Source organism: Actinomadura sp. DC4 (assembly GCF_030406325.1).
In the GTDB taxonomy this organism is placed as follows: domain Bacteria; phylum Actinomycetota; class Actinomycetes; order Streptosporangiales; family Streptosporangiaceae; genus Actinoallomurus.
On record NZ_JAUEQY010000041.1, the window covers coordinates 1 to 57,671 of the forward strand.

General features: G+C 71.1%; 40 protein-coding genes (1 of these 40 running past the window's edge). 24 read left to right on the forward strand and 16 right to left on the reverse strand.

The genetic code is table 11. The features are described from left to right. Both QWU11_RS41850 and QWU11_RS41855 read right to left on the reverse strand, forming a co-directional pair. On the reverse strand, positions 1-1,952 hold a 1,952-nt coding region (locus QWU11_RS41850; RefSeq protein WP_290120140.1), incomplete at its 3' end, for a hypothetical protein. Positions 1,953-2,061: 109 nt separating this feature from the next. After that, positions 2,062-2,589 carry a gamma carbonic anhydrase family protein gene (locus QWU11_RS41855; protein WP_290120141.1) on the reverse strand — a complete coding sequence of 176 codons (528 nt, stop codon included), beginning with the start codon at positions 2,587-2,589 and terminating at the stop codon, positions 2,062-2,064. 264 nt (positions 2,590-2,853) lie between these two features. On the opposite strand from QWU11_RS41855, the gene QWU11_RS41860 reads away from it, so the two are divergent. Together QWU11_RS41860 and def are read left to right on the forward strand one after the other, a co-directional pair. After that, entirely contained in the window at positions 2,854-3,828 is a 975-nt protein-coding gene (locus QWU11_RS41860) for a DivIVA domain-containing protein (RefSeq protein ID WP_290120142.1), read from the forward strand. Positions 3,829-3,893: 65 nt separating this feature from the next. Then, a complete protein-coding gene (gene def / locus QWU11_RS41865; protein WP_290120143.1) occupies positions 3,894-4,436 on the forward strand; it encodes a peptide deformylase in 543 nt (180 codons plus the stop codon). A 226-nt stretch (positions 4,437-4,662) separates the two neighbouring features. Here the strand turns inward: def and QWU11_RS41870 are convergent, their stop codons facing one another. The 3 genes from QWU11_RS41870 to QWU11_RS41880 form a co-directional block, all read right to left on the reverse strand. After that, the gene (locus QWU11_RS41870; RefSeq protein WP_290120183.1) at positions 4,663-5,979 is read right to left on the reverse strand and encodes an HNH endonuclease signature motif containing protein; all 1,317 of its coding nucleotides are present in this window, start codon (positions 5,977-5,979) and stop codon (positions 4,663-4,665) included. A gap of 218 nt (positions 5,980-6,197) precedes the next feature. After that, positions 6,198-6,536 (reverse strand): helix-turn-helix domain-containing protein, encoded by a 339-nt coding sequence (locus QWU11_RS47560; protein WP_354670946.1) that lies wholly within the window; start codon positions 6,534-6,536, stop codon positions 6,198-6,200. Next, a complete protein-coding gene (locus QWU11_RS41880; protein WP_290120144.1) occupies positions 6,536-6,811 on the reverse strand; it encodes a hypothetical protein in 276 nt (91 codons plus the stop codon). Before QWU11_RS41880 ends, QWU11_RS47560 begins: the two co-directional genes overlap by 1 nt. 198 nt (positions 6,812-7,009) lie before the next feature. On the opposite strand from QWU11_RS41880, the gene QWU11_RS41885 reads away from it, so the two are divergent. Together QWU11_RS41885 and QWU11_RS47565 are read left to right on the forward strand one after the other, a co-directional pair. After that, a complete protein-coding gene (locus QWU11_RS41885) occupies positions 7,010-7,756 on the forward strand; it encodes a helix-turn-helix transcriptional regulator (RefSeq protein ID WP_290120145.1) in 747 nt (248 codons plus the stop codon). A gap of 94 nt (positions 7,757-7,850) precedes the next feature. Then, positions 7,851-7,940 carry a DUF397 domain-containing protein gene (locus QWU11_RS47565; RefSeq protein ID WP_354670947.1) on the forward strand — a complete coding sequence of 30 codons (90 nt, stop codon included), beginning with the start codon at positions 7,851-7,853 and terminating at the stop codon, positions 7,938-7,940. 42 nt (positions 7,941-7,982) lie between these two features. On the opposite strand, the gene arfB is transcribed toward QWU11_RS47565, so the two are convergent. Then, positions 7,983-8,411, reverse strand: coding sequence for an alternative ribosome rescue aminoacyl-tRNA hydrolase ArfB (arfB, locus tag QWU11_RS41890; protein WP_290120146.1), 429 nt, complete (start codon positions 8,409-8,411; stop codon positions 7,983-7,985). Between the two features lie 97 nt (positions 8,412-8,508). Here arfB and QWU11_RS41895 point away from each other — a divergent pair, with 97 nt between their 5' ends. Then, positions 8,509-9,330, forward strand: coding sequence for an oxygenase MpaB family protein (locus QWU11_RS41895; protein WP_290120147.1), 822 nt, complete (start codon positions 8,509-8,511; stop codon positions 9,328-9,330). Between the two features lie 40 nt (positions 9,331-9,370). On the opposite strand, the gene QWU11_RS41900 is transcribed toward QWU11_RS41895, so the two are convergent. From QWU11_RS41900 to QWU11_RS41910, 3 genes are read right to left on the reverse strand one after another with little or no spacing between them, the layout of a single operon-like run. Continuing rightward, the gene (locus tag QWU11_RS41900; protein WP_290120148.1) at positions 9,371-10,135 is read right to left on the reverse strand and encodes a crotonase/enoyl-CoA hydratase family protein; all 765 of its coding nucleotides are present in this window, start codon (positions 10,133-10,135) and stop codon (positions 9,371-9,373) included. Between the two features lie 9 nt (positions 10,136-10,144). Then, positions 10,145-10,918 (reverse strand): SDR family NAD(P)-dependent oxidoreductase, encoded by a 774-nt coding sequence (locus QWU11_RS41905; RefSeq protein ID WP_290120149.1) that lies wholly within the window; start codon positions 10,916-10,918, stop codon positions 10,145-10,147. Positions 10,919-10,978: 60 nt separating this feature from the next. Next, complete coding sequence (locus tag QWU11_RS41910) at positions 10,979-11,449, reverse strand: hypothetical protein (protein WP_290120150.1); 471 nt, start codon at positions 11,447-11,449, stop codon at positions 10,979-10,981. 31 nt (positions 11,450-11,480) lie between these two features. On the opposite strand from QWU11_RS41910, the gene QWU11_RS41915 reads away from it, so the two are divergent. The 16 genes from QWU11_RS41915 to QWU11_RS41990 all read left to right on the forward strand — a co-directional run bounded on the left by QWU11_RS41915 (position 11,481) and on the right by QWU11_RS41990 (position 27,573). Further along, on the forward strand, positions 11,481-12,161 hold the full coding sequence (locus tag QWU11_RS41915) for a response regulator transcription factor (protein WP_290120151.1): 681 nt from the start codon (positions 11,481-11,483) through the stop codon (positions 12,159-12,161). Between the two features lie 52 nt (positions 12,162-12,213). Next, positions 12,214-13,500, forward strand: coding sequence for a HAMP domain-containing sensor histidine kinase (locus QWU11_RS41920; RefSeq protein ID WP_290120152.1), 1,287 nt, complete (start codon positions 12,214-12,216; stop codon positions 13,498-13,500). A gap of 927 nt (positions 13,501-14,427) precedes the next feature. Further along, complete coding sequence (locus tag QWU11_RS41925; protein ID WP_290120184.1) at positions 14,428-15,198, forward strand: glycosyltransferase family 2 protein; 771 nt, start codon at positions 14,428-14,430, stop codon at positions 15,196-15,198. Next, positions 15,195-16,268 carry a GNAT family N-acetyltransferase gene (locus tag QWU11_RS41930; RefSeq protein WP_290120153.1) on the forward strand — a complete coding sequence of 358 codons (1,074 nt, stop codon included), beginning with the start codon at positions 15,195-15,197 and terminating at the stop codon, positions 16,266-16,268. Before QWU11_RS41925 ends, QWU11_RS41930 begins: the two co-directional genes overlap by 4 nt. Further along, on the forward strand, positions 16,265-17,227 hold the full coding sequence (locus QWU11_RS41935; RefSeq protein ID WP_290120154.1) for a glycosyltransferase family 2 protein: 963 nt from the start codon (positions 16,265-16,267) through the stop codon (positions 17,225-17,227). Before QWU11_RS41930 ends, QWU11_RS41935 begins: the two co-directional genes overlap by 4 nt. Continuing rightward, positions 17,224-18,006: a polysaccharide deacetylase family protein gene (locus QWU11_RS41940; RefSeq protein WP_290120155.1), complete on the forward strand. Its 783-nt coding sequence runs from the start codon at positions 17,224-17,226 to the stop codon at positions 18,004-18,006. Before QWU11_RS41935 ends, QWU11_RS41940 begins: the two co-directional genes overlap by 4 nt. Before the next feature lie 50 nt (positions 18,007-18,056). Next, on the forward strand, positions 18,057-21,431 hold the full coding sequence (locus tag QWU11_RS41945) for a hypothetical protein (RefSeq protein ID WP_290120156.1): 3,375 nt from the start codon (positions 18,057-18,059) through the stop codon (positions 21,429-21,431). Next, a complete protein-coding gene (locus QWU11_RS41950; RefSeq protein WP_290120157.1) occupies positions 21,428-21,814 on the forward strand; it encodes a hypothetical protein in 387 nt (128 codons plus the stop codon). The genes QWU11_RS41945 and QWU11_RS41950 overlap by 4 nt, the downstream gene beginning before the upstream one ends. Before the next feature lie 1,136 nt (positions 21,815-22,950). Next, positions 22,951-23,271, forward strand: coding sequence for a hypothetical protein (locus QWU11_RS41955; RefSeq protein WP_290120158.1), 321 nt, complete (start codon positions 22,951-22,953; stop codon positions 23,269-23,271). Positions 23,272-23,469: 198 nt separating this feature from the next. After that, positions 23,470-23,874, forward strand: coding sequence for a hypothetical protein (locus QWU11_RS41960; protein ID WP_290120159.1), 405 nt, complete (start codon positions 23,470-23,472; stop codon positions 23,872-23,874). A 298-nt stretch (positions 23,875-24,172) separates the two neighbouring features. Further along, positions 24,173-24,457 (forward strand): hypothetical protein, encoded by a 285-nt coding sequence (locus QWU11_RS41965; protein WP_290120160.1) that lies wholly within the window; start codon positions 24,173-24,175, stop codon positions 24,455-24,457. A gap of 285 nt (positions 24,458-24,742) precedes the next feature. Next, entirely contained in the window at positions 24,743-25,000 is a 258-nt protein-coding gene (locus QWU11_RS41970) for a hypothetical protein (RefSeq protein WP_290120161.1), read from the forward strand. 281 nt (positions 25,001-25,281) lie between these two features. Then, entirely contained in the window at positions 25,282-25,587 is a 306-nt protein-coding gene (locus QWU11_RS41975; protein WP_290120162.1) for a hypothetical protein, read from the forward strand. A gap of 285 nt (positions 25,588-25,872) precedes the next feature. After that, positions 25,873-26,178 (forward strand): hypothetical protein, encoded by a 306-nt coding sequence (locus QWU11_RS41980; protein ID WP_290120163.1) that lies wholly within the window; start codon positions 25,873-25,875, stop codon positions 26,176-26,178. 254 nt (positions 26,179-26,432) lie between these two features. Continuing rightward, positions 26,433-26,909, forward strand: coding sequence for a hypothetical protein (locus QWU11_RS41985; protein ID WP_290120164.1), 477 nt, complete (start codon positions 26,433-26,435; stop codon positions 26,907-26,909). 202 nt (positions 26,910-27,111) lie between these two features. Further along, positions 27,112-27,573: a hypothetical protein gene (locus QWU11_RS41990; RefSeq protein WP_290120165.1), complete on the forward strand. Its 462-nt coding sequence runs from the start codon at positions 27,112-27,114 to the stop codon at positions 27,571-27,573. Between the two features lie 372 nt (positions 27,574-27,945). Here the strand turns inward: QWU11_RS41990 and QWU11_RS41995 are convergent, their stop codons facing one another. From QWU11_RS41995 to QWU11_RS42005, 3 genes are all read right to left on the reverse strand, one after another. Next, complete coding sequence (locus QWU11_RS41995) at positions 27,946-29,187, reverse strand: cytochrome P450 (RefSeq protein WP_290120166.1); 1,242 nt, start codon at positions 29,185-29,187, stop codon at positions 27,946-27,948. Between the two features lie 233 nt (positions 29,188-29,420). Continuing rightward, positions 29,421-29,795 (reverse strand): anti-sigma factor antagonist, encoded by a 375-nt coding sequence (locus QWU11_RS42000; protein WP_290120167.1) that lies wholly within the window; start codon positions 29,793-29,795, stop codon positions 29,421-29,423. Between the two features lie 222 nt (positions 29,796-30,017). Further along, the gene (locus QWU11_RS42005; protein WP_290120168.1) at positions 30,018-31,073 is read right to left on the reverse strand and encodes a sulfite oxidase; all 1,056 of its coding nucleotides are present in this window, start codon (positions 31,071-31,073) and stop codon (positions 30,018-30,020) included. A 246-nt stretch (positions 31,074-31,319) separates the two neighbouring features. Between QWU11_RS42005 and QWU11_RS42010 the strand changes: the two genes are divergently transcribed. The 3 genes from QWU11_RS42010 to QWU11_RS42020 are packed head-to-tail and all read left to right on the forward strand — an operon-like array spanning position 31,320 to position 34,048. Next, the gene (locus QWU11_RS42010) at positions 31,320-31,796 is read left to right on the forward strand and encodes an Rrf2 family transcriptional regulator (protein WP_290120169.1); all 477 of its coding nucleotides are present in this window, start codon (positions 31,320-31,322) and stop codon (positions 31,794-31,796) included. A 28-nt stretch (positions 31,797-31,824) separates the two neighbouring features. Beyond that, positions 31,825-33,294, forward strand: a complete 1,470-nt coding sequence (locus QWU11_RS42015; protein WP_290120170.1) for an MFS transporter — start codon at positions 31,825-31,827, stop codon at positions 33,292-33,294. A 34-nt stretch (positions 33,295-33,328) separates the two neighbouring features. Further along, on the forward strand, positions 33,329-34,048 hold the full coding sequence (locus QWU11_RS42020) for an MgtC/SapB family protein (protein WP_290120185.1): 720 nt from the start codon (positions 33,329-33,331) through the stop codon (positions 34,046-34,048). Positions 34,049-34,116: 68 nt separating this feature from the next. On the opposite strand, the gene QWU11_RS42025 is transcribed toward QWU11_RS42020, so the two are convergent. The 4 genes from QWU11_RS42025 to QWU11_RS42040 all read right to left on the reverse strand — a co-directional run. Further along, entirely contained in the window at positions 34,117-36,432 is a 2,316-nt protein-coding gene (locus QWU11_RS42025) for a hypothetical protein (RefSeq protein WP_290120171.1), read from the reverse strand. Positions 36,433-36,573: 141 nt separating this feature from the next. After that, positions 36,574-37,356: a hypothetical protein gene (locus QWU11_RS42030; protein WP_290120172.1), complete on the reverse strand. Its 783-nt coding sequence runs from the start codon at positions 37,354-37,356 to the stop codon at positions 36,574-36,576. A gap of 42 nt (positions 37,357-37,398) precedes the next feature. Beyond that, complete coding sequence (locus QWU11_RS42035; RefSeq protein WP_290120173.1) at positions 37,399-38,382, reverse strand: RICIN domain-containing protein; 984 nt, start codon at positions 38,380-38,382, stop codon at positions 37,399-37,401. Between the two features lie 160 nt (positions 38,383-38,542). Next, positions 38,543-57,671: the 3' portion of a toxin glutamine deamidase domain-containing protein gene (locus QWU11_RS42040; RefSeq protein ID WP_290120174.1), read on the reverse strand. The gene runs 13,511 nt beyond the window's last position; 19,129 of the gene's 32,640 nt are visible here — the last part of the coding sequence; its start codon lies off the right edge, out of view; its stop codon occupies positions 38,543-38,545.

Below are 57,671 nucleotides of genomic sequence, written 5' to 3' on the forward strand. Positions count from 1 at the left end.
GCGGGCGGCTCAGCTGTACCCGACCACGCCTCCGTCGACGGCGGGGACGGTTGGCTCGGGCCGAGGCCCTCCGCGCCCGACCGAGCCCGCATCGCGGGCGGCTCAGCTGTACCCGACCACGCCTCCGTCGACGGCGGGGACGGTTGGCTCGGGCCGAGGCCCTCCGCGCCCGACCGAGCCCGCATCGCGGGCGGCTCAGCTGTACCCGACCACGCCTCCGCGGACGGCGGGGGTCTCGGGGACTCGCGTTCGCCTGTGCTCGGCCATGGCTGGGAGCCGTCCCACGCCTGCGTCGACGGCGGGTGAACCGGTGGGGGCGCCTGACCGCCCAGGTCCGGCCACGGCTGCGCCCCGTCCCACGCCTCGGTCGACGGCGGACGAGCCGGCGACGGCGACGGCGACGGCGGCACCGAAGCCGCACCACCCCCAGCCGGCCACGGCGCCGCCCCGTCCCACGCCTCAGTGGACGGCGGCTTGCCGCCGGCAGGCGCCCAGGCCGGCGCCTGGCCGGGCGGGCCGGTCGGTGGTTCCTGAGCCTGAGGCACACCCGGCGTACGGCCCGGGTTCGACGGATACTGCTGCGCCAGCGGCGCTATCCCCGGTGCCTGGGAGGCGGGCTCGGCGACGGCCGCGGACGTCGCGCGGCTCGGGCCGATGATCTCCGCCAGAACAGCGACCGACGACGGGAAGCCCCGTGGCCGTGCCGGGATGCCGCCGCCCAGCCGGCACCAGGCCAGGTCGGCCTCGTACATCGTGGCCAGGAGCGTGTTGCGCACGGTCGGGCCGGCCGCGTCCATGCGCTCGCGCAGGGCGCGGGGCATTCGGTCATTTTCCGGCCAGAACGGGCGCAGCGGATGGTCGCTCTGGATCAGCATCGCCCGCATCGCGCCGCTGACCTGCGGGTCCAGCCAGCCGACGACCTGGCTCGACACGTCCTGCCGTACGACCGCGAGGTCGGCGGCCAGCAGCGCGGCGGCGATCAGCCGGGGTTCGACGTAGCCGCGTGAGGACGGGTCGCCGGCGATGGGCGTGACCGCCGCGGCCAGGTCGTAGTAGACGTTGCGGAAGTGTTCTCCGGCGGAGGCCTCGACGCGCAGCGCGGGCGCCAACGCCGGCGGGCAGCGGGTCAGCCACTGCTGCACGACCGCCTGGTCCCCGTACGCCAGCGCGCCGTAGTCGACCGTGGGGTTCTGCAGGGTCGCGCCGAGCATGGAGGTCAGCGCGTCGGCGCGCGGCTGGAAGCGTACGTCCTCGCGCAGGGCGCCGGCCATCGCCCACATCGTGCGGAGTACGACGACGGCGGAGTCGACGCGGCCCGCTCTCAGGCGCTCGGTGTAGAGGCCGATCAGCGACTCCAGCGGCGGCGGCGTCAGCCAGCGAGGGCCGTCGATGTCCGGGAGGGGCCGGGAGCGGTACGGGGACCAGAGGTCGAGCAACTGGGTGTCGAGCCGTGAGTCGAAGACCGGGGACATCGCGCACCACAGCATGACGCCCCAGGTCACGGCTATGGTGCTCGGCGCGGTGGAGGAGAACAGACCCCACCAGTGGGGGTAGTCCGGCGTGGGCAGCGCGGCGGCGGACTCCACGGTCGCGCGTACGCGGGCGGTGACCTCCGGGCGGATGCCGGCGTCGACGAAGGCGAGCGCCGGCGGCGGCTCGTACGCGAGGTCGGGGCCGGTCGGCACCACGTGCGGCGGGACCGGTGGCACGGGCATGCCCTGCTGGAGCGGGCGCGCGGACATGCGCGTGATGGCGAGGCGCGGCGGCGGGCAGAGGTGCCACTGGCCGTCCGCGGGGGTCCAGCGGTACCAGCGCCCCCACGCTCCGAACAGCCACCAGCTGCCGTCGGGCAGGGCGAGCATCCGGCCGGCGACGAGGTTCTGTCGCTGCTGTGGTGGCGTGCCCGGCCACCATCCGGCCGACACCATGGCACGCGTGTCACGCTCGGCCACCGAGAACGGATCGTGTACGGCGGACGAGGGAACATCCCCATATGCCTGCCCCCAGACCACCAGGCAATGGTAAACGGATCACCAGCACTTAGGCGATTACGAGAAATCCTCAGGTCCAGCGGACCTCGCGGTGCTGACGGCTCTTCTCCACGTACGCCTCGGGTGTGTAGGCGAGGACGGCACGGTCGTCGTCGCCGAGTTCGCGTACGACCTTGCCCGGCACGCCCGCGACGAGGACGCCGGACGGGATGGTCTTCCCCGGGGGTACGAGCGCGCCGGCGGCGACCAGCGACCCGGCCCCGATCCGCGCGCCGCCGAGCACGATCGCGCCGATGCCGATGAGCGACCCGGTCTCGATGTACGCGCCGTGGACCATCGCCTTGTGCCCGAGGCTCACCCGGTCCTCCAGCACCGCGGGCTCGCCGGGGTCGGAGTGCAGACACGACAGATCCTGGATGTTGCACTCCTCGCCGACGACGATCTCCTCGTCCTCGCCGCGGAGCACGCAGCCGTACCAGACATTGGCGGCACGCCCGAGAGTCACCCGTCCGACGACGACGGCGCCGGGCGCCACCCACGCGTCCGGATGGATCTTCGGCTCGTGCTCGCCCAGTACACCTCGGAAGTAGTCAGTCACGGTGCCTGAGTCTAGAAGGGACGGGACGTACGGTGACGAAGACGACCGCGCGTGGCAACCCGGGAGATCACGTTGGCAGAAACGTTCTCTGCCGATGGCTCCGTTCTTCCACCTAGAACAGCCCTTAAGCGGTATATATCGTGTGCGGCCTCTCAGGTCGCGACTGCGGAGAGTCACTAATTCTTACTGGACGCTGCATTCCCCTTGCGCTTGAGGGGTACAGCGTCGAGAGTCATCCAGACCTACCTTCAACCCTTTGGGCCAATGAGCAACGAAGCCGAGATCCTGCCAAACCTCCTTCGCGAGGAGACGTTCGAGATCGTCATGCGCGGCTACAACCGCCGCCAGGTTGACGAATACATCGCCCGCACTCGCAACCAGATCCGTGAGCTCGAGGCTCGCCTGTCCCGTGCGCTCGACGAGGTCGAGCGGACCCGCCGGGAGATCTCCGAGGTCCGTGAGGCCCGTCGGCCGACCGGCGACGACCTCAGTGAACGCCTTCGTCAGATCATCAACCTGGCCGAGGAAGAGGCTCAGTCCAAGCTGGGTGACGCCGATCAGAAGGTCGCGCAGATCCGCCAGGACGCCGAACGCGACGCCAAGCGGATCATCGACGAGGCCCGCGGAAAGTCCGAGCGGACGGTCGCCCAGGCCCAGGAGAACGCGAGCCACATGCTCTCGGCGGCCAAGCAGGAGTCCGAGCGGATCCAGTCGACCGCCAAGCAGGAGGCCGACAAGCTGCTCCTCGACACCCGCAACGAGGCCGAGCGCACTCTCACGAGCGCCGAGCGCCGCGCGTCGGCCATCAACGAGGACGCCACCGAGCGGCTCACCCAGCTGACCAAGCAGCACACGCAGGCGCTGGGGCGGCTCGGTGAGATCAGCGAGACCCTCTCCGTGCTGATGCGCAACGAGGACAACGCCGGCCCGCTCGAGCAGATGGTGACCGACCTCGCCGGCGCACCGCGGCCGGCGCGGAAGGCCGCGCAGCAAGGGCAGCAGGGGCAGCAGGCACAACAGGCGCAGCACGCCGACGACCCGCCGCCGGCTCAGCAGGCGCAGCAGGCGCAGCAGCCCCGGCACCAGGGGGCGCACGCCATGCCGCCCGCCGCGCCGCCGGTACCCCACCAGCAGCCGGCCCAGTCCCAGGTCCACCCGATGCCGCCCTCAGGACAGCACGACGGACCGCCCATCGCCCAGTTCCCGCCGTCACCCCCCGCGGGCGAACCCGCGGAATGACTCACGCGATCGCCCTGGTGGCCCTGACCGGCCACCAGGGCGTTCTGTTCTAGAGTCTTGGTCTTGTGGGAGCTGACAACCGCCGCAAGCAGGGCCCCGGCACGGTGCGCCCGATCCGCTACATGGGCGACCCGGTGCTGCGCACCGAGTGTGACCCCGTCAGGGCCTTCGACGCCGACCTGAAGCGTCTCATCGACGACATGTTCGCCTCGATGTACGCCAACGACGGCGCCGGGCTCGCGGCGAACCAGATCGGCGTCTCACTCCAGGCCTTCGTCTACGACTGTGCCGACGACGAGGGAACCCCGCACGTCGGGCACGTCCTCAACCCGGTCCTCGTGGCCGCCGACGGCGAACTCCTCGACGACGACGAGGGCTGCCTGTCGCTGCCGGGCCTGAGGTTCCCCACCCCCCGCCACGCGCACGCGGTGGTGGAGGGGGTCGACATGACGGGCAAGCCGGTACGGGTCGAGGGCACCGGCTACTTCGCCCGCTGCCTCCAGCACGAGTGCGGCCACCTCAAGGGCCGGCTGTACGTCGACACGTTGAAGGGCGAGGCCCGCAAGGACGCCCTGCGCGCCGTACGCACCGCCACCTGGGCCCACTAGCCGGACCCACCAACCGGACCCACCAACCGACCCACCAACCGACTTCGCCGGCTCACCGAGGCCACGGACACGGCCCCTCGTCCTGATGCTGTGCCGAGGTGGCGACCACAACGACGCGGGCAGCCCGCCCATCCCCCAGGGACCGGCGAGAAGGACCGCTGATCGCACCCACCGTGAACGGCCACGGCGATCGCCGGTCTCCCCCTCGGCATCGACGGCGCCACGATCATTCGCGGTCGGCAGGAGCGGTGACACGCCAGTGGCCGGTCGGGCCTATCCACAAGATCACGCCAGGCCAGAGGTGTTCGACCCGCCAGCCTTTTGTCTGTTTCAGCCGATGGTGCCGACGGCAGAGCAGCGTGAGGTTACACGGACAGGTCCGGCCGCCTCGGTGAAACGGTATGGAATGGTCGATATCGCACTGGCGTACGGGCCGCCGGCAGCCGGGGAAGCAGCATCGGCGATCACGGCACTCGATCAGACGTCGCATCGCGGCCGGTACGCGGTATCCCCGGCCCGCACACTCGGAGCCCGCCGGACGCGAGTCCTCGTGATCGGGGAGGCACCAGTGAACCCGTAGCGCGGCCAGCGCCTCTGTGACACGCGGACCGGCCTGGGCGATGAGCAGGCCGAGCCGACGATGCCGGTCGGGCACGTCCGAGGACAGGGCCGCGAACTCCGAACGCACGGCCGCGGCGACGACGTCGGCGGCCGCGTCGTCGACGTCCGACCAGTCCACGTCATCACGCCGACCGACCCGCTCCGCCGCGAACGGGACGGTCGTGCCGGCGGGCGGCTCGGTGAGCGTCGATGTGCCGCGCAGCAAAGCGAGGAACACGTCGGCGCGCACCTGGCCGATGCTCCGGTCGTCGCCGTCGTGTCTGAGCCCGGCCGCTATCGCGCACACCCGGCCGTAAGCGGCGGAGGCCGCGTCAGCGGGCAGATCAGCGCCGATGAGCTGAGCAGTGCCGTCGTCGGTCTCGATCAGGGCCACCTCGCGCCGCCGCTCAGCCGCCTCGCGCCGCTGCCGGAGCCCCTCCGGATCAAGCCGCTTGACCAGCCGCCGCACCTTCGCCCGAATCTCGCCGGTGGTCTGCCACGACGCCCGGGGAAGCACCCGTGTCTCGATCTCGGTCGCGTTCTCGTCGCTCACCTGGCCGGTGCAGTGCCAGAGCGTTCGCGCCTTGAGATAGTCGATGTCACCGGCGGCCAGCGCGGAGAACGTGCCGGGCAGCCGCTCAACGAGGTCTGTCGCGAACCGGACCAGCTCATCAGCCGACGCCGCCGTCAACGTCAGTGCCTGGGCGACCTCTTCCCTCAGGTAGTCACCAGGCGAGATCGCCTCGACCGCCGGCATGTCATCTTCGGCGCGCCTGCGCCGGGCCAACTCGGCCACCGCCGCCAACTCGATCGCCTGCGCGCGTGAGGCGATGGCACGAGCCGCCCCCATCGCCTCGATCAGCTGCTGGTCCGGCAGGTCGACGACGCCACCGTCGAGCAGCCCGTCCAGCGGCGTGGCCGGCATGCTCGTCATCACGTCCATCTCGGCCACACCCCCCGCTCATCCTCAGCTCCTTCGAACACACTAGCGATTCCCGCCTAACAGATGCAGCGACATTTCGGACGATCAACAAAGGATCATCGAGATTTCGCCAAAGCGGAGCGCATAAAAGGGGCAACACAATCAGGAAGCCGCCATGTCCGATCATGACGAGCTATAGCCAGCATCAGAGTGCTATCGCCGACCCCTTTACGGAGGGTTCATCCGCCTCGGTTCCGCAGGGTCACGTGTTCGCGGAGGAGACGGCGCGTGACGCCGTAGCTCATGCCTAACTCCGCCGCCACGCGGCGAATGGTCCACCCCTCCTTGTAGAGACGGACCGCGTCGGCCTGCGGCGCGGGCAGGTCGTCCGTATCCACCCTGGCGCGCCTCTCGCCGAGGAGCGCGCGGACGTGGTCCGGGTCGTAGCGCCGGTGCCCGCCGGGGGTCGCGGTGGCGCCGAGACGCCCCTCTCGTGCCCAGCGGGCCAGCGTGGACGTACGGACACCGAACAGGGCCGCCACCTCCCGGGGGGTGAGCAGACGGTCGTACGGGACCATCAGACGTGTCGCGGCGTCACGACGTGGGCGATCATTTTCGCGGCCTTGTCGATCTCCTCGGCCGGGCAGATCGGCTCGCCCCACGACCACCACCAGTGAAGCACTTCAGCTTTGTCGGGCATGCACCGAATGACCTCTGAAAGCATTCCGGCGTTCGTGACGCCCGCGTGGACGCGCGTCGGGCTCAGTTGTTCCGATGTCAGGCCTTTCTCTCCGCACGCCTTCACGAGGCGCCGGCACAGAGAGTGGATCTCTTCCAGTTCGTTCTTCGGCATCGCCTTCTCCTTCTCGGTTTCGTGCCGGGTTCCCTAGATTCGCGGTTTCGGATTAACCTGTGTACGGGTACGGGACGCGATTCAAATCCCTGGACTCGTGCCCCGTTGAGCTGGACATTCACTGGAGTCGACTGGAGTCCGACAAATGGGTCATATGGACGGCGAATACTTCACCCCCAGGCGATTTGGGGGCGAGAGTTGCACTTCTACCGAGAAAAGGCCGGGCTCACTCAGGCCGATTTAGCGGCGCGCCTCTACTGCTCCGATTCGCTCATTTCCTCGATCGAGACCGGGCACGCTCCCGCGACCGAGGATTTCGCGAAAGCCGCCGATCGGGAGCTCGACAGCGACGGCGCACTGTTCCGCCTCCTCGACTGGAGAAAGGGCGCATCCCCATACCCGTCGTGGTTCATCGACTGGCTCCCGGCCGAGCAGAAAGCGGGCCTCATCCGATGGTTCGAGGTCGCCCTGATCCCCGGCTTACTCCAGACCGAGGAGTACGCCCGCGTGATGCTGGGCGACGAGACGGACGTGGCGGCACGTCTGTCGCGTCAGGCGATCCTCACGCGAGAGGACCCGTCCCCGGTCGAGTTCTACTGCGTGCTCGACGAGGCCGTACTCCGGCGCAACATCGGCGGTGCCGCCGTGATGTACGAACAATGCCAGCACCTCGCCAAAATGGGCGAGACCGAAAACATCAGCGTCCGGGTCGTACCCTCACGCAGGCATCGAGGCGCGCGCGGCCCGTTCGCGATAGCTACTCTGGAAGGCGGTGCCCAAGTCGCCCACACCGAAACGGCTTTCGGCGGAGTCGTCAGTACCCGTACCGAGGACATCGCCACGGCGACGGCGTCCTGGGAGGCCATCAGTTCGGCGTCCCTACCCGAGGACATGTCGCGAGACATGATCATGAGGATCGCGGAGGAACTGTGGAAGACACCGTGAACGCCACTCTCGCGTGGCGCAAGTCGGCCCGGAGCAACGACACGGGTTCGTCTTGCGTCGAAGTCGCCGTCTACGAGTCCGCGTAAGGCGAGCCGTGGAGGACACCCTCGAATGGCGTAAGTCCGCCCGGAGCAACGACACCGGCTCGAATTGCGTCGAAGTCGCCGTAACGAACTCCGACTGATCGCAGAAGAGAGGCCCTTTCCGCGGTGCGGAGGGGGCCTCTTCAGTCGTCGAAGCGGCCGGAGCGGCCGCGTTTGATCTGGCCGCGGCGGCGCTTGCCGTCGAGGCGCCGCGCCTGGACGCGGCGGCTGGGCTTGGTCGGGCGGCGGGACTTCGGCGGGGGCGCGGTCGCCTCGGACAGCAGCGCCGACAGGCGTACCTTGGCCGCCTCCCGGTTGCGCAGCTGCGACCGGTGCTCCTCCGCACGGATCGTCAGCACGCCGTTCACCAGGCGGCCGGCCAGCCGCTGCACGGCCCGCTCCTTGTACGCCTGCGGCAGCGCGACCGACCGCACGAGATCGAAGGACAGCTCCGCCGCGCTGTCACTCGTGTTGACATGCTGCCCGCCCGGACCGGACGAACGGGAGAAACGCCAGCTGAGCTCGGCGTCAGGGATGATCACCGAACCGCGCACGCGAACTGGACCGGACATAGACCCGATTATCCCCGGACCGCGACCCCGATGTCGTCCCGTTTTCCTCGCCGTCGCGGTACTGGCCGCCGTGCAAGTGATTACTTACAATGCCCCTATGACGCAAGCCCCCTCCCCCGAAGACGGGCTCTTCCACGACGACGACCTCCTGCGCCTGATCGGCCGCGAGGGATTCCTGATCGCGGCGGGCGGCGCGGCGTCGCTGCTGCAGACCGCCCACCCCAAGATCGCGCAAGGCGTCTACGACCACAGCTACACCGCCGAGGACCCGCTCGGCCGGCTGCGGGGCACGATGCAGTGGGTGTACGTGGTCGGCTTCGGCTCGCGCGCCGAGGCCGAGCGGCTCAGCGGCGTCGTCCGCAAGATGCACGACCGCGTCACCGGGCCGGGTTACGCGGCCGGCGAGCCCGAGCTACAGGTCTGGGTCGCCGCGACGCTGTTCGCCACCGCGGTGCAGGTGTACGAGCTGATCTTCCGCACCCTGTCGGAGGAGGAGCTCGCGGCGTACTACGAGCAGTCGAAGATCTACGCCACCATCCTCGGCTGCCCGTACGCCATGATGCCCGCGACCTACGACGACTTCCGCGTCTACTACGCCGACATGATCGCGACGCTGAGGATCAGCGACGCCTCCCGTGCGATCGCCGACCAGGTGTTGCACCCGCGCCTGCCCGGCGGCCCGCTGAACGAACCCGGCCTCGCGGCGATCCGGCTCGTCACGGCGGGGCTGATGCCGGCGCCGATCCGCGAGCAGTACGGCTGGCGGTGGGACCGGGCGCGCCAGGCGCGGTTCCGGGTGCTGATGGCGGGCGTACGCCTCGTGTATCCGCGCCTCCCGCTGCGCGTACGAGCGTTCCCGCGCGACCACTACCTCCGCGACCTGCGCAAACGACTGCCGAAGGTGCCCGCGAACGCGTGAGGGCGGCCCGTACGCCGGGCCGCCCCCTCGAAGCGGCGTACTACTCTCCGGACCACTCCGGAGGGCGCTTCTCGGCGAACGCCGCGGCGCCCTCCATCGCGTCCTTGGACCCGAAGACCGGGCTGATGATCTCGCCCTGCTTGGCGAACCGCTCCTCGCTCGACCAATCCGCCGACTCGACGATGACCCGCTTGGTCGCGGCGAGGGCCAGCGGCGCGTTCGCGGCGATCCTGGCGGCCAGCTCGCGCGCCGCCGCGAGGGCCTCGCCCGGCTCGGTGACCTGGTTGACGAGGCCGAGCTCGGCCAGCCGCGACGTCGGGTAGTGATCGCCGCTCAGCGCCAGCTCCATGGCCGCGTGGTACGGGATGCGCTCCGGCAGCCGCAGCAGGCCGCCCGCGCCGGCGACCAGACCGCGCTTGACCTCCGGCAGGCCGAACTTGGCCTCGGACGACGCCACGATGAGGTCGCACGCGAGGGCGAGCTCGAAGCCGCCCGCCAGGGCGTACCCCTCGATGGCGGCGATGATCGGCTTGGCCGGCGGGCGCTCGGTGATGCCGCCGAAACCGCGGCCCTCCGCGACCGGGCTGTCGCCGGTCAGGAAGCCCTTGAGGTCCATGCCGGCGCTGAACGTACCGCCCGCGCCGGTCAGTACGAGTACGGACACGTCCTTGCGCGCGTCGAGCTCGTCGAGCGCGCCCGCGATGCCCTTCGCGACCGCGCCGTTGACCGCGTTCCTGGCCTCGGGACGGTTGATCGTGATGACGCCGACGCCGTCCTCGACCTCGGTCAGCACTGCATCCGACATGTCAGGACCTCACTTGGGCTGGAAGCGGATGCCGCCGTCGAAGCGGACGGTCTCGGCGTTGACATAGTCGTTCTCGATCAGCGAACGCACGAGGTGGGCGAACTCCGCCGCCGTCCCCATGCGCTTGGGGAACACCACCGGTGCGGCCAGCTTCTTCTTGAACTCGTCGGCCTGCTCGCCCTCGCCGTAGATCGGCGTGTCGATGATGCCGGGGCAGATCGTGTTGACGCGTACGCCGATCGCGGCGAGGTCGCGCGCGGCGGGCACGGTCATGCCGACGATGCCGCCCTTGGAGGCGGAGTAGGCGACCTGTCCGGTCTGTCCCTCCAGCGCGGCGACCGACGCGGTGTTGATGACCACGCCGCGGCTGCCGTACTCATCCACCGGTTCGGTCTTGGCGATCGCCGCCGCGCCGATGCGCATGCCGTTGAAGGTGCCGATCAGGTTGACCTCGATCACCTTCCTGTACGACGCGAGGTCGTGCGGAGAGCCGTCACGCCCGACGGTCCGCGACGCCCAGCCGATGCCCGCGCTGTTCACCACGACGCGCACGGGCGCGCCGGTGGCGACGGCCGCGTCGACGGCGGCCTGCACCTGGGTCTCATCGGAGACGTCCACTTTGACGAACACCCCGCCGAGTTCGTCGGCGATGGCCTTGCCCTTTTCCTCGTTCAGGTCGGCGATCACTACCTTGGCGCCCTGGGCGGCGAGGTCGCGCGCGGTGGCCTCACCGAGACCGCTCGCGCCGCCGGTGACGATGGCTGCAGCTCCGTTAACGTCCATGACCAGGAGGTTACCGGAGTCGACCGAACGGTATTCGGGTGACGTTACTCACCTCATGGATCACTCGGTGGACTGGACGGTGGGCGCGTGCCCGTTCCATGCCGCGATCACGCTGGACGTCCGATCCGCGTTGGCGAAGTCGACCCGCAGCCACTGATCGCCATGCCAGGTCTGTACGGCGTACCCCGGGTTGGGGACGGCCGAAACCAGTTGTGCGGACGTGTCCGTGATGGCCAGTACGACCTTGCCGCCGCGTACCACGTAGGTGTGATCGAGCGTCGACGGCGAGGCCTTGGCCGACGGGGACTTCGAGGGCGTCGAGGGCGTCGCGACCGTCGAGGAGTCCACGTTCGGCGGGGCGCTCGTCTCGGCCGGCGGGCTGACCGAGGGCCGGCCTCCCACGACCGGCTGAGCAGGGGGATCACCGAAGACGGCGTTGTGGAGCACGGGCCGCGCGCCGAACCAGACGAGCAGCACCGCAAGCGTGGTCGCGCCCGACCACACCATCACATATGTCATCACGCGCCGCATCCATGCCATGGTGCCCCTTAGAGTACGGATCATGGCGAATGTGCTCGTCGTAGAAGACGACCAATTCGTGCGCTCTGCCATGATTCGCGAACTCTCTTCGCGCTCGCACACCGTGCGCAGCGCGAGCACGGCACTCGACGCCCTGCGTGAGGTCTCCCAAGCCGCGCCGGACGTCGTCATTCTTGATCTGGGACTACCGGATCTCGACGGGTCCGAAGCGCTGAAGATGCTCCGGGCGGTCTCCGACGTGCCGGTGATCGTGGCGACCGCACGCGACGACGAGACCGAGGTCGTACGGCTGCTCAACGCGGGCGCCGACGACTATCTCGTCAAGCCCTTCTCTCCCGAGCACCTGATGGCCAGGCTCACCGCGGTCCTGCGCCGGTCCCGCCAGGCCGCCGCACCCCCGCAGATCTGCCAGGTCGGCGGGTTGCGCGTGGACCTGGAGGGGCGCGAGGCGGAGCTGGACGGCGCGCCGCTCGACCTCACCCGCCGTGAGTTCGACCTGCTCGCGCACCTGGCGTTCCGCGCCGGGCACGTGGTCCCGCGGCGCGAGCTGCTCGCCGAGGTCTGGCGCCAGTCCTACGGCGACGACCAGACCATCGACGTGCATCTGTCCTGGCTGCGCCGCAAGCTCGGTGAGACCGCCTCCAAGCCGCGGTACCTGCACACGGTCCGCGGGGTCGGCGTGAAGCTCGTCGCGCCGGAATGAGTCCTGTCCCGAGCAAGGCGCGAAGCCCGTACGAGGGCCGGAGGAGCCCTGGATGAGACGGTCCCTCGCCCTCGTGTCCGCGGCCGTCACGTCGATGGTCGCGCTCGCCTTCCTCGTACCCCTCGCGCTCATGGTCCGGGAGATCGCCCGGGACCGTGCGCTGGCCGACGCGGAGCGCCAGGCGGCCTCGCTGGCGCCCGCGCTGGCCATCTCCACGAACCGCGCCAAGATCCAGCGGGCGGTGGAGAGCACGCAGGCCGGGGAGGCGGGCCGCGTCGCCGTGCACCTGCCCGGCCGGCCGGCGATCGGGACCTCGCACGCGCACCTGGAAGATCTGCAGAGCGCCATGGTCCGCGGCCGCTCGTTCTCGGCGGACGCGCCCGGCGGCTACGTCCTGCTCCAGCCGGTCGCGATGGACCAGGGCCGTACGACGGTGGTCGAGGTCTACCTGCCCAAGGAGGACCTGACGCGCGGGGTCCAGTCGGCGTGGATCGTCCTGACCGGCGTGGCGGCGGCGCTCGTCCTCGGATCGGTCGTGGTCGCGGACCGGCTCGCCGCCCGCGTCGTCGGCTCCGCGCGTACGCTCGCCAAGGCCGCCACGGTCCTGGGCGCGGGCGACCTGCGCACCCGGATCTATCCGGAGGGCCCACCGGAGCTGCAGGAGGCGGGCCGCGCGTTCAACACCATGGCGGACCGGGTCGAGGCGCTGCTCGCCGCCGAACGCGAGCTGATCGCCGACCTGTCCCACCGGCTGCGCACCCCGCTCACCGCGATGCGCCTGAACGCCGCCGCGCTCGGCGAAGAGCCCGCGGCCGAGCAGACCCGCCTCGCGGTCCGCCGCCTGGAGGACGAGGTCGACCAGATCATCGGGGCGGCGCGCAAGCCGAAGCAGCGGGCGTTCTGCGACGCGGCGGAGGTGCTGCGGGACCGGATGGAGTTCTGGTCCGCCCTGGCCGAGGACCAGGCCCGCGAGTGCACGCTCGTCGGCGCGGAGCAGCCGGTCGCCGTGCCGATCGTGCGCGGCGAGCTCAGCGCCGTACTGGACTCCCTGCTGGGGAACGTGTTCCGGCACACGCCGGAGGGCACGGCGTTCATGGTGACGCTGTACGAGGGCGTCGGCCGCGTCGCGATCCTCGTCGCCGACGCCGGCCCGGGGATCACCGACTCCGACGAGGCCCTGCGCCGCGGCGCCAGCGGGGGCGGGTCGACCGGCCTCGGCCTGGACATCGCCCGCCGCATGGCCAAGGCGGTGGGCGGCGACGTACGCATCGACCAGTCGACTCTCGGCGGCGCGCAGATCCAGATCTGGCTACCGGTTGCGGGCGCCCGGCGACTGTGAGGCGCGATCGGCTATGGGGTGCTTAGCAGCTCCTTAAGCGCACCTTAAGCAGGCTTTCGAAGGGCTCCGGCGGCCCTAACGTCAGGGGTGTTCACATCCAAGGGAGGTGCGTCGGCGATGAAGTCCCCTCGTGGCGACGATGTCCCGCCAGGCGTTCGCCCGTCGTCGCCGGCGCACCTCGCAGTGGTATCCCTCCGAGCCGTACACACCGGCTCCCTCTAGCTGACTCGGATACCCGCCCGGGGCGGGTCATGCGCCGACCCACGCATGGCCCGCCCCATCTTTTGTTCCCTGGAGAAAAGCGCGGGGAAAGGCGCTCGCCGACCGGCTCAGGAAGGCCGGACCGGACGACTACGGCCGGCTGATCGGGCAGCTCGCCGACCATGAGTACGGCCCAGAGTACGCCGCCGCCTTCTTCGCCGGGCTCTGGACGACCAGGACGCCGCCCGCCGCCGACTGCTCCGGAGGGTCGATGCCGCCCTACGACCAGATCGCCGCCGACGCGCTCGCGGAAAGCTTCACCGTGGGATCACTCGTTCCCTTCTTCGCGCAGTGACCCTTCTGGGAGACCATCTTTATGTCATCCGCGCCGGCGCCCTGGTAGACGCCGTACGCCCGCCAAGCACCTCTTCATGCGCTTTGCCCCGCTGCGGACCCGTACGTCCCGAAATCACACCCCGCCGCGTCCCCGCAGCTCAGCGATCTGACGATAACAGTCAGTAGCGGGACGATAACCCAGTGGAACCATCCGGCTGACGTAGGGCGGTTGCGTCAGTCTGGGGAGGGTTTTCCCGACCCCGCACCCGACGATCGATGGTGTCAGCCCGCACGAGCCTCGGCTGGAGAACCAGGTGTTCTCCGAGCATCGATCTGCCAAACGGGGGCACCCAAATGCACGAGCCGGACTCTGTCCAACTCACCGACGGCATGCAATCCGGCGCGGTTCTGCATCACCTTGACGCCGCACGCCACCGCGCTTCCTGGCCGACGGTCTCCGCCGTCATCCCAACGCTCAACGAGGCCGAGAATCTCCGATGGCTCCTGCCCCGGCTCTCCGGGGTGGACGAGATCATCATTGTCGACGGCGAGTCCCAGGATGGCAGCGCCGACCTGGTACGGAAGCTTCGCCCGGACGCCGTCATCATCGAACAACCCCCCATCGGCAAAGGCGCCGCGATGCGCGCCGGCTTCCATGCCGCCACCAGCGACGTGATCGTCTCCATCGACGCCGACGGAAGCATGGACCCCAAGGAGATCGACGCGTTCGTCGCGTTGATCTGCTGCGGGTTCGACGTCGTCAAGGGCTCCCGCCACTGCGTCGGCGGCGGCTCGGACGACCTGACCCTCATCCGCCGGGCCGGCAACCTCTGGCTCACCCGGCTCGCCAATATGCTGTACGGCGTCCGCTGGACCGACCTCTGCTACGGCTACATCGCCCTGCGCCGCTCGGTGGTCGACCGGCTCGGGCTCGCGGCCGACGGCTTCGAGATCGAGACCGAGCTGTGCGTCAACGCGATCACCGCCGGTCTCCGCGTCGCCGAGGTGCCCAGCCACGAGCTCGACCGCCGGAGCGGTGAGTCGAAGCTGAACGCACGCCGCGACGGCCTGCGCGTCCTGCGCACCATGATGCGCAACCGGCGTACGCCCACGCGTCAGGTCCTCCCCCGCTACGAGCCCGGATTCGAGGAGGCAGGATGAACATCGACGTCATCCGTCCCCACGAGCTGGGCGACGCCGAGCTGCGCCGCTGGCGCGACCTCCAACGCGAGACACTCGCCAACCCCTTCATGTCCCCCGAATTCACCCTCGCGGTCGGACGGTTCCGCCCGGGCGCGCGGGTCGCGGTGCTCAGCGACGAGCGCGAGATCACCGGGTTCTTCCCGTACGAACGCCACGCCATGGGCATCGGCCGGCCCATCGGCGCCGGGCTGACCGACTGCCAGGGGCTGATCGCGCCGCCCGGTCTCGACCTCGACGTACGGGCGCTGCTGCGCGCCTGCAGCCTGTCGGTCTGGGAGTTCGACCACCTGCTCGCCGAGCAGGCCGCCTTCGCCCCCTACCACGCGGAGACGCGCGCGGAACCGGTCATGGACCTGGCCGAGGGCTTCGCCGCGTACGAGGAACACGCCCGCGAACGGTCGCCCAAGACGATCAAGACGGTCCGCTACAAGGAGCGCAAGCTCGGCCGTGAGGCCGGCGAACTCACCTACACCTTCAGCGAGGACGACCCGGCCGAGCTGCGGCGGCTGATGGACTGGAAGTCGGCCCAGTACCGCCGCACCGGCCGTACCGACCGCTTCGCTGAGCCGTGGATCGTCGCGCTCGTCGAGCACCTGCACGCGACCGGCACCGGTGTGCTGAGCGTCCTGCGCGCCGGCGGGCGGCCCGTCTCGGCCCACCTTGGGCTCCGCTCCGGGCCGGTGATGGCCGGCTGGTTCCCCGCGTACGACATGGAGTTCGCCCGCTACTCCCCCGGCATGGTCGGCCACCTGCGGATGGCGGAGGCGGCGGCCGGGGCCGGCGTCACGCAGATCGCGATGGGACGCGGCGGCCGTGAGTACAAGGACTGGCTGAAGAACGCGGAGTTTCCCATCGCCGAGGGCCGGGTGGCACGCGCGTCGGCCGCCGCCGGGTTGCACTGGGTCAAGGAGGCCCCCGTACGCCGGGCGCGCAGCGCCGTGCTCGCTCACCCCGGCCTGTACGCGCGGGCGGACCGGGTCCTGAAGACGTACGCGCGCCTTCGCCGGGGCACCGGGGACGCCGCGTGAAGATCTCCGTCGTCATCTGCGCCTACACCGAGAACCGCTGGGACGACGTCCTGGCCGCGGTCGGCTCCGTACACGCCCAGAGCCTGCCCGCGCACGAGGTCGTCGTCGTGGTCGACCACAACCCGGCGCTGCTGGGCCGGCTGCGTCCGGCGCTGCCGGGCGTCAGGGTGATCCCCAACTCCGGGCCCCGCGGCCTGTCCGGCGGCAAGAACGCCGGGGTCGCGGCGGCCACCGGCGACGTCATCGCCTTCCTCGACGACGACGCGATCGCCGAGGCGGAGTGGCTGGCCTCGATGGCCGCACGCTACGACCGCCCCGAGGTCGCCGGGGTCGGCGGCCTCACGCTGCCGATGTGGAACGCCTCCGCGCCGCGCTGGTTCCCCGGCGAGTTCGCGTGGGTGGTCGGCTGCACCTACCGCGGCATGGTCGCGGGGCCGGTGCGCAACCTCATGGGCGGCAACGCGTCCTTCCGGCGCGAGGTGTTCGACCTCGCCGGGGGGTTCCGCAACGGCATCGGCCGTACGGCGGGCGGGCGGCCGCTGGGGTGCGAGGAGACGGAGTTCTGCATCCGGCTGCGGCAGGCCGTGCCCGAGACCGTGCTGCTGTTCGAGGACCGCGCGGTGATCTGGCACCGGGTGCCATCCGAGCGGGCCCGGTTCTCCTACTTCCGCAGCCGCTGTTACGCCGAGGGGCTGTCCAAGGCGATGGTCACCCAGAGCGTCGGGGTCGGCGACGGCCTGGCCAGCGAACGCCGGCACGCGCTGGTGGCGCTCCCGCGCGGCGTCGCGTACGGGCTGCGCGCCGCCGTCACCGGCGATCCGTACGGCCTGGGCCGCGCCGCCTCGATCGTCGCGGGGCTGGCGTTCACCACGGCCGGCTACGCCGCCGGGTCGATCCGCAGAAGCGAGCGTCGCCCGCCGGCGGTGAGCAAACGGCGCACCGAACAGGAGGCACGATGAGCGGTGAGAGAACGCCGCTGCCGTACGGGCAGCGCGCGGTGCCGGTTCTCATGTACCACTCGATCGGCGGCGCCGGCCGGCTGGCCGTCCGCCCCGAGGCGTTCGCCGAGCAGATGGCCTGGCTCAAGGACGGCGGTTTCACCCCGCTGCCCTTCGGCGCCCGTACGCGGCGCGCCCTGCGGCCCGTCGTGATCACCTTCGACGACGGGTACGCCGACTTCCACACGCACGCGCTGCCGGTGCTGGAGAGCCTCGGTTTCGCCGCGACGGTGTTCGTCACGACCGGCTGGCTCGACGACGCCGGACCGTACGCCGCGGGCTCGCCGCCCGGCCGGATGCTCACCTGGGCGCAGACCGAGGAGATCACCTCCACCGGGGTGGAGGTCGGCGCGCACGGCCACAGCCACCGCCAGCTCGACCAGCTCGGCGGCCCGGCCCTGCGCGAGGAGCTGCACCGCAGCCGGGAGCTGCTCCAGGAGCGGCTCGGCCGTCCGGTGCGGTCGATGGCCTACCCGTACGGCTACTCCAGCGCGCGGGTGCGCCGCGAGGTCCGCGCCTGCGGTTACACCTCCGCCTGCGCGGTGGCCAACGCGGTGATGACCGAACGCCATGACCCGTACGCCGTGCCCCGCGTGACCGTACGGGCCGGGACCTCCCTGGAGGGGTTCGGCCGGGCACTGGAGGGCCGCGGGTTCCGTACCGACCACGCGCTGACCAAGGGCTACGCCGTCGTACGCCGGTCCCGGTACGCGGCACGGCGGCTGCGGGGAGTCGCGTGACGCGGCCACGAGTCCTTGCGCGATCGCGGGAAGACGCGAAACTGAGGCGCATGATGGCGCTCCGGGGCGAGCTGTCGAACCCGCTGTTCCGCAACGCGTACGCGCTGATGATCAACGGCGGGCTGACCGGAGCCCTGGGGCTCGGCTACTGGCTGCTCGCCGCGCGCATCTACGACCCCGCCGAGGTCGGGCGGCAGTCCGCGCAGAACCAGGCGATGATGTTCCTCGGCGGCCTGACCGCGCTGAACTTCATCCTCTTGCGGTTCATCCCCGAGATGGGCCCGCGCACCCGCGCGCTCGCGCTGCGCACCTACCTCGCCGGCGCGCTCGCGGCGGGCACGCTCGCCACCGGGTTCCTGCTCACGCTGCGGTTCTGGGGGCCGTCGTTCTCCCACCTCGCCACGCCGGGGCGCGGGCTCTTCTTCGTGCTGGCGGTCGTGTCGTGGAGCCTGTTCACCGCACAGGACGGGCTGCTCACCGGCCTGCGGCGCGCCACCTGGGTCCTGGGCAAGAACACCCTGTTCGCCTGCCTGAAGGTCGTGCTCCTCGTCGCGCTCGCGACCTCGCTGCCGGCCGACGGCATCACGGCGTCGTGGGTGCTGGCCGCGGTCGCGCTGCTGCTGCCGGTCGAGGTGCTCCTGCAGCGGCGGCTCATCCCCCGGCACGTCGAGGAGACCGTGAGCGACCGGCCGATCCCCTCCGGCGGCCAGATCGGCCGCTACCTCGCCGGCGACTACACCGGCACGCTCTTCTACTACGCGCTGTGCAACCTCGTGCCGGTCGTTGTCGCGACCACGCTCTCGGCCAGCGACAACGCGTACTTCTACATGGCCTGGGTGCTCGGCGCCACGGTCGACGTGCTCGCCGTGAACATGGCGATGTCGCTGACGGTCGAGGGCGCCTTCGACGCCGACGGCCTGGCCGTCGCCTGCCGGTCCGCGATGCGCCGCATGGCGCTCATCCTCGTACCGGTCACGGCGGTGATCTTCTTCGGCGCCGAGCCGGGGCTGTCGTTCTTCGGCCCCGGGTACGCCGACCACGGCGCGCCGCTGCTGCGGCTGCTCGCCCTCGCCGCGCTGCCCAAGGCACTGATCGAGCTGTACATCGGGGTGCTGCGGGTGCAGCGCCGTACGCGCGTGATCGCGTTGCTGCAGGCCGCGCGCTTCGCGGGCGTGCTCGCGCTCGTGCTGGCGCTGAGCGACGGCTCCGACATCACCGGGCCCGGGTACGCCGTGCTGGCGGTCACGATCGCGATCGCCGTTGCCGTCCTACCCGGGCTGCTCCGGGCCACCTCGCCCGTGGCGGCCGCCCCGGTGGTGGACGAGCCGGAAGCGCCGCAGGTCACGCCGAGCCCGTCCGTGAGCAAGATGCGGGACGAGCCCGGCGAGCCGGAGCCCACCCGGCGGCCGTGGGGCGCGGCGCTCGCCTGGACGCTGTTCCTGACCGGGCTCGGGCTGTACTGGCTGCCGCTGCGCCACGTGAATCTCGACGCGATGAACGGCTTCGGCCTCGTATCGGTGCTGCCGATCGCCACGTTCGTCGGCGGCGCGCTGCTCGTCGTGGCCTTCATGTTCACGCTGTGGCTGCGCCGCCCGTACCGCATGCTCCTGCTGCTCCAGCTCGTGGCGATCATCGTGTCGCTGCACGGCCTGGCGCCCGCCCTGGAGCCGTACGCCCGGCCGCCGACGGCCTGGCAGCACAACGGTTTCGTGGAGTACATCACCCGGACGGGCCACGCGGACTACGCGCTGGACGCGCGATTCAGCTGGCCGGGCTTCTTCGCGCTGATCGCGTTCGTCACGCGCGTGGCCGGCGTGCACGACCTGGAGCCGATCCTGCACTGGGCGCCGGTGGCGAGCCAGCTGCTCTACCTCGCGCCGATGTACCTCATCCTGCGGGTGATGCGGGCGAACTGGCGGGCCCAGTGGCTGGCCGCGTGGCTGTTCGCCGCGGCCGACTGGGTGGGCCAGGACTACTTCTCCCCCCAGGGCTTCGGCTACCTGCTCTACCTCGTCTTCATCGGCATCCTGCTCAACTGGTTCCGCCCCGCCGCGCGGCCGATCGCGCGGGTGGAGAAGACCGGGCGGCTGCGCTCGTTCGTCCGCGGCCCGTTCGCCTCCGGAGAACGACCACCGGTGTCAGTGTCGGCCGGCGACCGTACGGTCCTGCTGTTCGTGCTCGTCGTCGTCTTCGCGGTCACGACCGCGAGCCACCAGCTCACCCCGTTCCTGATCTTCTTCGTCTGCGGCGCGCTCGTGCTCCTGCGCCGCTGCACGGCGCGCGGCCTGCCCATCCTGCTCGGCGTCATGGTGGCGAGCTGGATCAGCTTCATGACCACGGCGTACTGGGTCGGGCACATCGGCGACCTGTTCTCCGGCCTGGGCGCGCTGCTGTCGAACCTCACCGGCGGCGTGGCCGGGCGCGTCAGCAAGGGCAGCGAGAGTCTCGCCACGGTCCAGACGGGCCGGATCCTGATCGCCGGCACCGTCATGATGGTCGCGGCGCTGGGCCTGCTGCGGCGGAGGCTGCGGCGCATCGACGACCGGGTGGCGCTGGTGCTGCTCGTCGTGCCGTTCCTCGCGGCCGGGCTGCAGAGCTACGGCGGCGAGATCGCGCTGCGGGTCTATCTCTTCGTCATCCCGGGCGCCTGCATCCTCGCCGCGTACCTGTTCTTCCCGACGACGTTCACCGCGCCGCGCCGGACCCTGGCGGTGCTGACCGCGTCGGTGTGCGGGCTGCTGATCGCGGGCGGTTTCCTGTTCGTACGGTTCGGCAACGAGAACTTCGAGCAGGTACGGCCGGGCGACGTGCACGCGTTCGACGCGATGCTCGACCAGTCGCCGGGCACCATGATCAACGTGGTCTGGATCGCGGACCCGCAGGACGACGCCGGATACTTCCCGATGATGCCGTGGGGCTCGCGGGACATGGAGCACTTCGACTACAGCGCCGTACGCGCGCCGTACGACCCGTCGGACGTCACGCAGATCGTCCAGGCGCTGCTGGACCGGCCGGGCGGCTACTTCGTCACCACGCGCGGCAACGAGGCGTACAACCACTTCAACTACGGCCTGCCCGTGTCGTACGGCGACCGCCTGCGTGCCGCGCTGGCGGCGTCGCCCCAGCTCCGTACGGTGGTGGTGAACGACGACGCGGCCGTCTACACGCTGCGCAACCCGCCGGCGGGCGTCGCACCGCCGCCGGCCCGCCCGCCGCACTTCGGCGTGCACCACACGACGTGGACCCCGATCGGCCTGTGCGCCATCCCGCTGCTGATCGTGATCCTGGTCGCCCGCGAGGTGCTGCGCGTACGGCTGCGCCCAGGCGAGACGTGGCGCCTGCAGCCGCTGACCGTGTGGTCGAGCTTCCTGGTGATCGTGCTCGCGGTCGTCATCGTGGAACGCTTCCTGACCTTGGGAGGGTGATCGTGCGCGTTGTCCTGCTGTTCGCCACGCTGGTGGCCGCCGGGGTGACGGGAGCCGTCCTGACGCTGGCGCGGGTCGACTCTCCGGTGACGGGACCGCTGACGCTGGTGTTCGTACTGCTCACACCGGCGGCGTGCGTCGCGTTACTGCTGGCGGGGCTGGACGTCCTGGCGCGGGCCATCGTGGCGGGCACGGCGGCGGTGGTGCTCGCGGGTTCGGTCGCGGAGATCATGCTGGTGACGACAGGCTGGTCGCCGGACGGGGGGATCATCGCGACCGCCATCGCCTGCGCGGCCCTTGCCGGCGGGGCGGGCGTCCTGCACCTCCGCCGCCGTCGCCGTACGCCTCGGCGACCGTCACCCGTGACTCCGGAAGCCCCGTAGACGTACGGGCCTCCGCCTGAAGGCGCGCCCACCTCCCCGAAGTGGCGGCCATCCCGGTAAACGGGCGGACCTCCGCGCGCACGCCAACCCCCACCCCACAGCCCTGAGCCACCCCCACCAGGGCGCGGACCTCCGCGCGCACGCCTACCGCCACCCCGCCGGCACACGGAGCCTCCGCCCGAACGCCAACCACCACCCACGCCACGACCGTGAGACGCCCTGTCAGCGTGCGGACCGCCGCTCGGGTGTGTGCGCCTGCGGCCTGGTGACCATCAGACTCGCGCGCCTGCGGCCTCTCAACCCTCCAGCCGCTCGCCACCGGCCCAGCCGTTTCGCACTTGTCGCCATATCGCCGCGTACGGCCTCCCTTTTCCTCTGTAAGCGGGCGGCAACTGGCATTTACCGCAAGCCATACATCTGCCCGCGTAGGACCGCGATTCACATCCCGGCCTTCCTGGCTGGACGGAGCGGCCATTTACGGCAAATCGCTTAGAGCTGCCCGCCGGGGCGGGCGGTGACCGGGCCCGTCGGCATTCACCCTGAACATCTCACGCCAGTCACCGCACGTCGTACGTTGTCCAACGAAGGACAGATGCGACGCACACCCCGTTTTTCACCGCAAGCCGTACATCGGCCGACAGATGGCCACCTCGACATATACCTGCCCCCGAGGCCACGTCCGCCTCCCGTACGGACGAAACCGGCGGCTCGGCGAAGATCACGCGGGCTCGCCGTCGAGGTGACCCGGACTCTCGGCGCCACGGTGGCGGGCGCCGCACCCCTGACACTCCGACCGCCCCGCGCCGCGTGACTCCCACCCGAGCAGGCCCGGACCGAGGCAGACCACCGGAGCCGATACGCCCGTTCTATCCGCATATCTCGTGACTCGCATTTCGCGACACCGTCTGACCCTTCATCCCATGCTGGCCATATCGGTCATTACACGCTAGCGCCCGCAATAGGACCCGAGATCTCTCATTTCAGGAATTCGCTGCTCTTTGTTGTCATCTTACCTTGTGATTATCTTGCCGAGAAAGGGGCGGGGAATGCTAGAAAGCACGGCACCCTTCTTGGACATTCGGGGAGTGCCGGTTCGTGAGGGCCATCGTGCCATTCCGACAAAAAAGGAGACCGACGTGCTGAAGAAGACGTGTGCCACTGGCGGGCTGGTTCTCGCCGCCGCCGCTGGCGCTCTGTTCACTGGCTCGCCCGTGTCTGCTCAGGTTCCGACGTGGGGCGGCGGCTGCTGCGGCTCCCACAGCTCCTTCCGGCACTACTCGCGGCACCACAACCGCAACTGGAACGGAAACGAGAACTCGAACCTGAACCACATCAGGCTCCACCTCAACAACCGCAACAACAACATCGCGGTTGCCCGCACGGGCCGTGACCGTGGCGACGACGGCCTCGGCATCGGCGGCCTCGGTGGTGGCCTGGGCGGCGGAGACGACGACTAGTCGCGTCGCGACACCTAGGACGGCGGACGCCGCTGCGATCCAGCCGCGTCCACGACTCTTCGTTTGGAACGGCCGACTGAGCCGCTGAGTCGCCAGACCGCCCGTACATCACGGGCGCCGGGGTGACGACTCCGGCGCCCCTCGCTCGCTACCGCGAGACCACCCAAAAAGGCCGATTTCGGCAATTAGGAGGCAGACGTGCTCAAAAAGACGAGCGCCTCTATTGGACTTGTCATCGCCGCAGCAGCCGGCGCACCGCTTACGAGCTCGCCCGCATACGCCCACGCGAACATGGTGCGGGGCTGGCACGCCCATTACAGCCACCGCTCGCACCACCGGAACCAGAACTGGAACGGAAACCGGCACCGCGGTCGAATATTTATCCGTATTTATATCTACAACAAGAACAACAACCACGCTGTCGCCATCGCACAGCCGGAGCGCCGCGAGCGCCGGGAGCCCCGGCGCGAGTCGTTCGGCAACGGCGGCCCGCTCTTCGCGAATCAGCGGCAGGGCGAGGTGGCCGGCCAAGGCCTCGCGGACGGCGGCCAAGGCGTCTCCGGTACGGGCCAGGGGGCCGTAGGTACGGTCCCGGTGGGTTGATCCCGGTAACGCCGCTGGGGCGGACCGGCCCACGACGGCCACCGGCGCATTGGCCCTCGGCCTCCATTCTGGTAAGGCCGCCATATCACCGGCTCGCCCCACTTATCGGGCGCCGGGGCGAACACTCCGGCGCCCTGATATTTAACGACACGTAGGCTCTTTGAGGTCATCTTACCTAGCGATTGTCTTGCCGGGAAAGCACCAGGGAATGTTAGAAAGCGCGGCGCTCCGGAAAACGTACGAGAGCGCCGGGTTCGTGAGAGCCATCGCGCCATTCCAACAACGAAGGAGACCGACCGTGCTGAAGAAGACGGCCGTAACCGGCGGCCTGCTGATCACCGCAGCCGCCGGCGCCCTAGTGACCACCTGCTCGCCCGTTTTCGCCTCACCCACCCACCTGGCTTCGAACCACAACCGGAACTGGAATGGGAGCGAGAACGAGGGCTACAACCACATCCGGCTGCGCATCCACAACCGCAACAACAACGTCGCAGTCGCCCGCACGCAGCGCCGCGAGCGCGACAGAGAGCCCGTCTGGATGGCACCCAAGCCGCCCATGGCGCCGCCGGTAGCGGTTGGCTGACGTTTCCGGGCGGTCGATGCGGACGCCTCTGCACTGACCATCGAACCGGCTGTGCCCGGTGACCGCGTGAACGCCCGGTCACCTTAGGAATCGGGCGTCGAGGCGCATGCTTCGACGCCCTTTTAATTTTTCCAGCACAGGCTCTTTGTGGCCACCTTACTCATTACGTATGTTGACCGGATAGCGCCGGGGAACATTACAGATCGAGGCGCTCTCAAAAAGCAAACGAAAGCGCCGCTTCGTGAGAGCCATCGCGCCAATTTCGAATAACGAAGGAGACCTATCGTGCTCAAGCAGATGATCGCGGCCGGCGGTATCCTCGCCGCCGCTGTCGCAGGCGCTGCCGTCACCACCGGGACCGCCTCCGCGACTTCCATGGGAGGTGGCTGCTGCGCCAGCTCCCACAGCTCGTTCTACCAGAACCACCGCAACCGCAACTGGAGCGGCAACGAGAACGAGAACCTGAACCACATCCGGCTGCACCTCCGCAACCGCAACAACAACATCGCCGTCGCCCGGGTAGACCCGGAAGAGCGTCGATAGCAGGGCACGGTCCGGGCTGATCGACTGACCGGACCGTGTATGCCGCCGGAACTCGGTCGCGACTTCTTGCGGAAGAAGGCCACGACGACCACTGAGTAAATGCGGCAAGGGCGCCGGAGCCACCGCTTCGGCGCCCTTCACGGTTTTTGAGGTTAACTTACTCGTTCACTGCATTGCCTCGAATAGCACAGGGAATGTTTCAAATGCGACGCTCAATTAGTACACCGAAGCGTCGATCTGTAAAGGGCCATCGCGCCATTTCGATAGCAAGGAGACCCACTGTGCTCAAGAAGACGTGCGTCGCCAGCGGCATGTTGATCGCCGCGACCGCCGGCGCCATCCTGACCAGCCTGCCCGCGTTCGCCGCGGCTCCCTCGTGGGGCGGTGGCTGCTGTAGCAGCTCTCACAGCCGGTTCGGTCACTTCTCGCACAACCGCAGCTGGAACGGTTCTGAGAACGAAGGTCTCAATCACATCCGGCTCCACCTGAACAACCGCAACAACAACGTCGCCGTCGCGCGTACCAATCACCGCGACGACGACGGCCTCGGCCTGCCCGGGGGCGCCACGGGCGGCGCCGCCGGCTGATCATCTCCTACGGGCCGAACGCCGAGTATGTCGCGGCAGTTCGAACAAGGCTCGGGAAACGCCTTTCGGAGCCTTCGAAGTCGCCTTGAAGTCAGGGCGTCAGGGTTATTACTCTGACGCCCTTTTTCATTGTCCCGCCATATCGTCTTTGTGGTCATCTTACTCAACGATTGTCTTGGCGCCGGATACGACCGGGAATGCTAGAAGACGCGACACCTTCTTCGATATTCGAGGGTGTTGGCTCGAAAGAGCCACCGCGCCATTCCGATAAAGAGGAGACCGAACGTGCTTAAGAAGACGTGCGTCGCCGGCGGCATGCTGATCGCCACGGCCGCCGGTGCAATGATCACCAGCCTGCCCGCGTTCGCCGCGGCTCCCTCGTGGGGCGGCTGCTGCAGCAGCTCGCACAGCCGTTTCTTCCACAACGCGCGGAACCGGAACTGGAATGGGAACGAGTCCGAGAACCTGAACCACATCCGGCTTCGCCTTCACAACCGCAACAACAACATCGCCGTCGCGCGTACCCAGCAGGAAGAAGAGGAGGGGCATCGCGCTCCGGTGATCGGCGCCGGGATCGGCGCGCCGATCTGATCGACCTGACGGCAGGGTGGTTTCTCGCGGCCGGTTCGGCCGCCGTACCACCCACCTCGCACCGGGCGCCGGGGTGACGACTCCGGCGCCCTTCGCTCGTCGGGACGACGCGCCGGCGAGAGACCAGACGACGACCGGCCGCGTGGCCGGGACCCAAGCACAGCGACCCGATCCGTGGCGCACGACCTGTTCGACGCCTAGAACAAGCGCCCTTTCACGCCGCCCGCGGGTCGATCGAGAATGAGGAGACCGACGTGCTGAAGAAGACAAGCGCCTATACCGGGCTGGTGATCGTCACAGCCGCCGGCGCCCTGCTCGCTGGCTCGCCCGCGTACGCCCTGGACAGCCTGGTGACCGGCTCACATGTGCGCATCCACCACCGTTCCCACCACCGGAACCACAACTGGAACGGGCACCAGCATCACGCCCGGATCTTCATCCGGATCTACATCTACAACAAGAACAACAACCACGCCGTGGCCGTGGCGAAGCCGGAACACCGGCGGCGCGCCCGGTACATCGCCCCCATGGGCGGGGTGACCGGCGCGGCCGGAAGCGGAGGCGGCGTGCCGGCCCCGGCGAACGGAGGCGCGGCCGCGGCTCCCGCCGTGTCGAACGCGGCCCCGGCAACAACGACGGTGGCACCGGACACAAGTGGCGCCCCGAGCACCCTGGGCGCGTCGGGCACGGCGCCCATGGACGCCGGCGCGACCGGCAATGTAAGCCCGTGATAGCCACAAATTAGTACATACCGGACGTGTCTTGCAGGCGCGGTAAAACCCGCGCTGGAACCGTCCGCGGACCGGGCGCCGGAGCACCGCTCCGGCGCCCAAAATTGCGGATTTCTCCTTTTTTGGCCCCCCTCTTACCCCATCGTGGCACCGTCTCGAAACTGTGCGGGCATGTACGCCATGGCGCCCAAATCGGGCATCAGTGGCCTTCGTACCATTTCCGCAAGAAGGAGACGACGTGCATAAGAAGTCATACGCCCTTGCCGTTCTGGCCGTTGCCGCGGCGGGTGGTGTGTTGCTCACCGGCTCACCCGCCAACGCCGGCACGCTCGTACAGGGATATCGGCACCACCATTACTCGAGCCACCGCAATTACAACCGCAACGCGAACTGGAATCGCAATCACAACCGCGTCGTCGTACGCGTGAACGTCCGCAACCACAACGTCAACACCGCGTGGGCGGGCCGCGACCGCGACCGCGACGACGACTTCGGGCTGTTCCGGCATCGCTGCGGCTTCGGTTGCGGCAATCGGTTCAACCGGTTCGACGACTTCGACGACGACGACGACCGCGGCTTCCGCCGCGGTGGCGGCGACGACGATGACGGCGGAGACAGAATCATCGTCGGCAACGACATCCGCACGGCCGGCGACCGCGACTAGGACGGCTGACGCGGCATACGCCCGCGGAGGCGACTCTGGTCAGAAACGGCCGCAAAGGCCGCCGAGTCGCTGAGCCGCCCGGAGTGGACCGGGTGCCGGGGTACGCCCCGGCACCCGGTCACGCTCGTCACCCCAGCGATCGCCCAACCTGCACGTAGACGGGCAGATCGGCCGCTCATGGAAACCGCACCGACGGCCGGTAGGCCGGGTCACCGCCGGTAGACCACGTCACAGCCGTAGGGCCGGGTCACCGCCGCGAGATCCAGCGCGTACGCCCTCCGCGGCGTGCGTTTCAGGGCGGATCCGCGTAACGACCACCACAACCGTGCAGAGATCGACGCCCTGTGCCCCCTGGGGGTCACATCCTCGGGGTCAGGTGCGGTAGGGGAGGTGTTTGATTCCGTTGTCGAAATTGGACAGGAGGAGTTCCGGGGGGCCGGCGGCGCGGAGGGTGGGGACTCGGGTGAAGAGTTCGCGGAACATCGCGCTCAGCTCTCGGCGGGCCAGGTGGGCGCCCAGGCACAGGTGGGGGCCCGGGCCGCCGAAGCCGACGTGGGGGTTGGGGGTGCGGGTGATGTCGAATCTGTCGGGTTCGGGGAAGACGTCCTCGTCTCGGTTGGCCGACAGGTAGTAGAGGACGACCTTCTCCCCCTTGCGGTAGGCCTGGCCGTTCATCTCGTGATCGCAGGTCAGCGTGCGCTGAAACTGGATGATCGGGGACACGTAGCGCACGATCTCCTCGATGGCGCCGCCGATGCGGCGGTCGAAGTCGGCCAGGAGGATGGCGCGCTGGTCGGGGTGGTCGGTGAACAGTCTCAGGCCGTGCGCCAGGGCGTTGCGGGTCGTCTCGTTTCCCGCGACCAGCAGCAGGTCGAAGAACGCGCCCAGCTCTCGTACGGAGAGGCGTTCGTCTTCGACGTCCGCGGTGACCAGGGCCGAGATCAGGTCGTCGGCCGGCGACTCGCGGCGTTCTCGGCCCAGGTGGGCGACCAGGCGGTGCAGGTCGACGATGGCCTTGAGGTTGCCGCCCAAGAGGCGGAGCGTACGGAGGCGGGTGACGTCGCCGCGTACGCCGGAGTATTCGGTCATCGCGTCCACGCAGGCGGCGACCTTCGCGTGATGGTGTTCCGGGATGCCCATCATGGTGCAGATGACCTTGATCGGGAGCCGGGCCGCGACGTCGGTCACGAAGTCGCCCGAGCCCGCCTGCAGGACGTCGTCGACGATCTCGGTGGCGGTCTTGGCGATGTGCTCCTCGATCTGTTCGAGCCGCCGCGGGGTGAACGCGCGGGACACGATGCGCCGTAGTCGCGCGTGCCGTGGGTCGTCCATGTTGACCATGGGCCGGCCGAACAGCAGTGAGATCCACGGCGGCGGCTCGGGTGAGGTCGCGGCCGGCTCGCTGCTGAACACCTTGGCGTTGCGGCTCGCGTACACGACGTCGGCGTGCCGTACGAGGGCATGGAAACCCCGGCCCGCACGTACGAACGGGATGCGCTGCTCGGCGAAGAAGGCGGGGCGGTCGAGCGCCCGTAACCGCGCGAACGCCGCCAGCCGCTCCTCGGGAGGCCGCGCCCAGAAGTCGAGCGCGGTGAGATCGTCCACGTCCTTCATCGCGTCCCCCGCCTTGCCCCGTCGCCCATGACGGCCGGGCACCTGCCGGCCCACTGCCATGAGGCGTGTCTGACAAATCTCCCGTACGGCCTGGCCGCTCCGCTCCGGACAGCGCCGCCCGGCCCCCGTACACGATCGCCTCTCACGGTCGTTCCCCCGGTTGTGATGTCGTCTGTTCGACGCCGGTCCGCGCTGCGGCGGTCACGTGCCGGACCGGCCGGATCGAGCCAGGCTCAGGTCCAGAGCGCGATCTCCTCGTCGGTCAGCGGGACGACGCACCACACGGCCTCCTGGACCGTGTGGCACAGCGGCACGATCTCGCCGACCCGCGCGAGCCGGCAGACCTGTTCGGCTCCGGGTCTCAGGCCGGCCACCGCGAGCGAAGAACCCAGGTCGCGGCACTGGCGCTCGGCGTCCATGACGACCTTCAACGCCGAGCAGTCGAAGAACGAGACCTCGGTCATGTCGATGATCAGCGGACGTGGCCCTATGGCGCCGGACAGCTGTTGCCGGAAGGTGGACTCGGTGTACGCGTCGATCTCGCCACGCGGCATCGCGAGGACGTAACGCGAGCATTCGACGACTGCCATCTCAAGGGCGATGTCCATGGGGTGACCTCACAGCGGGCGGGGACCCTTCCGGCGTCCCCGCCGGTGACTCATCAGCATTGCTCAATCACGCCCCGTTGCCAAGCCCCGCTCGCCGGCCTGTGGAAAACCGCCTCCGCGGCGAGCCCTGTCGATCAGCTTCGGTGCCCGGCGCAGGTCGGCCCGCCGACCACCGAAACCTCACCGGGCGCGGGCGAAACCCGAGCCACACCGCCCGGCCGGTCACCGTACGACGACGCGTACGCGTGGCCAGGAGTTGTTGACATACCCTCCCGGGTTCCACAGCGACTCCGGGCGCTCCGGCTGGCAGGCCGCCGCGTTGTCCCAGGCCCGTGCCATGATCGTGGCCTCGCCGGCGGGCAGGTTCAGCACGGTGTGCCAGTGTCGCCACGCCCACGGGCCCGCGCCGGGGCCGAGGTCGGCCTGCCGCCACGTACGGCCGTGGTCGGGGGACACGTCGACGCGGGTGACGTCCCGCCCGTCGCCGCCGAAGGCGTACCCGCGGACCGTCACGGGACCGGCGGGCAGCACGGATCCCTCCCCGGGCACGAGGACGTCGCAGTTGATCGCCGCCGGGCCCAGTTGCAGGCCGGGCGGCGTCAGCCGGTAGCCCACGGCCTGGAAGTAGCCGTCCGACGGGCGATCGCGTACGGTCACGCGGCTCACCCACTTCACGCTGCGGGCCCCGACATATCCGGGCACGACCACGCGTACCGGACCGCCGTGCACGGGTGGCAGCAGCCGGTCGTTCATCGCCCAGGCCAGGAGTGCCTCGCCCGCGATGGCCTTGGCCAGCGGGATCGACACGACGTACGGCTGCGGCGGGCACGCCTCCTCGGACACGTCCGGCGCCGCGAACTCCACGTGGGCGGCGTCCGGTCGCGGCCGGGCCTCGGCGAGTACGTCGGCCAGGCTCACGCCGGTCCAGCGAGCGGTCGAGATCGCGCCGGAACCCCACGGGATCTCGCCCGGAATGTCATGGACTGCGAGCAGGCCCGCACGCCGGTTGCCCGCACACTGCACGGTGGCGACGACCTCCCGCGGCGCGAAACCGGCGCGAAGCCGTTCGAGCGACAGGCTCTGCGGCCGGTCGAGGAGGCCGGTCAGTTCGAGCCGCCACACGTCCGGATCCAGGTCGGGGACCGGGCCGTGGTTGCGGGCGTAGAACGCCTCGACCGGGGTGAGGGCGCATTCGGCGAGTGTCGTCATGGGCGCCTCGGCGTTGTACGGCTCGGCGGTGTGGACGATCATGTCGTCGCGCTTGGCCCACGACCCCATCGCCCGGCCTCCCCCAGCAGTCGCCCGCCAGAAGATACCCAGGTCAGAGGCCCGCCTACCCACAGACGCGGCGCTCCCGGCGAGGGCGGACATGATCGATACCAGACCGGTCACGCCTCGTGCCCGGCGCCCACCGCGCGCGGGGCTTTTTCGGCCGTCTCCGACCCTGTCCCCGCAAGGGCTCCCGCATGATCGCCGCAGGTCAGAGGGTCGCACGGCCGAATCTGGAGGTGTAATGTCCGGATTATGCGACTGGGCGAAGGGGTGGAGTGGACACTGCACTGCTGCCTCACGCTCGGCTGGCTGGACACCGACGAACCGGTCTCGACCGCCAAGCTCGCCGCGATCTTCGAGCTCCCCCCCGCCTACCTGAACAAGCGCCTGCAGGCGCTCGTACGCGCCGGGGTGCTGACGTCGACCGCAGGGGCCCGCGGCGGGTTTCGGCTGGCTCGGGACCCGAAGGACATCACGCTGATGGAGGTCGTCGCCGCGGTCGAGGGCTCGGAGTACGCCTTCCGCTGTACCGAGATCCGCCGGCGGGGTGCGGGGGCCGATCGGCCGGCGCATGAGTTTCAGCGGCAATGTGTGATCACTACTGCGATGCGGAAGGCGGAGCTCGCGTGGCGGCGTGAGCTGGCCTCTCAGACGCTCGCCGACATTCTGGTCGCGGCGCCGGCCGCGGCGGGCGAGCGGACGCGGGACTGGTTCGACCGTGTCGGTTGAGCCGGTACAGGGGGCGAGGAGAAACTGGATGTCTGGTATCTCGGTTTCGATCGGCCGTACGAGGGCGGGTGACCTGTCCTCGACGCTGATCCTGGCGCTGGGCACCTTCGTGGTCGGGGCGGACGCCTTTGTGATCGCCGGGTTCCTGCCGTCCGTGGCGGACGCGCTACACGTGTCCACGGCCGACGGCCGGCAGTCGATCACCCTGTTCGTCGTGGCGTACGCGGTCCTGGCTCCGGTACTCGCCATGACGACCGCGCACGTGCCGCGGCGGGTACTGATGATCAGTGCGCTGCTCGTGCTCGGCGTGGCCAACCTGGTCTCGGCGCTGGCGCCGACGCTCCCCGTGCTGATCGCCGGGCGGATGCTCGCCGCGGCGGGCGCCGCCGCGTACACGCCGATCGCCGCCGCCGTGTTCACCTCGCTCGTACGTCCCCGGTGCCGGGTCCCGGCGCTGTTCGGCCTCCTCGGCGGCATGGCCGCCGCGACGACGATGGGGCTGGCGCTCGGCGAGTTCGCCGGCCGCTGGCTGGGGTGGCGCGCCGCGCTGGGGGCGGTCGCACTGGTCTGCCTGGTGGCCGGGGTCGGAGTACTCCTGACCCTGCCCTGGCTGCCCGGACGGCCGCGCCCCGGCACACCGACGCACCGGCTCGGCACGTACGCCCTGCTCTCGATCACCGTGCTCGGCATCGTCGTCGGCTACGGCGCGTACGCCTATGTCATCCCGGCGCTCGCCGCGATCGGCATCCCGGACGCGACCGCCGTGCTGGTCCTGTTCGTGTACGGGCTGGGCGCGATGTTCGTCAACGCGGTGACCGGCCTCCGGCCGGCCGTCGAGGAACGGCGCCGCATCGCGCGTGAACTGCACGACTCGCTCACTCACGACATCTCGCTCATCAAGGTGCAGGCCGGGATCGCCGTCCACCTCGCCCGCCAGCGCGGCGAGCCGGTGCCGGCCAGCCTGCTGGCCATCCAGGAGGCGAGCACCGACGCGATGCGCGAGCTGCGCGCGACCCTCGGCACGCTCCGCGACCAGGACGACGAACCGTCCCCGAGCGGCCTCGACCGGCTCGGTGACCTCGTCGACCGGGCCCGTTCGGCGGGTCTGCCCGCCGCCCTGACGATCAGCGGCGAACGCCCGGCGCTGCCCGCCGAGGTCGAGCGCACGGCGTACCGGATCATCCAGGAGGCCCTGACCAACACCGCCCGGCACGCCGGGAACGCCTCCGCGCTGGTGCAGATCTCCTACCGCCCCGACACGCTGAGCGTACGGATCGACGACGACGGCCGGGCGACGCCCGACGCGCCGCCGGAGCCGGGCATCGGGCTGACCGGCATGCGCGAACGGGTCACCGCCCTGGGCGGACGGCTGCACGCCGGCCCGCGCTGCGAGGGCGGTTTCACCGTGCAGGCCGAACTCCCGCTGCGCACGCGCCACTCCGGCGTCCCGCACCGGTCCCGGCCCGCGCTCGTCCAGCTGTCCGGCCGGCTCGGCTGAACGGTCAGGCGACACCGTTAACCTGGATCAGGTGATGGTCGAGGCGTTCGGCGAGCCGACCGGTCAGGGCTGGCCCCAGGCCGGTGAGCTGCTGATCGCCCTCGCGCTGTCCGCCGTGATCGGGCTCGAACGCGAGTTCCGGCAGAAGAGTGCGGGGCTGCGCACGCACACGATCGTCGGCTTCGCCGCCGCGTTGATCATGCTGGTGTCCAAATACGGTTTCACGGACGTGCTCGGGGACCATGTGGTCATCGACCCGTCCCGGGTCGCGGCGCAGATCGTCTCCGGCATCGGCTTCATCGGCGGTGGCCTGATCTTCGTACGCCGCGACGCCGTCCGCGGGCTGACGACGGCCGCGGCGGTCTGGCTGACCGCGGCCGTGGGCATGGCCGCCGGCGCCGGGCTCTGGCGGCTCGCGCTGCTGGTGACCGCCGGTTACTTCCTCGTGGTGTTCGGGCTGACACCGCTCGCCGCCCGGCTGCCCCGCTCGAAGTACACCCCGTCGCGGCTGCGGCTGACCTACCTCGACGGCCAGGGCGTGCTGCGCCAGATCCTGGTCCGCTGCACCGACCGCAGGTTCAACGTCGCCGAGCTGTCGGTCGACCAGCACGACGCCGACGCCGACCGGCACGCGGTCTCGGTATGGCTCACCGTGCAGGGCAGAAACTCGATCAGCGAGCTGACCGCGGCGCTCGCCGAGATAAAGGGCGTCCTGACCGTCGCCGGCGACGACTCCAACGTCCCACAGCCCTAGGTGTACTCACCTGGAGGTCCACTTCTTCGGCCACGTCGGTGTCTGCGGCACAGCCCTGGCGAGCTGACTCAGCCGCCCGCCGTCTGGGTCGCCTGGCCCGGTACGCCGATGGGGCCCAGGCAGTGCGCCGGCCACTCCGACGAGGCGGCGCCCGGGCTCGCGCCCTCCAGCGCCTCCTCCAGGCGGGTCAGCGCGAGCCGGCCGCCGGGCGCGGCGTCACCGGGGCTCCCCTCCGGGAAGGCCGTCGCCGCGAGCTCACGGAGCAGCACCAGATCCGGGGTGTCCGCGTCGCCCGGCCGTACGTCGAGCACCGCGAACCGCGTGCCCGGGCCGAACACCACGTCGCCGCGCCTCGCCACCGGCTCCGCCTTGTCGTCGGCCTCGGGATCGAACAGCGCGGCGACACGGCGCGCGGTGTCGGACCAGATGACGTACACGGTCGCGGTCGGCGGCCAGTCTCCGGCGAGCGGCAGGCCGCCGACCGGGCCCGGCTCGGTCAGGACGGAGCCGACCAGGTCGGAGCGTACGGGCGCGTCGACGCCGTGCAGCACCGCGCCGCGGTACGTCGGCAGCCGCCCCAGTCCCGAGGCGAGGCAGGAGAGGTACGCCTCGAGCGCCGCGCCGCCCGCGCGGATCGCCGCCGGGCCGAACTGACCGTCCGTCCGTGAGGTGAGGTACAGCCGGACCGCGACCAGGTCCACCGCCGCGGCGGCGCGCTCGGTCGCCGCGATCGCGGGCAGCCGGGAGAACGTACGCCGGACCGGTGCCGCGTGGGAGTCCCAGCCGAGGCCGACCATCGCGCGGAAGGCGTCGCGTTCCTCGTCGGTGCTGCGCCGGCCGGGCGTCACCGTCACGGCGGCCACCGCCGGGATCGCCGCGGCCGCCCGTGCGTCCGGAGCGGGCGCGGGCGCGGCGGAGGCCGCAGGCGCCGGCGACGCGGCCACCGTACGTACCGGGGCGGCGGTCCCCTCGGCGGACCGCGACGGCGACGGCGACTGGACCGGTTCGACACCCGCCCCGTAGCGGGCCGCCAGCTTGCGAACCGCCTCCTCGCCCTCCGCCGTCATCGTCCCGTGCACCGCGAGGTGCGGGCGCGCGCGAGAACCCGGCAGCACGGCGCCCAGCAGGTCATCGAGCAGCGGCCACACCTGGTCGTTCAGCGTGTGGTCGGGGGCCCCGACGTCGACACGTATGACGCCGGCCGCCACCGGCCATGCGGCGGTGAGCCGGTCGGGGAAGTGTTCGGGGTCGGCGTCGGCCGGATAGGCCCACAGCCCGGCCCGGGTCACCGCGATCCGCCAGGCGTCGCCGAGCCGCAGCACCCCGCGCTCCGCGTCGACGATCCGCATCCCGTCCGCCGGCGGGCTCCAGTCCAGGGGGCGGAGGGGCGGCGTGACGCCGTCGCGGTCCGCCGGCCGGCAGAGCACGGAGGCCGCGAACGGGGACCAGGTCGGGCGGCCCGCCTCGTCCATCAACATCACCTGCTGTCCGGCCGGGCCGTGCGAGGGCCCGGACAGGTCCACCGGCGGCCCGGTCAGCACCTCCACGTCGATCCCGAGGTCGCGCGCCACCGCCTGGCCGAGCGGCAGCAGGTCGCCGTCACCGGCCGGCACGAGCCGCAGCGGGTGCCGCTGCCAGTCGGGCTTGGACACCGGGCCGGACAGTACGCTGATCAGGTCGAACGCGGTGACCTTGCCGTCGACGAGAACGGACGGCCGGTCACCCGCGGCGGGGATCGCGTACGCCAGGTCGCCCGGGGTCGGGGCCGGCGTGCCTTGCCGCTGGATGAGCATCCCGGCCGGCACCGCGGTGAGGACCGGTCCGTTCGGGGAGATCGCCACGTCCGCGAGCGCACCGCGCCAAACCGGCGCCGGCCACCGGAGTCCGAGCGGCGTTGGCTCGGTGTCCGGGGCGAAGGACCACCACTGCGACTCTCCCTCGCCCTTGGCCGCGTGGGTGAACATGGTGCCGCCGGGCACCAGGACCACGTCGCCCGCCGGAGCCACGACGGTCAGCTCCCAGGAGTCGGCGATCCGGCGGGCCAGGGCGGCCCGGTCCGGACGGTCGCGCCCGGCGTCGGACATCGCCAGCACGACCGGCCGCGACCTGCCGCGTACCTGAGTCAGGACCTCGCCGAGCCGCGGCCACATCGCGTTCGCCCGGTCGTCGGGCACGGCGACCACGACGACGGCGACGTCATCGTCGGGCGCGAACGCACCGATCAGCTCGATCTGTTCGTCGGGGCGCTCGTCCGCCGGTCTGAGCAGGAAGCATCCGCCGATCTCCTCGACCGTCACCCCGGCGGACTCGGAGGCCTGAGCGCCGGACCCCGATGTCGCGGATGCGGACTCGGCGCCGGCCGACCGACGCGCGGACCTGCTCATCGTCGAACTCCCCTCACGACACCGCGCGCTCCACCGGGCCAGGCCGGCCCGGGCCGCTCGATGCTCGTCACGTTGGTGCCTAGCGTAGAACCGGCCACTGGCCGTTTGTAACTGGTACGGCACGGCTTGTCGCGTGGTTCATCAGCCGGTGCCGGTACTCCACAGCGAGGTGCTCCCGTAGGCGATCCGCATCGCGCCGTCGGCGCCGAGGACGAGGGTCGCGCCGTCGTGACCCTCCGTACGGCTGCTCCACAGCGTCTGGTCGCCCTGGTACACCACGAAGTTGCCGTCGGCCTGGAAGACCGCGCGTGCGCCCGGCGCGTGCGTGCCGGACGACCAGGTCGTACGGCCGTGCTCGTCGCGGAGCACGAGGTCGCCGTCGGTCCGCAGGCTCAGGCTGAGCCGGTTCGAGCGCACGCTGCCGCCGGGATTCAGCACGTACGTGGCGTGCACCACGAGGCTCCGCCAGTGGTGCGCCGCGGCGCTCCGGCCGGTGGCCGTGGCGTGCGGCCGGGCCGAATGTGCCGGGGTCAGCGTCACGCGGGCGCTCGCCGCGACCTCTGACGGCCGTACGTCCGTCGACGGCGCGGGCGGCGCCGCCCGGTGTTGCGCGGCCGGGCTCCCCGGGTCGCCCGCCGTGGGCGTGCCCGACATGCGGGCGGTGCCGACCTTGGCGATCGCGACCGCCGAGGCCACCGCCACCAGCGCGATGGCGCACACGCCGCCGAGGAGCGCGAGACGCCCCCGGAGGACGGCCACGCCGGAACGCCGGTGCCGGGGCCCGTCCGGAGCGGGCGCGTCGTCCGGCACCGGAAGGGCGGCCACGGTCGGCGAGAGCTGGTCGGCGCCGGGGGCGACGCCGACCCGCGGCAGCAGCACACCGTGCCTGATCCGCGGCTCCATGCCGTCGGACGAGCTCACCATCGGCCTCCCTTCCGTCACATCCGCGGCGCCGACGCCGGGGCGTCAGACGGCGCTCCACTTCTGGTTCGAGGTGCCCCCGCACTGCCAGAGCTGCAGGGGCGTGCCGTTGCCCGTCCTCTTGTCCTTGACGTCCACGCACTTGTCCGCGCCGGTGTTGACCAGGTCACCGGCGCCGTTGAGGTCGAAGTGCTGGGCCGGGCCGCCGTGGCAGCGGGCGAGCTGGATCGTCGTGCCGTCGTCGGAGGACCCCCAGGCGACGTCCATGCACATGCCCATCGAGCGCACCGTGCCATCGGACTTGAAGGACCACTTCTGCCAGGACGCGCCGCCGCAGTCGTAGATCTGCAGCGGAGAGCCGTCCTTGGCCTTGTGGGCGCTCACACTGATGCACCGGCCCGAGGCGCGGCTGGAGATGGAGCGCGTCGAGGCGACGGACGCGCTCCCCGCCGAGCCGCCCGAACCCCCCGAAGAGCCGCCGGACGAACCTCCCGACGAACCCTGGCCGGAGGACGAACCCCCGTGCGACTGCTTGGCCGACCCCTTGGACTTCGTCGCGTGGGAGCCGTCCTTGCCGGGCTTGCCGCTGCCTGAGGGCGAGGGTGAGGGACTCCCTGTCATCGGCGGCGAGAGCGAGGGCGCGGCACCGGGCCAGTTCGGCGGGGGCGCGCCGGGATTGCGCCCGCCCTGTGTGGAGTTGGCCGCGGACCTGGAGGGATGGCCGGACCGCCCCGGCGCGGACACCAGCAGGAGGGGTACGGCGATGAGCGCGGCCGCCGCCGTCACGCCGACGAGGACGACCCTCGTCCGGGGACCGGAACGGCGCGTACGGACCGGTGCCGCCGTCGAGGCGGCCGGCGGCAGGGGCGCTGCGGACACGAGCGGCGCGAGCGTACTCGAGGACGAAACCGCACTCGAGGACGGGACCTCATCGGGCGAGAACAGCTCCACGGCGGGAACCGCGGTCACCCGGGGCAGCACCACGCTGGACCGGATCACCGGCCCGGTGGCACGCGCGGTCTTTGTCATCGGTGTTCTCCTCCCGCCACTGGCGGACGGCCACGGACGTCCGCGGACCGACCGCCCGGTCCTCCGCCGTCCCTCATCATCAGGCCGCAAGCGCGCTGGCAGCCAATTTCACCCCTATAGCGCGCTATTTCTATGCATTCTGTCAAATGAGCACCTGATTCTAGGCCCCGTTCGTGGGTGGATCCGCGTCGCCGAGGCTGTCATCCGCGGCGGATCCGAAGTCAGGGTCGAAGTCAGGGTTGAGAATGTACTCACCGGTGGGCGAGCCGTTCTCCAGCGCCTGCACTCCGCGGATGAACCGTACGTCGATGCCTCCGGGGAAGACGACCTCGTCCTGGTCGGGGAAGGGCGAGGCGATGTCGAGGGTCGCGTTGACGTCGATCCCGCCGGGCAGCACGACGTCGTAGCGATACCGGTACCTGCGATGCAGTACGTGCGCCGTGCCCGGATCGTTCAACGCCGAGTCCCGTACGTAGTGCACGTTCCTCGACGTGCTCACATAGCCGGTGTCGGCGGGGTTGCCGTAGACGTGCTCGATGAGGTGGCCCAGCCGGTCGCCCTTGGGCCGCAGCCCGTCGCGGAAGACCTCCGCCGGCGCCTTCTCGCTGAACTTGTGCAGCGGTGCGCCGCCCCCGTCCGCGCGCCACTTCATCGCGTGCGGCAGGCCGGAGCCGAGGATCACCGGCGACGCCGCCGTCACGGACGGGTCGACCGCCGGGCCGTCGGTGACCGGATGCGGACTCGGCACGCTGACCGGGGCGCCGGACTCGTCCCCCCGTACGTCCGTCTTCGGGCGCGACGAGGCCACCACGCCGGTGCGTCCCGGCAGGTACCAGTTCCAGGCGGGGCCCTCGCTGTACAGCCGGCCCTCGGGGTCGCTGACCCGCCCGGCCCTGGGCGGCCCGGCGTCGTACTGCCCGCGCAGCCCGCCCAGCGCCGGGCTCTCCGCGACGAAGACGCGAACCTCCGGGTCCTCGGCACCCTGCCCCCAGACCGTCCACGACGCGTTCGAGGTCACCGCCGGGAACTCCGCGAGTGTGGCGGCGTACTCGGCGTCGAAGGCGTCCTCCGAGGAGTATGTGACCGGAGCCTGAGCCGGCGTGCCGGACAGCGCCTGGTAGATGCTCCGCGCGAGGCTGCCCGACGCGGCGACGACGAGCGGCAGCCCGACCACCGGGCCCTCCCCGTCGGGCACCAGGTAGACGTTCGTCCCGTCGGCCACCATCGTGTGCTGGACGAGCGTGCCCTCGTCCAGGGTCTCGCGCAGCGTCTCCCAGCCGTCGGCCTTCTCGAGCCGGCCGTCGTGGCCGCGCAGGTACGTGCCGGTGGGCATGTGCACGAAGTCGGCACCGTGCCGTGCCCAACCGTCCGGCGACAGCACCTCCTCGTCGGAGATCTTGATCCAGCCGGTTTCGCTGACCTCGTAACGCTGCGTCCCGTTCTGGCCCTCGGCGGCGCGTACGAGCGTGTGCCAGTTCTCGGTGCCCTTCCCCTTGCCGGCCGTCGGCCTGGGCGGCTGCATCGGGCGGATGCCGCCGGGGCCGGGCTCCATGGAGTCCGTACGGCCGGTCAGCGCCGGGTTCTGCGCGCCGCCGCGTCGTACCGTCACCCGTCCGGTGAGGATCACCTCGGCGATACGCGGCGCCACGACCGGGATCGCGTCGTTCTTCAGCCAGCCCGGCAGGGAGCCGTACGCCGCGAGCACCTCCTGGTGGTCCACGACCCTGACGTTCGGCCGCGTCATCATGGCGAGCGCCGCGTTGACGTGGATCGTCAGGGCGTTCGTCCACGGCACGGACAGCGGCACCGCCTGCGCCATGGTCGACGTGCTCGGCAGGGGCCGGACGCCCGGCGTCTCGAGCACACGCACGCGGTCGGTGCTGGAGCCGACCCACACCTGCACCCGGCGCTTCTGCTCGCCCGAGTCTCCCGGGGTCGGCCGGAACGGATAGCGGGACCGGCTGCTCTTCCCGCGTGAGGTCACGGAGTACTTGACGGCGCTCTCCGGGACCCCGCGGCGGCGCAGCTCCTCCTTCACCAGCGGGCTCAGCTCGTCCAGGACCGCCTCGGCCCGGTCGAGGCCCGTCTCGCGGGCGTTGGACCGGACCCCGCCGTTGCCGCCGCCGTTGAGGTGGACGAGGAGGATCCCGGCCCCCGCCGCGAACCGCCGGGCGGCCGCCCGGCCGACGAAGGTCGCGAAGTCCTCGAGCGCGGCCGACTGGCCGGACTCGCGCGCCTCGTGCTCGCCCTGCGGGAACCGCACCTCGACGCCCTTGCCCGTCTTCAGCTCACGGAGGATGCCCGACTCCCGGTCCGCGTCGCGTGCGGCCCCTTCGAGCCGATCGTAGTCCTCGGCCACCGCGTCGAGGCCCCGGTGCTTCGACGGGCCGAAGAAACGGACCTCCAGGACGGCCAGCGGGTCCGCCCGCCGCCGGCCGAAGTTGTCGTCCATCTTCTCCAGCTCGGTGCCGACGCCGAGCGACTCCCACTGGCCGATCTTCGGGCGGCCGGGGCCGAGCGGGAGCAGGGCGTTGTCGAGGTACTGGCCGATCGTGTGCTGCGGCCCGTCGGCGTTGGCGGCGCGGTCCCAGTAGCTCCAGTGGGCGGCGAGCAGGTCATCGGAGTGTGACACTCCCGCGTGCCGCAGGCTGGACCGGTTGTCGGTGCGGTAGCGGTCCTGGAAGCTCGCGCCGATCCACTCCGCCTCGTTCTCCAGGAACCGGCGCACCGGCCGCGGCAGCGACTCGCGCATCGCCGCCAGGCCGACGCGCGAGGCGAACAGCGTGTTGTTCTTCGCCAGCCCCGACCCGTCGGTGATCCATTCGAGCTGCGACGCGACCTGGGTGTACACGAGCGTGGCGTAGTTGCGGATGCTCGCGACGTCGGCGTCGTTGGCGTCGAGCCGGTCCAGCCGGTCGCGCAGGCCCCGGCCGGTCTCCACGTGGGCGAACCGCGCGGCGATCGCGTCCCCGAAGTCCAGTGCGCTCTCTCCGTGCCGGATCGCCGACCAGTCCGGGTCGGAGCGGCTGCCCCGGCTCACCGCCCGCAGGAGCTCCCGGATCCCGCTCATCGGCACGCCGACCGTGAACTGGGTGTAGGTCCGGTTCGGGTCGAAGTCGCTGAGGAGCGTGGCGCGCTGCGCGTACGGGTGCGGGACCGCACCCGGGACGTCGCGGAAGATCCGGGCGATGGTCGTGCCGCGCCGGGCGTTCCGCAGCCGGTCCAGCACCGAGGAGAGCGTGCGGAAGGCGTCCGCGCGGTTCTGCCAGCCGGTCTCCCCCTTCAGCGCGTTGATCGGATTGAGCACGATCTCGATGATCGGCACGGTGCGACCGGCGTTGGGCCCGCTCCTCGCCTTGGCGTGGTCGATGACCAGGGAGTACTCCGGCGTCGTGATCAGCAGCGCGTTGGTCGGATCGTTCGGGTCCAGGCCGCCGAGCTCGAAGCCGGTCTCCAGCTCCATGCCGATCGCGCCGCCCCGTCCCCGGAGCACCTCGTTGAAGGCGATCTGGTAGGCGAGGTCGTTCGCGAGCCCCCTGATGTCCGACGGCCTGCCCTGCGGCAGTTCCCCCAGCGCCTGTTCGACCTCGGCCTGGTCGACGGGTCCTCCGGTCCACGCCGGGCCGAGGGATCGCAGCACCCCGTTGACCTCGCGCAGCAGATGGTCCGTGACCTGGACCCGCGTCCGCTGAGCGGCCTGCGGCGCGGCGGGCTGCGGGTTCGGCAGGCCCAGGTTCGTACGGATCTCGTCGTTGAGCTGCTCGACGTCGCGCACGGCGCGGAACATCTGATCGATCCGCCGCTGCGCGCGAAGGTGGTCGGGCACGGTCGGGAAGGCGTTCTGCGCGCGGCCCTGACGGAACGCGGTGACGAAGCCGTCGAGCCGGGTGCGGCGGTCCGGGACGGCGTTCGTGGTGTTGTTCTGCTGGAGGCCGTTGAAGTCGGTGATGGCGGCCATGAGACGTCGTTCCGTCAGCTGGATCCGGGCCCGGAACAGGCGATCGGCGTCGGCGACCGAGATCGGCCGCACCGGACGAAGCGACTCCCACGCGACCCGCGGGGCGTCGGCGCCGACCGGCCGGGCGCCGCGGAAGTGGCCGGGCGTACGGATGAAGTTGATCCGTGCCGGGCCGTCCGGGCCCAGCGTGGTCACGTACCGGTCCTGGATCAGGGTCAGCGGCAGGCCGAGCTCGTACGCGGCCAGGTGCGCGACCAGGTCGCCCGCCTCGTTGTTCCAGGTGTCCATGGTCCTGATCTGGTCCACCAGGGCTTGCTGCTGGACCGCGACCGGCCGGCCGTCTTGCACGTGGAAGAAGTCGGCGTACCGCGACGGGAGGCCGTGGTTCGCCACCGTGAGGTCGGCCTGCAGCCGATTCGCCAGCCAGGTCCGCAGGACCTGTACGGCCGCGCGGTCGCCGAGCCCGGGCTTCAGGGCGCTGATCTGCCGGATGAGGTACGGACCGGCGATCGCGATGAGGCTGTGGTAGAAGCAGTTGTTGTCCAGCGGGACCTCGATGGGCTCCAGCCCCCTGCGCTGGAGCGCTGCGGCGAGCCGTGCCGGGTCGTAGCGCCGGGCCTCCTCCTCCATGGCCCGCCGGGCGTCCGCCTCGACCGTGCTCGACTGCGTGCCGGTCGGTTTGGTCTGCTGCTTCGGCCGGGCGATGACGAAGGTGTGTCGCCCGTCGTCGACGGTCCGCAGACCGGTCTGGTCCGGTGAGATGAGGGGCGCGTCGCCGACCGTGCGCCGGTAACGCCCGTCGGGCAGCACCATCGCGGCGCCCGTGTGCGTGGGACCGGTGTGGTAGATCATCGTGCCCGGCGGCAGCGACGCGGGCAGCGAGGTCGTGAGCTCCACGTTGCGGCCGGTGACGCCGGCCAGGAGCGACCGCACCGTCTCCGCCGTGTCGCCCATCACGGTCACCTCGGTCAGGAACCGCTCGGCCCGCTCCAGATCGCTCTTGAGGACGTCCGCGGCCGTCACCTGGCCGGCCCGGCCACCACCGAGGAGCCAGGAGACCGGGGCGTACCGCGACAGCGCCCCCAGTTCCACCAGCCCGTCACGCCTCAGCCCGGGGCCGGAGACCCGGTGGTTGCCCTCTCCGTCGACGTACAGGTGCGGGTCGGCCGGCGCCGGAGTGTCCACCGTGGTCCGCCCGCCCGGCGACCAAACGCTCCCCTGCCGTCCGCCGTGCCCGCTCCCGGACGGGCCGCCGCCATGAGTGTCGCCGTCGCCGTGGGAGTCGCCGTCGCCGCGTCCGGACCCGGAGCCGAACGTGCCGGAGGTCCCCCGGCCGCCGTGGCCCCCCTTCTTCGGCCGGCCGATCACGAAGGTCTGAGCGCGGTCCTCGTTGAGGACCACGAGCGCATCCCGCTCGGACTCGACGTGGATGTTCTCGTCGCCGGGGACGAGAACGTGGTAGCCGCCAGGCGTCACCACGGCGGTGCCGGTACCGATGGGGCCGGAGAACCAGACCCAGGTGCCGACGGGCAGGCCGGCCGGGAGGTCGTCCGCGGTCGTCACGTCACGGTCGCCCCGCGCGCCGAAGACACGCGCCACGCGACGCGCCGTGTTCGGCTCCGTACCTCCCAGGAAACGGACCGCGCCGCTCAGGTCGTTTCGCGCGATGTCCGCGACGGTGGGGATCTGCTGCGGCGCCCCCTGCCTGAGCCAGGAGACCGCGGTGTAGTCCGACAGCGGGCCGCGCTGCGTCCAGCCCGGCAGCGTGAGCCCGGCCGGGCCCACGCGGTGCTGCCCGTGCTGCTCCTCGTACAGGTGCGGGCCTGGGGGCAGCGGGCCGCGCTGTGCCGTGGCCAGGCTGACGAGCCGTGGGGCCCGCTGGGTGGCGTCGTCCCTCTGGACGTCGTCCGCGGCCACCGCGTGTTCGAACGCGAGCGTGGACCGGGTCAGGGCGGGTCGTGCGCGCCGGAACGCCGCGGACGGGTCCTGTCGCGGCGTGTCCTCGCCGAGCTGGTCCCCGACCTGGTCGATCGCCTCGTCGCGCAGTTGCCCGAATGTCCGCTCCGAGTGCGGGGAGTTCCGCAGCGCCGCCGGCGGGTTCAGCAGCATCCCGTCCGGCCCCAGGTCCAGCGTGTGGAGCTGCTCGGCGTCATACGGCGCGGCCACCGGCAGGCCGGACGGGGACTCGAACCACCGGGCCCGGCCGTTGTCGTTGACCACGATGAACCGGCCGCCCTCACCTTCGGCCTCGGCCGTGACGGCGAGGGAGACCGAGCCCGGTCCGGCGGTGAGGAGCGTCTGCTCGACCTCGGTGATGGCGTCGCTCACCGTGGCCTCCCGCCGCAGGCGGTACGCCCGCTCAACGCGCCGGCCCTCCGTGAGCGTCTCCAGGTCCGTGACGCGGTCCTCGGCCGCGCGTGCCGCCGCGTCGGTCCATCGTGCCCGGGCGGTGTCGCGCGCCTCCAGCGCGGCCCGCCGCAGGTCCTCAAGCAGGGTCCTGGCGTCGGCCACCTGCTGGTTGGCGTTGTTCAGCCGCCGGTCGAGCTCGGCGTTCCGGCGGGTGCGGACGTCGACCGCGACCGTGGTGTCCGCGGCGAGCGCGGTCTGCTCGTCCCCGATCCGCGTCACCTCCGCGGCCCAGTCGTCCCTGCCCTGCTGCGTCCGGGTGAACAGGTCCGGCAGCGCGGGGTGCACGGCCGCCAGGCGTCCGCGCCGCCGGGCGATCTCCGCGCTCACCGCCTGGTCGAAGGTCTGCTGCCGGGCCCAGGACCCGCGGTAGAACGAGCCCAGCTCGACCGGGGTCAGGGCGTGGTCGCTCGCGTCGCGCCGCAGCGCGTCCGACCAGAGCCCGGCGCCCGTCGCGTCGTCCATCGTCAGGACGGCGTCGTTGTAGGTCGCGGGGTCGAAGACGTAGATCCGGCCGCCCGGGTCGACCCAGCGCTGGACCAGCGACCCGTCCCGCCGCCGGATGTCCAGCCGTACGTGCGCGCCCAGTTCGTGCGCGACGTCGCGGGCGAGGTAGGTCGGGTCCAGGGACAGGAGCGCCACCTCCGGCGGCAGCGCCAGGGGGCCTTGGCGCGGGTTGCCCGTGCGAAGTCCGTGGAGCGCGTTGACCTCTCTGATCATCTCAGTGATCTCGTCGCCGAGGCTCTGGCTCAGCGTGCCGGGGACGTCCTCGGAGCCGTCCTGCAGGTAGGACCGGTAGCGAGCGAGGGAGCGCGGGGCCTCGACCGTCGGGTCGAACTGACGCATGGCGGTCAGGTCGGCGCGCATCGTCCGGGTGGCCCACCGCAGGACCGCCTGGTACTGCCGGGCCTCGGCGGCCCGCTCGTCGAAGTCGAGCCGCAGCGGCCGGTTACCGCCCGCCTGCTCCCTGATGTGGGTGACCAGCGTCTGCTGGACGTGGAAGGCGTCCACCTTCGCCCTCGCGGCGCCGGCCAGCAGGGGGGCGAGATCGAAGTCCGGCGCGGTGTTCAGCCGCCGCCACTCGGAACGGCGGACCCGGTCCCGCAGCGCGGCCTGGGCCTGGAACTCCTCCGTGGCCATCTGGGCGCGCAGCTCGTTGTACTGGGCCTCGAACATCTCCACGTACACGTCGCCGGTGAACGGGTCGCTGCGGACGGGCGCGCCCTTCTTCGAGGACTTCCACAGGATGTGGTGGCGGGTCTTCTGCGCCTCGATCCAGAACCGGCCGCGCATGCGGATCAGGAGCGTCGGGCCCAGCTCCTTGGCGTGCTGCTCACGGCGGTAGTTCTCGGTGCCGGAGCTGTTCTGGCCGGCGGCGGTCGTCCGGCTGCCCGAGTTGCCGAGCTCCCAGTTGTGGTCCGGACGGTTCGGCGGAGCGCCCTCCGGCGGCGTGGGCAGCGGGTTGATCTTGTCGTTGCCGGAAACCCCGTAGTCGGCGACGACCCGGGCCAGGTCGCTGCTGTTGTTCACGCTCGTGCCGCTCTGGTGCTTGATGTAGCGGCCGGTGCCGGTCTGGCCCTCCTTCATCTCCCCGATGACCTGGGCGTCGAAGAAGTCGCCCTGCAGCCACATCGTCGCGCGCTCGCTGGAGTCGCCGGGGATGAACAGGTTGTCGGCCAGCTTGTACCGGTCGCCGCCGGTCGCCTCACGCACGTGGTTCGTCATGTGCGACCGCGACATCAGCACGGGCAACGACAGGCTGGAGCGGGTGTTCTTGTCACCGGTACGGGCCCCGAGCGCCTTCTCGTACCAGCGCGGGCTGAAGAGCTTGTCCAGCAGCTTCTTGGCGACCGGCAGCGCGTCGTCGAGGATGGCGCCGCTGACGTAGGCGTTGCCCGGCAGCTTCGGCAGGGGAAGCAGGTCGCGCAGCGGGGCCGGGCCGCGCTGCTGCCCGGCCTCGGCGAGGTTGCGCGGCACCTGGAGGGTGATCGATCCCGGCACCGTGATCTCGGCCGTACGGCCGTGGCCGGTCCAGCGGCTGAACCCGGTCAGCAGCAGGTTGTTCAGCGCACGGCCGGGCATCTTGAGGCGCCGGACCTTGACCGTCAGCTCGCGGTCGAACCGCACCCGGTAGTGGCCGCTCCAGTCGTACGCCGTCTGCTCGGTGACCGCGTTCTCCCCGCGGTTCGTGCCCCGATGGTGCCCCTCGGAGACCTTCAGGTCGGCGCTGCCGCCGGCGTTGTCGCCGCCGGGCGCGAGCTTGGCGAACGTCGCGGCCTGCGAACCGTCGCGCGACTTGCTCTTGGACGTGCCGATGTACCCGTGCAGGTAGTTCTCCAGCCCGGTGTCCGGCTTGAAGTCGTGCACCTCCGGCGCGGACGTCAGCACGTCGGCGAGGTTGATCTCCACGACGTCGGACAGCAGCCACCCGACCGGGTTGACCAGGTAGATGGAGTAGCCGCCCTTGGCGAGCACCTCGTCCCACATCGCCTCTTCGCGGCCCCGGCCCAGGATCGCCTGCAGGGCGTCGACGCCGCCCTGCATCCGGCCGATCACGTTGCCGTTGCCGTCCCAGATCTCCGCGCCGGCGGCCAGCATGCCCGGCGCCACCTGGTCGACCCTCTCCTTGACGATCTGGTACGTCGACCGGTAACCGCGGTGCCTCAGCTCGTGGATGCCGGTGTGCCCGAGGATCCGGCCGTTCGGGTCGTTCCGGGTCAGGTACTCCGGCATCTCCATGTGCTCGTACCGGACGCGCGGCTGCCCGAGTTTCTGCTTGAACGCGGTGTTGAACTGCGCGCGTACGTCCAGCGAGGCGATCGGCACGCCGCCCACCGTGTGCAGTTCGGCGAGGGTCGTGACGATCCCCGCGCGATCGAACGTGTTGCCGTCCGGCAGGTCGGGCACCTCGGTGTGCCAGCGCATCAGCGTCCGGGCCACCACGTCGCCGGTGAGGCGCCGGGTGCCCTCCCGCCACTCGGTGAGGATCTCCTCCAGCCGCTCGTCGGTGAGATCCGCCCGGTCCTCGGCGTAGTCGAGGATCTCCAGGGACATCTCCGGGGGGAGATACAGCTCCTCCGGGTCGCGCAGCGTCTGCGTGAAGCCGGTGTTGAAGCCCTCGCGGGTCTCGCGGTTCAGCACCCGCGACGCGCCGGTCACGTGCATGCGCGCCAGCGTCCGCACGAGCCTGTCGCGGTCGGCCGTGACGTCGGCCGGCAGCGCGGGGACATCGTTGTGCCAGCGGGTGAGGATCTTGGCGGCGAGGTCGCCGCTCAACTTGAGCTCGCCCGTGCGCCACCGTTCCATGGCGTCCGCGAGCTGGGCGTCGGAGACGGGGAGGGTGCCGTCGCCGTACCTCGTCAGGGCCTCCGGCTCGGGGAGCAGGTACACCATGGTCCGCGGATCCAGGTGCGCCACGTGGTCCCTGGGCGCGCCGCTCGGGACGAGTTTGGAGTGCTTCTCCTGATGGCCGTGGATGTTGTAGTAGACATCGGTCCGGTAGGAGTACACGCGGTTGAAGTCGAGCTGGATGAGTTCCTTTCCGCCGGTGCGCCCGCTGCCCTTGCTCCGGTTGTGCTGCCAATGGCGGTTGACGTCGACCTCGCCGGTGAGGTTGGCGTGGCCGACGACACCGCCGACGGCGATGTCCGCCTGGTCCCAGGTCCAGCCCAGGGAGCTGGTATCGGTGAGCCGGTTCTCCGCCAGCCACAACTTGATGATGCCCAGCACGAACTTGTCGCCGGTCGCCCCGGTGAACGTCGACCGCCCGAGCCTGCCGGAGATGTCGAGCGCGCCGAACGTGTCGCGGAGCAGCCCGGCGTCGAACAGCCGGTCGGTGGTGTAGCCCTCCATCGCCTCTTTCAGGTGCGCCCGCATCTCGATCGTGCTCGTGTGGGTGCTCACGTCCTGGTCGGCCGTGCCGGCGGGGCCGACCATGTCCTGGAGTGCCTGGGTGGCGGCGTCGCGGGCGCCCGTGGTGTCGAGGTAGTAGATGACGGCCTGGTCGAGTACGTCGGAGGGCGTGGGTTTCCTGGACGTCGGGCCGTCCTGGGTGCCGTTGCCGAGAGGCAGCAGGTACGCGAGGGCCTTCTGGTTCGTGACGTAGACCGTCTCCGGGTCACGCGTCCCCGGCCTGATCTTGCCCTGCCTGCCGGAGTGCTGGTACTCGATGTGGATCTCATAGTCGCTGGTCAGTTCGAACTCGTCCACGATGCCGGGATACTCCAGCAGCTCGGGACGGTTGTTGAGGAAGCTGACCGAGTCGCCGGCACCGACGGTCCGCTGGAACTCCAGGCCCGTCACGGCCGCCTTCAGGACCTGGTAGAGGACCTTGAACTTGACGCCCCACGCCAGCTTCCGCGCGTGGCTGACGGACATGCCCGCCGTGTCCATGCCCATCGCCAGGTTGACCGTGTGGTACTCATTCGTGCTCCGCAAGAACCTCGGCGGACGCCACGTGTTCCTCTTCGCCTTGATCGTGATCTTCGCGGAGTCGACGTCGACGTCCGCCCCCAAACCACCCCGCCGTTTGCGGAGGGTGAAGGTCATGCCGTCCTGGTGGACCTGGTCGAAGTGGGAGTCCAGGCCCCGGCTCGAGACCATCTTCTCCACGAGCTCGAGGTTGTCCAGCTGGCTGTCGGTCTTGTTCCCGTGGCTGGACCAGGTCACCTCGCCGAACGGGTTCTCGTCGTCGGCCGGCAGGAACCCGCTCTCGCGCAGGTGGGCCTTGAGCTCCCGCTCGATCCGGGTCACGGTGCCGTCCGCCACCATGACCAGCCCCATGCCGACGCCCTTGCCCTCGGCGACGTACGCCGGGACCGGCTTGGTGGCCGGGTCGCCCGGCCGGCGCCCGGTGTCGCGGATCGCGCCCTCGGCGTACGGCTGCGGGCCGCCCTGCTCCGGCGGGTTCTTCAGCGCGCCCAGGTCGACCGGGAAGCCGTGCTCGTACGCGGTGGCCTCCGGCATGCGGACCAGCGCCTCGCCCGGGACCACCTTGGTCTGGCGCGGCGCGTTCCTCCGGCGGCTGCGGCGGACGCTCACCACGGCGTGGTGCTCGAAGCCGACGAGGTCTGCGGTGGTGTGGCTCGTGTTGCGCGGCACCAGGACGTTGAGGCCGACGCGGCCCGCCGAGATCCCGTCGACGTTCGAGGACGTGAAGCTGAGCGAGGTGCTGACGCCGAGGCCGAGGTCCTTCAGCCCAAGCGGGTTGGGCACGAGGTCGAACTCCAGGCTGAGCGGGGTCACCGCGCTGGAGTTGGTCACGTTGTGACCGCCGCTGCTGCCGTCGATCGCGGTGCGCACGTTCTCGATGTGCGCCGTGTCGCTGGTGGCGCCGACGCGGCGCGCCGTCAGCCGCCTGGAGTGCACCGCCACCGTCGCGACCGGCCGCCCGTACCTGTTGTGCAGTGTGATCCGGTAGCCGCGCGTGGTGTTGACCGCGTCGTCGAGATGGGCGCCGAGGTTCCACAGCTTCTGCAGGAGCTCCTCGCGGATCGAGCTGCCCATCGGCAGGGTGAGGCCCTGCCCCCGCAACGTCGTGACGACCTCGTCGAACAGCTTGGGGATGTTCGTGAGGCCTGAGGCGAAGTGGAACGCCGGCAGCCTCGTGGTCTTCACCTGAAGGCCGGTCGCGGTGACCTGGTCCGGCGCCGGGTCGTCGAGGTAGTGGTCGGGGATCCACAGCAGCAGCTTCTCCGGGCTGTCGCCGTCGAGCCGGTGGACCGGTGTGTCGGCCCAGCTCTGGTTCGGATCCCTACGGACCTTGAACGACCAGTTCGGGGTGTAGGAGACCAGGCTCGCGTCGGTCCGGTTGTCCTCGACGTGGCCGCCCTCGGCGTCGGCGATGTGCGAGGAGGACCGGTTGGACTGGTTGGCGGTGCCCGAGATCGACGCCCCGACCTTCACGACCTGCAGGATGTTCGGCGTCACGCCGATGCCGAAGGTCAGCGCCAGCGCGCCGCGCGTCGCCCCCGTCTGCCCGGACTGCGTCTGGACGTGCGCGCCGGTCGCGTAGGTCGCGTTGATGGTGTCCTTGGCGCCTTGCTCGCCCTCGACCCTGGGCAGCTCCGAGGGCACGAGAGAGGAGCCGGCCGGGTTGTTCAGGATGTGCGGGTCGGTGGGGTCGAGCGTGATGAGCAGCTCGCCGTTGCCCAGCGGCACCTGGAACCCGTCCGTGCCGCCGTCGTCGCCGGTGCCCAGGAGGTACGGGTAGTTGGCGAGCAGCCGGTGGACGAGCAGGTTGATCTCGTCGTCGGAGTAGCGCACGCCGGACGCGTCCAGCTCGTGCCGGATCGCCCGGATGAGCTCCGGCTGCTGCGGCAGGCCGGCGCGCGGCACGCCGATGGAACGGATGGCCGGCTCGGGGGCGATCGGCATCGCCACCGGCTGCGTCTCCGACCCCGGGTCCGGGGGCCGGGGCACGTTCGGCGGACGGTTGTGCGGCCGCCGTCCGTTCTTATCGCCGGAGGACGAGCCGCTCGGCTTGGGGTTCGGCTCATCATCCTTGCCGCGCCCCTTCCTCCGCGACTTGCCGAGCAGCTCCATGAGGATCGGCTCGCCGCGCTTGTTCCCCGGTGAGAACACGCGGAACCAGTCACCCGAGTCGGACTCGGACTCGGACTCGGCCTTGCCGGCACGGCGGGACCGGATGTCGCCGGTCTCCGGGTCGAAGACCGCGTCGTACGGGGTGGCGAGCACCGGCTCGTCCAGCGCCCGCGACAGCGGCTCGGCCACGCTCGCGCCACCGGAGATCAGCAGGAGCGGCTGCTTGCCGGGCGCCCGCGCGGCGATGGTCGCCGCGAGCACGTCCACCGACATCTCCTGGCCGCCGGCCATGACCTTGCCGTTCTCGGCGGTGCCGATGACGAGGACGATCCCCTCGGGCACGGTCTCGGCCAGCTGCTCGATCGTCTCCGCGTCGAACGCCGGTCCCTCCTCCGGCGCGCCGGGCAGCCAGAGCGCCACCGTACGGCCCTCGAACATGCCCGTACGGGTCTTGGTCAGCAGCTCCTCGACCGCCATGCCGACCGGCGGGGACGGCGGCCGCTTGGCCGGCTCGTCGTCGAGGAGCAGGTCCTCCTCGTCCGTCTCCTCGTCGTCGTGCTCGTCGTGCACGTCATCGAACTCGTCGAACTCGTCGTCGGACCGGTACGGCGGCGGGCTCTCTTCCTCCTCCTCGTCCGCGACCTCGGACTCGTCGTCGGTCTTCTTCTCATCGGCGAACCGGACCCGCTTGACGGGCTTGTCCGCCGGCCGGGATCGCCGGGCCTCGATCTCGGCCTCGGTCTCGGCGAGCTCCCGTACGAGGTCCTCGCCCGCCACGCGGCCCGAGCGGGCGATCTCGGCGGCGACCAGCATCCGCTTCTTCACCAGCGCGGCGGCGGTGGCCGGAGTGCTCGCCTTCCGGATGGCCGAGTCGGCCGCGGAGAAGAGTTCCTGGGTGCGCTCGGCGGACATCAGGCCGAGCGTCACGCGGGCGCGGTTCGGGTCGTGGCGCGCCGCGTTCGCGAAACCGCCGATGAACCGGGACGAAGCGCCTGAGTCCTTCGACCGGGGCACGCCGAGGATGTCCGCCGCCAGGTCCTCGGCGGCCTGGTGGCCGGACCAGGCGACCTCCGCCGCCGTGACCAGCCACACCAGGGCGAGCTGACGTGCCTGCCCCTTCGTCGCGAGGAGGGAGGGGACGTTGCCGGTCAGATGCGTGACGATCGTCCGGGCCTCGTTGAGGACCTGCGCGTACTGCGCCTCGGAGTACTTCTTGAGGAGCAGGAGCGTCGAGGCGGTGACCTCGACGCGGTCCTTGTCGACGATGACGCGCGGGACCGGCCTGGCCGGCGGCTCGTCGAGGTCGTACATCAGCTCGCGGGCGAGGTTCTCGCCGGCCTTCGCGCCGGAGCGGGCGATCTCGGCCGCCACCAGCACCCGGGCCCGATCCACACGGGAGACCTGACCGCCACCGTCCCGCTCGGCCGCCACCCGGCCGGTCAGGTCACCGACGATCATCCTGGCCCGGCTCATGGCCTCTTCACGCTGCGGCCGGCGCAGCCCGGCCAGCGTCGTACGAGCGTCGAACAACGCGGGATCCGACGCCCGCTCGGCGTTGACGGCCGCGGGCGCGGCGGCGTCCCGGCGCGTCCGCGCGCTCTCGTCCAGATCCCGCACCAGCTCGCGCGCGAGCCTCTCGCCCGCCTCCCGCCCGGAGCCGGCGATCTCCGCGGCCACCAGCACCCGGGCCCGATCCACACGGGAGACCTGACCGCCACCGTCCCGCTCGGCCGCCACCCGGCCGCTCAGGTCACCGACGATCGACTGGGCCTCGCCCATGACCTGCTGCCGCTCCGGCTCGCTGAGTTCGCCGAGAGTCGCACGGGCCCGGGCCAGGCTCTCGTCCACCTTCGGCTCGGCCGCGCGCGCGGGGCGCTTCTTCGACGCGGGTGCCTTCTCCGGCACCCGCTCCGTGTCCTCGCGAGCGCCCTTCCCCTTGCCCTCCCCGGAGACCGATTCGGGCGTCTTCAGCAGCGTGACAGTGCCGTCGGTGTTCCGCACCTGGAGGAGTCCATCGGCGACCGGCGTCCCGGTGGTGCCCTCGCTGGACGCGTCGTCCAGGTCGGCGAGGGTGACCGGCCGCTTGGGCGTCGTGTCCACGGGGCGGGCCTTGACCCGCCGAACCCGCTCGCCGCCGAGCTTGGCCCGCGCCGCCCAGGCCTTCTCGCGCAGCTCGTTGCTCACGACCGGGATCCGCGTGCCCTTGCCGTCGCGCCCCCCGAGGACCGTGCCCTCTCCCGCGAAGGGCTCGGGGCCGATCTCCGGCTTCGAGCCGGTCTGCGGGTCGGCGATGGTCATCGGGTCACCGCCGAAGCCCTTGCCCGCCCGCTGCGTCTCGGTCGGCGGGGCGCCTTCGGCCATCTTCCGCTCGCGCCGGAACTCCGCGCGCCGGTGGTCCTTGATGGACAGGCCGTCAGTGCCGGTGCCCTTGCGGTTCCCCCTGCCGAGCGTACGGCCGGTGCCCGAGAACGGCTCGGCCTCCTCGGCCGGGGCCTCATCCTCGGACGTCAGGTCCGCGACGGTCATCGGGGCACCGTCGTAACCCTTGCCGGTCCGCCCGGTCCGCTCCCGCACGGGCGGGGCGGGGATCCTGGGCGTCTCGGCCGCCTTCGCGGCCCGTTCGGCCGCGGACCGCTCGCGGATCTCGTTGCTCAGGCCGGGGATTCCGGTGCCCTGGCCACCGTTCTCACCCAGCTTCCGGCCCGAGCCGGAGAACGGCTCGGTCTCCGCGTCGCCCTGTTCCGCGGCGAGTCCGCTCTCCCGGTCGGCCTCCGCCGGCGTGCGGACGCCGTTGTCCAGGCCCGCGATCCCGCCGCCCTGGCCGTCGCTCTCGCCGACGCGGTGGCCCGGCCCCGGGAAGGCCTGCGGCGGTTCCGTGTCGAGCGACAGGTCGTTGACGGTCATGGGGTCGTTCCCGTACCCCTTGCCCTCACGCCGCGGTCGCGGCACGGCGGGTTTCGCGGGCGGTTGTCTCTCCTCGCCCGCCTGCTCCTCCAGCTTGGCGGCCTTCTCGACGGCCCACTGCTCACGGGCCGCCTTGCCGGCGCCGGAGATACCGCCCGTGCCGTCGCCCTCGCCCAGTTCGTGGCCGGGGCCGAGGAACGGGTACGGGCCCTCCTCGTCGTCCCGGCTCGGCCGGTCCCAGGGCAGTGTGTCGGCGAAGTCGAACGCGGCGTCGTCATTCGTGGTCTCGCCGGCGATGAAGCGCCCGTGCCGCCACGGCGTCGGGTTGACCGCGACGGTGTGGCGCGGGAAGTTCTCGCTGGTGGGCAGGAACTGCAGGCTGCGGAAGGTCGCGGGCAGGTTCGCCTGGACGCCCTTCTGGCCGTCCAGGAAGACGATCCCCTCGCCGTCATGGACCACGTTGTAGATGTGGTCGACGTCGGTTCCCCGCTTCCCCACGAGGACCATCCCGCGCGCGCCCGGCCCGGCGGCGCGCATCGCGTCCACGATCGCCTGGTAGCCGGGGACGTCCACCGGGTCGCCCTTGCCCATGTTGGCCAGGAACTCATACGGCGAACGGCCGTCCGGGGAGACCTGGTAGAACGGCAGCAGGTCGGGATCCTCATCCGGGTCCAGGCGCGCCTCTTCCAGCGTGAGGTCGACGCCGACCGCGGCCAGCAGGCAGTTGGTCAGGAAGTCGCCGCCCTTGGCGTACAGCGGATTGATCTTGGGCAGCCACGTGTAGCCGCGCTTGAACGCGCCTTCCTCTCGCATGGACCGCGACCAGAAGCGTGCGGCGGGCCGCTCCGGCGGGGCGCTCAGGCCGGACGCGTCGTTCTCGGCGGTGTCCCGGGCGAACTCCCGGATGTCGGCCGTCCGCGCGCCGGCCGAGGGTCTGCGGGCCGGCCGGCCGGCGTCGCGCTCGATCGTCGCGCGGGAGGCGTCGGGGTGGAACTCCGCGCCAGGGACGTCCGCGAAGATCTGCGCGATCGTACGGCCCCGCCGCGACTCGTCCAGCCGCTTCAGGATGTCGGCGGCCGTACGGGACGCGGGCACGCCGGTCTCGGTCATGATGTCGACGGGGTTGAGCACGACCGAGATGGTCGCCGCCGTCCCGCCCTTGCTGGACCCGTCCGGCGTGTGTTCGGCGATCACGCTGTAGTCGGGCGTCGTGACGAGTTCCACGACCGGCCCCCGCAGGTCCAGGCCGCCGAGCTCGAAGGCGGTCTCCAGGAGCACGTCCGGCGCGCCGCCGCGGCCCTGTGGGAGCCGGTCGAAGGCGATCCGGTTGGCGAGGTGGGTGGCCAGGCCCCGGATGTCGCTCGGGTGGCCCGTGGGGAGGTCACGCAGCGCCTGCGCGACCTGCCCGCGGTCGACCGCCCCGCCGACCCAGTTCCCGCCGAAACCGTTGAGCCGGGAGTTGACCTCGCTCAGCAGATAGTCCGACACCTGAGTCCGTCCGCCCTGCGTCGAGGGCCCGGGCGTCCGGGTGGTGGTCGCGGGTCGCTCGGCCGGGCGGAACTCCTCGTTCAGTTCTTCGAGATCCGCCGCCGCCCGGCGCATGATCCCGAGCCGCTCGTACGCGCGGATGTGCGCCGGCACGTCGTCGTGCCCGGTCGTCGCCCGGCCCTGTTCGAAGCGCGTGACGAGCGCCCGCATCTGTTCGTCGCCCAGCCGGGCGACGGCCGGGTCCAGCCGCCCCCGGATGGCCCGGAACTCCTCGACCGCGTGCCGCATGCGGCGTACCAGCGCCTCGGTCAGGATCCGGAGCTGGTCACGGGCCGCGTCGACGGCCATCGGCTGCTCCGGCCGCGCCCTGTTCCAGGGGAACGGCGCCGCGCGGCGATCCGTGCTCTCGGCGGCCCGGAAGTGGCCGGGCGTGCGGATGATGCTGAGCCGATCGGCACCCTCCGGCCCGAGCGGGGTGACGTACCGGTCCTGGACCAGGGTGAGCGGCAGGCCGAGCTCGTACGCCGCGAGCTGCGCGACGAGGTCGCCCGCCTCGTTGTACCAGGTGTCCATCTGCCGGATCTGGTCGGCGAGCCTGCGCTGCTGGGTGGCGATCGGGTCGCCGCCGTCGACGACGCGGAAGAAGTTCGCGTACCGCGACGGCAGGCCCTGGTTCGCCACCGCGAGGTCGGCCTCGAGCCGGTCCGCGAGCCAGCCGCGCAGCGTCCGCACCGCCGTCCGGTCGCTGGCGCGCGGTCGCAGGCCGGGGATCTGCGCGGCCAGGTACGGGCCGGCGATGGCGATCAGGCCGTGGTAGAAGCAGTTGTTGTCCATCGGCACCTCGACGGGCCGCAGCCGGCGGCTGCGGAGCGTCTCGTCGAGCAGCCGCTGGTCGAAGGCCACGCTCTCCGCCCGCATGGCGCGGTCGTCCGCCTCCGTGGCCTCCTTCGACGATGTGCCGGCCCCCTTCGAGGAGGTACCGGCCCCCTTCGCCGGTTTCTTCGCCGGTGTGGCCCCGAGCGGCCGGGCGACGACGAACGTGTGCGCGCCGTCGTCGAAGTTGGCCAGGCCGGTCCGGTCCGCTGAGGTGAGGGCCCGCTGGACGCCACTGGTCATCAGCCGGTAGCGGCCGTCGCGCAGCACCATGGCGGCGCCCGTGCCCCGCTGGCCGGTGTAGTAGATCATCGTGCCGCGCGGCAGCGTCGCGGGAAGCCGCCGGGTCACCTCGACGGACCGGTTGGTGCTGAACGCCAGGACCGAGCGGACCGTCTCCACGAGCTCGCCCGTGGCCTTCGCCACGGAGAGGAACAGGGTCGCCTGGTCCAGCGCGTCGGCGAGGACCTGCGTCTCGGTGATCTCCTGCGGCCCGTCGCGGAGCAGCCAGGACACCGGGGTGTACGCGGCCACCGCGCCCAGGTCCTGCCAGCCCGGACGGTTCAGGCCCGCGGTGATCCGATGGTGCCCGGCCTCGTTGACGTACAGGTGCGCGCCGGCCGGCAGCGGGCTGTCCACGTCCGTACGCCGTGGAGTTTCCGCGGGCGGGTCGGCGCGGCGTTTGCCCTTGTCCCGCCCGCTCCCCGACTGGGTCCCGGCCCCGCGCCGCGACGCGCTCCCCTGGTGTGAGCCGGTGAAGCGCCGGCTTCCGAACGGGGTGCCGCCGCCCGTCCGGGTCGGGTCGGGGTCCGGGGTGAACACCTTGGCCGGCTCCTCGCGGCTTCCGGCCCGCACCCGGCTGATCACGATGGTGTGCGGCGACTCGTTGAGCGCGTCCTGCACGCCCCGCTCCGTCACCCTCTGCGTGCCGTTCTCCCCGCCGAGGAACAGGAGGTAGTGATCGGACATTCGCACCGCGGCCCCGGTGAACCGCCGGCCGGTGAACCAGATCCAGGTTCCGGCGGGCAGGTCGTCCGGGAGAGTGTCCGTACGCTCGGTCGTCCGGGTCGGCCGCTCACCGAACGCCCGCTCGACCCGCTCCACGGCCGGCCGCGGA

Bases quoted from the DNA above. Each gene is read 5' to 3' on its own strand.
- QWU11_RS41860 (WP_290120142.1), top strand. From the start codon at position 2,854: ATGAGCAACGAAGCCGAGATCCTGCCAAACCTCCTTCGCGAGGAGACG.
- QWU11_RS41870 (WP_290120183.1), bottom strand. From the start codon at position 5,979: ATGGACGTGATGACGAGCATGCCGGCCACGCCGCTGGACGGGCTGCTC.
- QWU11_RS47560 (WP_354670946.1), bottom strand. From the start codon at position 6,536: ATGGTCCCGTACGACCGTCTGCTCACCCCCCGGGAGGTGGCGGCCCTG.
- QWU11_RS41880 (WP_290120144.1), bottom strand. From the start codon at position 6,811: ATGCCGAAGAACGAACTGGAAGAGATCCACTCTCTGTGCCGGCGCCTC.
- arfB (WP_290120146.1), bottom strand. From the start codon at position 8,411: ATGTCCGGTCCAGTTCGCGTGCGCGGTTCGGTGATCATCCCTGACGCC.
- QWU11_RS41895 (WP_290120147.1), top strand. From the start codon at position 8,509: ATGACGCAAGCCCCCTCCCCCGAAGACGGGCTCTTCCACGACGACGAC.
- QWU11_RS41900 (WP_290120148.1), bottom strand. From the start codon at position 10,135: ATGTCGGATGCAGTGCTGACCGAGGTCGAGGACGGCGTCGGCGTCATC.
- QWU11_RS41905 (WP_290120149.1), bottom strand. From the start codon at position 10,918: ATGGACGTTAACGGAGCTGCAGCCATCGTCACCGGCGGCGCGAGCGGT.
- QWU11_RS41910 (WP_290120150.1), bottom strand. From the start codon at position 11,449: ATGCGGCGCGTGATGACATATGTGATGGTGTGGTCGGGCGCGACCACG.
- QWU11_RS41915 (WP_290120151.1), top strand. From the start codon at position 11,481: ATGGCGAATGTGCTCGTCGTAGAAGACGACCAATTCGTGCGCTCTGCC.
- QWU11_RS41920 (WP_290120152.1), top strand. From the start codon at position 12,214: ATGAGACGGTCCCTCGCCCTCGTGTCCGCGGCCGTCACGTCGATGGTC.
- QWU11_RS41925 (WP_290120184.1), top strand. From the start codon at position 14,428: ATGCAATCCGGCGCGGTTCTGCATCACCTTGACGCCGCACGCCACCGC.
- QWU11_RS41930 (WP_290120153.1), top strand. From the start codon at position 15,195: ATGAACATCGACGTCATCCGTCCCCACGAGCTGGGCGACGCCGAGCTG.
- QWU11_RS41940 (WP_290120155.1), top strand. From the start codon at position 17,224: ATGAGCGGTGAGAGAACGCCGCTGCCGTACGGGCAGCGCGCGGTGCCG.
- QWU11_RS41945 (WP_290120156.1), top strand. From the start codon at position 18,057: ATGATGGCGCTCCGGGGCGAGCTGTCGAACCCGCTGTTCCGCAACGCG.
- QWU11_RS41995 (WP_290120166.1), bottom strand. From the start codon at position 29,187: ATGAAGGACGTGGACGATCTCACCGCGCTCGACTTCTGGGCGCGGCCT.
- QWU11_RS42000 (WP_290120167.1), bottom strand. From the start codon at position 29,795: ATGGACATCGCCCTTGAGATGGCAGTCGTCGAATGCTCGCGTTACGTC.
- QWU11_RS42005 (WP_290120168.1), bottom strand. From the start codon at position 31,073: ATGGGGTCGTGGGCCAAGCGCGACGACATGATCGTCCACACCGCCGAG.
- QWU11_RS42010 (WP_290120169.1), top strand. From the start codon at position 31,320: ATGCGACTGGGCGAAGGGGTGGAGTGGACACTGCACTGCTGCCTCACG.
- QWU11_RS42015 (WP_290120170.1), top strand. From the start codon at position 31,825: ATGTCTGGTATCTCGGTTTCGATCGGCCGTACGAGGGCGGGTGACCTG.
- QWU11_RS42020 (WP_290120185.1), top strand. From the start codon at position 33,329: ATGGTCGAGGCGTTCGGCGAGCCGACCGGTCAGGGCTGGCCCCAGGCC.
- QWU11_RS42025 (WP_290120171.1), bottom strand. From the start codon at position 36,432: ATGAGCAGGTCCGCGCGTCGGTCGGCCGGCGCCGAGTCCGCATCCGCG.
- QWU11_RS42030 (WP_290120172.1), bottom strand. From the start codon at position 37,356: ATGGTGAGCTCGTCCGACGGCATGGAGCCGCGGATCAGGCACGGTGTG.
- QWU11_RS42035 (WP_290120173.1), bottom strand. From the start codon at position 38,382: ATGACAAAGACCGCGCGTGCCACCGGGCCGGTGATCCGGTCCAGCGTG.